At 65.2% G+C, this 55,844-nt stretch carries 53 protein-coding genes and 5 pseudogenes; 28 read left to right on the top strand and 30 right to left on the bottom strand.

The window, feature by feature from the left end; translation table 11 throughout:
* Positions 1-66: 66 nt before the first annotated feature.
* Positions 67-807, bottom strand: coding sequence for an acetoacetate decarboxylase (locus NQV17_RS33335; protein WP_044846508.1), 741 nt, complete (start codon positions 805-807; stop codon positions 67-69).
* Between the two features lie 448 nt (positions 808-1,255).
* On the opposite strand from NQV17_RS33335, the gene NQV17_RS33330 reads away from it, so the two are divergent.
* A complete protein-coding gene (locus NQV17_RS33330; RefSeq protein WP_257775516.1) occupies positions 1,256-1,837 on the top strand; it encodes an undecaprenyl-diphosphatase in 582 nt (193 codons plus the stop codon).
* A 39-nt stretch (positions 1,838-1,876) separates the two neighbouring features.
* Here the strand turns inward: NQV17_RS33330 and NQV17_RS33325 are convergent, their stop codons facing one another.
* The 3 genes from NQV17_RS33325 to NQV17_RS33315 form a co-directional block, all read right to left on the bottom strand.
* Complete coding sequence (locus NQV17_RS33325) at positions 1,877-2,101, bottom strand: hypothetical protein (protein ID WP_124488982.1); 225 nt, start codon at positions 2,099-2,101, stop codon at positions 1,877-1,879.
* Between the two features lie 119 nt (positions 2,102-2,220).
* Positions 2,221-3,042: a siderophore-interacting protein gene (locus NQV17_RS33320; protein WP_257775515.1), complete on the bottom strand. Its 822-nt coding sequence runs from the start codon at positions 3,040-3,042 to the stop codon at positions 2,221-2,223.
* Positions 3,043-3,080: 38 nt separating this feature from the next.
* The gene (locus tag NQV17_RS33315; protein ID WP_044846504.1) at positions 3,081-3,791 is read right to left on the bottom strand and encodes a PadR family transcriptional regulator; all 711 of its coding nucleotides are present in this window, start codon (positions 3,789-3,791) and stop codon (positions 3,081-3,083) included.
* 104 nt (positions 3,792-3,895) lie between these two features.
* Between NQV17_RS33315 and NQV17_RS33310 the strand changes: the two are divergent.
* Positions 3,896-4,072: pseudogene (locus NQV17_RS33310) on the top strand (GntP family permease); the annotation flags it as partial.
* A 20-nt stretch (positions 4,073-4,092) separates the two neighbouring features.
* Entirely contained in the window at positions 4,093-4,380 is a 288-nt protein-coding gene (locus NQV17_RS33305; RefSeq protein WP_308237587.1) for a cobalamin-dependent protein, read from the top strand.
* Positions 4,381-4,545: 165 nt separating this feature from the next.
* Here the strand turns inward: NQV17_RS33305 and NQV17_RS33300 are convergent, their stop codons facing one another.
* The gene (locus NQV17_RS33300) at positions 4,546-5,493 is read right to left on the bottom strand and encodes a ketopantoate reductase family protein (protein WP_257775519.1); all 948 of its coding nucleotides are present in this window, start codon (positions 5,491-5,493) and stop codon (positions 4,546-4,548) included.
* Between the two features lie 10 nt (positions 5,494-5,503).
* Positions 5,504-5,623 (bottom strand): annotated as a pseudogene (locus NQV17_RS33295) (salicylaldehyde dehydrogenase); the annotation flags it as partial.
* 387 nt (positions 5,624-6,010) lie between these two features.
* On the opposite strand from NQV17_RS33295, the gene NQV17_RS33290 reads away from it, so the two are divergent.
* The 3 genes from NQV17_RS33290 (at position 6,011) to NQV17_RS33280 (ending at position 8,975) form a co-directional block, all read left to right on the top strand.
* A complete protein-coding gene (locus tag NQV17_RS33290) occupies positions 6,011-6,919 on the top strand; it encodes a LysR family transcriptional regulator (RefSeq protein WP_124489030.1) in 909 nt (302 codons plus the stop codon).
* 351 nt (positions 6,920-7,270) lie between these two features.
* Positions 7,271-8,203 (top strand): MBL fold metallo-hydrolase, encoded by a 933-nt coding sequence (locus NQV17_RS33285; protein WP_257775514.1) that lies wholly within the window; start codon positions 7,271-7,273, stop codon positions 8,201-8,203.
* Positions 8,204-8,444: 241 nt separating this feature from the next.
* The gene (locus tag NQV17_RS33280; RefSeq protein WP_257775518.1) at positions 8,445-8,975 is read left to right on the top strand and encodes a YbhB/YbcL family Raf kinase inhibitor-like protein; all 531 of its coding nucleotides are present in this window, start codon (positions 8,445-8,447) and stop codon (positions 8,973-8,975) included.
* 16 nt (positions 8,976-8,991) lie between these two features.
* Here the strand turns inward: NQV17_RS33280 and NQV17_RS33275 are convergent, their stop codons facing one another.
* Positions 8,992-9,741 (bottom strand): SDR family NAD(P)-dependent oxidoreductase, encoded by a 750-nt coding sequence (locus NQV17_RS33275; protein WP_257775513.1) that lies wholly within the window; start codon positions 9,739-9,741, stop codon positions 8,992-8,994.
* 110 nt (positions 9,742-9,851) lie between these two features.
* Here NQV17_RS33275 and NQV17_RS33270 point away from each other — a divergent pair, with 110 nt between their 5' ends.
* Together NQV17_RS33270 and NQV17_RS33265 are read left to right on the top strand one after the other, a co-directional pair.
* Complete coding sequence (locus tag NQV17_RS33270) at positions 9,852-10,736, top strand: LysR family transcriptional regulator (RefSeq protein ID WP_257775512.1); 885 nt, start codon at positions 9,852-9,854, stop codon at positions 10,734-10,736.
* 435 nt (positions 10,737-11,171) lie between these two features.
* On the top strand, positions 11,172-12,167 hold the full coding sequence (locus tag NQV17_RS33265; RefSeq protein ID WP_257775511.1) for an alpha/beta fold hydrolase: 996 nt from the start codon (positions 11,172-11,174) through the stop codon (positions 12,165-12,167).
* Positions 12,168-12,386: 219 nt separating this feature from the next.
* Here the strand turns inward: NQV17_RS33265 and NQV17_RS33260 are convergent, their stop codons facing one another.
* A complete protein-coding gene (locus NQV17_RS33260) occupies positions 12,387-14,318 on the bottom strand; it encodes an ATP-binding protein (protein ID WP_257775510.1) in 1,932 nt (643 codons plus the stop codon).
* Between NQV17_RS33260 and NQV17_RS33255 the strand changes: the two genes are divergently transcribed.
* Positions 14,317-14,538, top strand: coding sequence for a hypothetical protein (locus tag NQV17_RS33255; protein ID WP_257775509.1), 222 nt, complete (start codon positions 14,317-14,319; stop codon positions 14,536-14,538). The two genes, NQV17_RS33260 and NQV17_RS33255, sit on opposite strands and share 2 nt — an antisense overlap.
* A 281-nt stretch (positions 14,539-14,819) precedes the next feature.
* On the opposite strand, the gene NQV17_RS33250 is transcribed toward NQV17_RS33255, so the two are convergent.
* Positions 14,820-15,770, bottom strand: a complete 951-nt coding sequence (locus tag NQV17_RS33250) for a helix-turn-helix domain-containing protein (RefSeq protein WP_257775508.1) — start codon at positions 15,768-15,770, stop codon at positions 14,820-14,822.
* A 265-nt stretch (positions 15,771-16,035) separates the two neighbouring features.
* On the opposite strand from NQV17_RS33250, the gene NQV17_RS33245 reads away from it, so the two are divergent.
* On the top strand, positions 16,036-17,523 hold the full coding sequence (locus tag NQV17_RS33245; RefSeq protein ID WP_257775507.1) for an NAD-dependent phenylacetaldehyde dehydrogenase: 1,488 nt from the start codon (positions 16,036-16,038) through the stop codon (positions 17,521-17,523).
* A 71-nt stretch (positions 17,524-17,594) separates the two neighbouring features.
* Here NQV17_RS33245 and NQV17_RS33240 read toward each other — a convergent pair whose 3' ends face one another.
* The 5 genes from NQV17_RS33240 to NQV17_RS33220 all read right to left on the bottom strand — a co-directional run bounded on the left by NQV17_RS33240 (position 17,595) and on the right by NQV17_RS33220 (position 22,578).
* Positions 17,595-18,686 (bottom strand): porin, encoded by a 1,092-nt coding sequence (locus tag NQV17_RS33240; protein ID WP_257775506.1) that lies wholly within the window; start codon positions 18,684-18,686, stop codon positions 17,595-17,597.
* A gap of 206 nt (positions 18,687-18,892) precedes the next feature.
* Positions 18,893-19,615 (bottom strand): SDR family NAD(P)-dependent oxidoreductase, encoded by a 723-nt coding sequence (locus tag NQV17_RS33235; RefSeq protein ID WP_257775505.1) that lies wholly within the window; start codon positions 19,613-19,615, stop codon positions 18,893-18,895.
* On the bottom strand, positions 19,593-20,714 hold the full coding sequence (locus NQV17_RS33230) for a 2,3-butanediol dehydrogenase (protein WP_257775504.1): 1,122 nt from the start codon (positions 20,712-20,714) through the stop codon (positions 19,593-19,595). Before NQV17_RS33230 ends, NQV17_RS33235 begins: the two co-directional genes overlap by 23 nt.
* Before the next feature lies 1 nt (position 20,715).
* Positions 20,716-22,026, bottom strand: a complete 1,311-nt coding sequence (locus NQV17_RS33225) for an MFS transporter (protein WP_257775503.1) — start codon at positions 22,024-22,026, stop codon at positions 20,716-20,718.
* 18 nt (positions 22,027-22,044) lie between these two features.
* Entirely contained in the window at positions 22,045-22,578 is a 534-nt protein-coding gene (locus NQV17_RS33220; RefSeq protein ID WP_257775502.1) for a 2,4'-dihydroxyacetophenone dioxygenase family protein, read from the bottom strand.
* Positions 22,579-22,769: 191 nt separating this feature from the next.
* Here NQV17_RS33220 and NQV17_RS33215 point away from each other — a divergent pair, with 191 nt between their 5' ends.
* Positions 22,770-23,732, top strand: coding sequence for a helix-turn-helix domain-containing protein (locus NQV17_RS33215; protein WP_257775501.1), 963 nt, complete (start codon positions 22,770-22,772; stop codon positions 23,730-23,732).
* Positions 23,733-23,824: 92 nt separating this feature from the next.
* Here the strand turns inward: NQV17_RS33215 and NQV17_RS33210 are convergent, their stop codons facing one another.
* The 4 genes from NQV17_RS33210 to NQV17_RS33195 all read right to left on the bottom strand — a co-directional run bounded on the left by NQV17_RS33210 (position 23,825) and on the right by NQV17_RS33195 (position 28,916).
* Positions 23,825-25,414, bottom strand: coding sequence for a GMC family oxidoreductase (locus NQV17_RS33210; protein ID WP_374692787.1), 1,590 nt, complete (start codon positions 25,412-25,414; stop codon positions 23,825-23,827).
* A 187-nt stretch (positions 25,415-25,601) separates the two neighbouring features.
* Positions 25,602-26,570 carry a helix-turn-helix domain-containing protein gene (locus tag NQV17_RS33205; RefSeq protein WP_257775499.1) on the bottom strand — a complete coding sequence of 323 codons (969 nt, stop codon included), beginning with the start codon at positions 26,568-26,570 and terminating at the stop codon, positions 25,602-25,604.
* 418 nt (positions 26,571-26,988) lie between these two features.
* Positions 26,989-27,936 carry an aldo/keto reductase gene (locus tag NQV17_RS33200; RefSeq protein ID WP_257775498.1) on the bottom strand — a complete coding sequence of 316 codons (948 nt, stop codon included), beginning with the start codon at positions 27,934-27,936 and terminating at the stop codon, positions 26,989-26,991.
* 359 nt (positions 27,937-28,295) lie between these two features.
* Complete coding sequence (locus NQV17_RS33195; RefSeq protein WP_044846469.1) at positions 28,296-28,916, bottom strand: LysE/ArgO family amino acid transporter; 621 nt, start codon at positions 28,914-28,916, stop codon at positions 28,296-28,298.
* A 106-nt stretch (positions 28,917-29,022) separates the two neighbouring features.
* On the opposite strand from NQV17_RS33195, the gene NQV17_RS33190 reads away from it, so the two are divergent.
* Complete coding sequence (locus NQV17_RS33190) at positions 29,023-29,916, top strand: LysR family transcriptional regulator ArgP (protein ID WP_124617455.1); 894 nt, start codon at positions 29,023-29,025, stop codon at positions 29,914-29,916.
* 90 nt (positions 29,917-30,006) lie between these two features.
* On the opposite strand, the gene fnr is transcribed toward NQV17_RS33190, so the two are convergent.
* The 3 genes from fnr to NQV17_RS33175 all read right to left on the bottom strand — a co-directional run bounded on the left by fnr (position 30,007) and on the right by NQV17_RS33175 (position 32,183).
* Positions 30,007-30,753, bottom strand: a complete 747-nt coding sequence (fnr, locus tag NQV17_RS33185) for a fumarate/nitrate reduction transcriptional regulator Fnr (RefSeq protein ID WP_044846467.1) — start codon at positions 30,751-30,753, stop codon at positions 30,007-30,009.
* 183 nt (positions 30,754-30,936) lie between these two features.
* A complete protein-coding gene (locus NQV17_RS33180) occupies positions 30,937-31,404 on the bottom strand; it encodes a universal stress protein (RefSeq protein WP_257775497.1) in 468 nt (155 codons plus the stop codon).
* A gap of 368 nt (positions 31,405-31,772) precedes the next feature.
* Complete coding sequence (locus NQV17_RS33175; RefSeq protein ID WP_257775496.1) at positions 31,773-32,183, bottom strand: DUF3005 domain-containing protein; 411 nt, start codon at positions 32,181-32,183, stop codon at positions 31,773-31,775.
* A 280-nt stretch (positions 32,184-32,463) separates the two neighbouring features.
* On the opposite strand from NQV17_RS33175, the gene NQV17_RS33170 reads away from it, so the two are divergent.
* Positions 32,464-32,697: a hypothetical protein gene (locus NQV17_RS33170; protein WP_044846464.1), complete on the top strand. Its 234-nt coding sequence runs from the start codon at positions 32,464-32,466 to the stop codon at positions 32,695-32,697.
* Positions 32,698-32,834: 137 nt separating this feature from the next.
* Positions 32,835-33,755: a serine O-acetyltransferase EpsC gene (epsC, locus tag NQV17_RS33165; protein WP_124524118.1), complete on the top strand. Its 921-nt coding sequence runs from the start codon at positions 32,835-32,837 to the stop codon at positions 33,753-33,755.
* 131 nt (positions 33,756-33,886) lie between these two features.
* Here the strand turns inward: epsC and NQV17_RS33160 are convergent, their stop codons facing one another.
* The 3 genes from NQV17_RS33160 to NQV17_RS33150 all read right to left on the bottom strand — a co-directional run bounded on the left by NQV17_RS33160 (position 33,887) and on the right by NQV17_RS33150 (position 36,347).
* Positions 33,887-34,690, bottom strand: a complete 804-nt coding sequence (locus NQV17_RS33160) for an SDR family oxidoreductase (protein WP_044846462.1) — start codon at positions 34,688-34,690, stop codon at positions 33,887-33,889.
* Positions 34,690-35,319, bottom strand: coding sequence for a GTP cyclohydrolase I FolE (gene folE / locus NQV17_RS33155; protein WP_257775495.1), 630 nt, complete (start codon positions 35,317-35,319; stop codon positions 34,690-34,692). The genes NQV17_RS33160 and folE overlap by 1 nt, the downstream gene beginning before the upstream one ends.
* Positions 35,320-35,420: 101 nt before the next feature.
* A complete protein-coding gene (locus NQV17_RS33150) occupies positions 35,421-36,347 on the bottom strand; it encodes a LysR family transcriptional regulator (RefSeq protein WP_044846460.1) in 927 nt (308 codons plus the stop codon).
* A 117-nt stretch (positions 36,348-36,464) separates the two neighbouring features.
* On the opposite strand from NQV17_RS33150, the gene pobA reads away from it, so the two are divergent.
* The 7 genes from pobA (at position 36,465) to NQV17_RS33115 (ending at position 43,396) form a co-directional block, all read left to right on the top strand.
* Positions 36,465-37,697 (top strand): 4-hydroxybenzoate 3-monooxygenase, encoded by a 1,233-nt coding sequence (gene pobA, locus NQV17_RS33145; protein ID WP_044846459.1) that lies wholly within the window; start codon positions 36,465-36,467, stop codon positions 37,695-37,697.
* Positions 37,698-37,841: 144 nt separating this feature from the next.
* Positions 37,842-38,558, top strand: coding sequence for a 3-oxoacid CoA-transferase subunit A (locus NQV17_RS33140; protein ID WP_124489018.1), 717 nt, complete (start codon positions 37,842-37,844; stop codon positions 38,556-38,558).
* 15 nt (positions 38,559-38,573) lie between these two features.
* On the top strand, positions 38,574-39,230 hold the full coding sequence (locus NQV17_RS33135; protein ID WP_012365076.1) for a CoA transferase subunit B: 657 nt from the start codon (positions 38,574-38,576) through the stop codon (positions 39,228-39,230).
* An 88-nt stretch (positions 39,231-39,318) separates the two neighbouring features.
* Positions 39,319-40,692, top strand: a complete 1,374-nt coding sequence (locus NQV17_RS33130) for a 3-carboxy-cis,cis-muconate cycloisomerase (RefSeq protein ID WP_257775494.1) — start codon at positions 39,319-39,321, stop codon at positions 40,690-40,692.
* Positions 40,692-41,477: a 3-oxoadipate enol-lactonase gene (gene pcaD, locus NQV17_RS33125; RefSeq protein ID WP_257775493.1), complete on the top strand. Its 786-nt coding sequence runs from the start codon at positions 40,692-40,694 to the stop codon at positions 41,475-41,477. Before NQV17_RS33130 ends, pcaD begins: the two co-directional genes overlap by 1 nt.
* Before the next feature lie 10 nt (positions 41,478-41,487).
* Positions 41,488-41,874, top strand: coding sequence for a 4-carboxymuconolactone decarboxylase (gene pcaC / locus NQV17_RS33120; RefSeq protein WP_257775492.1), 387 nt, complete (start codon positions 41,488-41,490; stop codon positions 41,872-41,874).
* A gap of 163 nt (positions 41,875-42,037) precedes the next feature.
* Positions 42,038-43,396: an MFS transporter gene (locus tag NQV17_RS33115; protein ID WP_257775491.1), complete on the top strand. Its 1,359-nt coding sequence runs from the start codon at positions 42,038-42,040 to the stop codon at positions 43,394-43,396.
* A gap of 134 nt (positions 43,397-43,530) precedes the next feature.
* On the opposite strand, the gene NQV17_RS33110 is transcribed toward NQV17_RS33115, so the two are convergent.
* Positions 43,531-43,779, bottom strand: coding sequence for a hypothetical protein (locus NQV17_RS33110; RefSeq protein ID WP_044847536.1), 249 nt, complete (start codon positions 43,777-43,779; stop codon positions 43,531-43,533).
* A gap of 108 nt (positions 43,780-43,887) precedes the next feature.
* A complete protein-coding gene (locus NQV17_RS33105; protein WP_257775490.1) occupies positions 43,888-44,505 on the bottom strand; it encodes a LysE family translocator in 618 nt (205 codons plus the stop codon).
* A gap of 521 nt (positions 44,506-45,026) precedes the next feature.
* Here NQV17_RS33105 and NQV17_RS33100 point away from each other — a divergent pair.
* The 4 genes and pseudogenes from NQV17_RS33100 to NQV17_RS38200 form a co-directional block, all read left to right on the top strand.
* A complete protein-coding gene (locus NQV17_RS33100) occupies positions 45,027-45,980 on the top strand; it encodes a LysR family transcriptional regulator (protein WP_257775489.1) in 954 nt (317 codons plus the stop codon).
* A gap of 236 nt (positions 45,981-46,216) precedes the next feature.
* Positions 46,217-47,440, top strand: coding sequence for an MFS transporter (locus NQV17_RS33095; RefSeq protein ID WP_257775488.1), 1,224 nt, complete (start codon positions 46,217-46,219; stop codon positions 47,438-47,440).
* Between the two features lie 69 nt (positions 47,441-47,509).
* Entirely contained in the window at positions 47,510-48,325 is an 816-nt protein-coding gene (locus NQV17_RS33090; protein WP_257775487.1) for an EAL domain-containing protein, read from the top strand.
* Between the two features lie 163 nt (positions 48,326-48,488).
* A pseudogene (locus NQV17_RS38200) lies at positions 48,489-48,575 on the top strand (ESPR domain-containing protein); the annotation flags it as partial.
* A 209-nt stretch (positions 48,576-48,784) separates the two neighbouring features.
* Here the strand turns inward: NQV17_RS38200 and NQV17_RS38195 are convergent.
* Complete coding sequence (locus NQV17_RS38195) at positions 48,785-49,183, bottom strand: DNA-directed RNA polymerase II (RefSeq protein ID WP_374692784.1); 399 nt, start codon at positions 49,181-49,183, stop codon at positions 48,785-48,787.
* Between the two features lie 34 nt (positions 49,184-49,217).
* Between NQV17_RS38195 and NQV17_RS38190 the strand changes: the two are divergent.
* Positions 49,218-49,376: pseudogene (locus NQV17_RS38190) on the top strand (hypothetical protein); the annotation flags it as partial.
* Between the two features lie 1,191 nt (positions 49,377-50,567).
* Here NQV17_RS38190 and NQV17_RS38185 read toward each other — a convergent pair.
* A complete protein-coding gene (locus NQV17_RS38185; protein ID WP_374692783.1) occupies positions 50,568-50,774 on the bottom strand; it encodes a hypothetical protein in 207 nt (68 codons plus the stop codon).
* Positions 50,775-51,025: 251 nt separating this feature from the next.
* Positions 51,026-51,301: a hypothetical protein gene (locus NQV17_RS38180; protein WP_374692782.1), complete on the bottom strand. Its 276-nt coding sequence runs from the start codon at positions 51,299-51,301 to the stop codon at positions 51,026-51,028.
* Between NQV17_RS38180 and NQV17_RS38175 the strand changes: the two are divergent.
* Positions 51,189-51,446: pseudogene (locus NQV17_RS38175) on the top strand (hemagglutinin); the annotation flags it as partial. The gene NQV17_RS38180 and the pseudogene NQV17_RS38175 sit on opposite strands and share 113 nt — an antisense overlap.
* Before the next feature lie 5 nt (positions 51,447-51,451).
* On the opposite strand, the gene NQV17_RS38170 reads toward NQV17_RS38175, so the two are convergent.
* Positions 51,452-51,766, bottom strand: coding sequence for a hypothetical protein (locus NQV17_RS38170; RefSeq protein ID WP_374692781.1), 315 nt, complete (start codon positions 51,764-51,766; stop codon positions 51,452-51,454).
* Positions 51,767-51,899: 133 nt separating this feature from the next.
* Between NQV17_RS38170 and NQV17_RS38165 the strand changes: the two genes are divergently transcribed.
* Positions 51,900-55,844 (top strand): cell surface protein (locus NQV17_RS38165; protein WP_374692786.1); only part of this gene is annotated, 3,945 nt, incomplete at its 3' end.

The raw sequence follows: 55,844 nt of genomic DNA, 5'->3' as shown, positions 1-55,844 counted from the left end.
ATTCAGGTTGCTCATTTCGAATTCCCGTGGTGAAAGGATTGACAGGGAGAAAGGACTGCGGACGTGTTACTGAGCCAGGTAATCGTAGACGACTTCGCCGAGGCCGAGTGTCAAATCCGCGACGAGGTGGCGCGCTTCGACGATCTCGAGCACCGGCAGGTCGGCCACCGGCGCGAGTGCGTGCGGTGCCAGTTCGAGCGACGCGGGGCCCGTCCACGCGCCCTTCATCCTGATGTCCTGCATGTAGTAGCGCACCAGTTCGCACACGCGCGCGGTGCCGTCGACGTGCGGGATGATCTTCAGCAGGAAGTTCGGGCCGGCGAGGCGCTTCGTCTGCTCGTCGATGTCGAGTTCCTTGTGCTTGTAGCCCATCGTGCCGGTCGCGACGCGCACCTTGCCGTAGTCGAGCGTGCCCAGCAGGTGGTCGGTGTTCACGTGCAGCGTGGGCGACGCGAGTTTTTTCGGGAAACCCCACAGCTCGCGGCCGCCGGCGATCGGCGGGTGATCGTCGAGATACATCGCGAGCGTGTAGCCGCCGGCCTGGCCGTTGTACTCGACGGGGATCACCTGGCCGCTTTCCGTGTAGTCGCCGAAGCCGGTCGAATCGGCCATGCGAATGAATTCGTAATGGACGAGCGGCTCTTTGACCTGCAACGGCTCGGGCACGATTTCACGCAGACGGTCCGGATCGGTGCGGTACGTGATGATCAGAAACTCACGATCGACGAATCGGTACGGGCCCATCGGAAAGGCCGGGCTGGTCAACGGCATCGCAAACGCTTTCGATCGGACATCGCTGGGTTTCATGCGGACTCCTTGTTGTTGATCGCTTCGTGGATGAGTGCTCGTAAGCTCGTAATCCTATGCCTGTGCGTTGCCGTTGTGCGATGCCGCATATGGAATTAATTGTTGCCGATTTCGAATGATTTGCGACGCAAATATTGAGACGAACGGTGCAAACGGCATGGCGCGCGTGAGCGGTCCGATACTCGCACGGGTCGGTGACGCCACGATGTGAAAAAGGTGAGCCTTTACGGGAGCGCAGGTGAGCTTTTACGGGAGACGGTCGCGCGTGAATGTGACAATTGTATGAACTTGTGTTGCAGTGCAGGCTCTAAGTGCGTCGCACGCGGGCCCCGATCCTGGTCACCGGTCGCCCGGCGCATTAAGCACTGCTTAAGCGAGTGAGCACTAGCATCGCTTGCATCCGACCGGCACCGCCGGTCCCGTCACGACATCCCACGCAACCGGATTCATGCAGAACCTCAATCTCACCCTGTTTTCCGCCTTCAATGCCGGCGCCGCGCCGCACCCCGGCGTTGCCCGCCTCGCGATCTTCGCCGCCGACTGGCTCGTCTATGCGCTGCCCGCGATGCTGCTGCTGACCTGGATCTTCGGCGAACGCCCGACGCGCCGCCAGGCGATCGAGGCCGGCGTCGGCACGTGTGTGGCGCTGGCGCTTGCGCAGGTGATCGGGCATTTCTGGTTTTCGCCGCGGCCGTTCATGGCCGGAATCGGCACGCAACTGATTCCGCATGCGCCGGACAGCTCGTTTCCAAGCGATCACATGACGTTTGCCTGGAGTCTCGCGGTCGGCATGATGCTCGCCGGTACCACGCGGCTGACCGGCGTCGTGATGGCCGCGATGGCCGTGGCGATTGCATGGGGGCGTGTGTATGCGGGCGTGCACTGGCCGTTCGACATGGCCGGCGGCGTGCTGGTCGGCACGGCCGGCGCGCTGGCCGCGCACCTGTACGGACAACGCGTGGTCGAGCTGCTCGAACGGATCGGCGATGTCGTGCACGCGGTGCTGATGGGGCGCGAGCGCACGCCCTGAGCGGCAGGACTACGCGGGAGAAGTGCGGGCCGGACGCCGTCAACCGGGCGTCTTGGCCGCTTCCGCCGAAGCGGACGGGCCGCCGCCCGCTTCATGCAGTTCGGGCGTCTCGCCCGGATGCTGCGCGGCGTCACGTTCGAGCGCGCTTTCCTTCAGGATCGCGCACATCGCGACGAACAGCGCGAGCACGACGACCGCCAGGCCGCAATAGCCGGCGATCTTCAGGTTGCGAAGGAAAGGCGAAGCGTGGCTTTCTCTTGTCATGACCGGGCGCTCCTGGGCGGGCTGCGGCGGCTGTCGCCCGACAGCGGCGTCGCAGACATAGATATATACCAGCCGCCCCGCCGATGCCAAGCCCGCCCATGCGCGGGCACCCGTTCGCGTCAGTCTTCCAGCGTTTCGTGCACGGCCGTCGCGCCGCGCTTCCAGTAGGCCGCCGCGCGGATGCGCGACTTGTCGACGCCGCGCTCGCCGGTCAGGTGCTGACGCACCGCGCGCATCGATTGCGCTTCGCCTGCCGCCCACACGTAACCGTCGCCGGAGGACGGCAGCGGCAGCTCGCGCACCGCATTCAGCAGCAGGTCGCCGTCCGCGGCGTCGGCTTCGGCGCGAAAGCGCCAGATTTCATGCACGTCGGCACGCGTATCGAACGCGATCTGCGCGGTGCGATCCGCGACTTCCAGCACGACCGCCGTGCGCGCGCCGGCCGGCAATTGCTCGAGACGCCGTGCGATCGCCGGCAGCGCCGTATCGTCGCCGATCAGCAGATGCCAGTCGAAATCGATCGGGACCACGAACGATCCGCGCGGGCCGCCGATGCCGAGCCATTGGCCGACGCGTGCCTGTGCCGCCCACTGCGATGCGGGGCCCGGATGGTTCAGCACGAATTCCAGATCGAGTTCGCAGGCGGCGCGGTCGAAACGGCGCGGCGTGAAATCGCGCGCGACCGGCTTCGGTTCGCCTTCGGGAAACTCGGGGCCGTTCGCGCCGAGCGTCGGCATCGCGGGGCGTTCGGCGCCGGGCGGCGGGAAGAACACCTTCACGTGATCGTCGAACGACGACGATTCGAAATCCGCGAGGTCGGGGCCGCCGAGGGTGACGCGCAGCAGGTGCGGCGTCACGGCGTGCACGCGCACGACCTGCAGCAGGCGGAACTTGAGTGTATGGCGCACGCGCGTGACGGCACGTTCGGAGGGGTTCTGCATCAATCCGTACTCCTTGGGTTTTGACGGGACGGCGCGGGTTACGCGCCGGTGCCGCCTTCGATTTCGGCCGTCGCGCGGCGCATGATTGCCGCGATGCGCCGCTGTTCGTCGGCATCGGCCGCGCTCTTGTGGAGCAGCGCCCGCTTCAGTGCAAGGCGGGCCTCGACGAACTCCGGCAGCCAGCCGGGCTGCGTGTCGTCCTGTGCCTCGCTGCCCGCCGCCTCGCCGGCGAATGCGCGACGCATGAATTCCATCTTGCGAGCGAGGTGCGTGAGGCGCGCGAACAAGGTGTCGACGCGTTCGCGCTGTGCATCGAGATGCGCGCGGCCGGCGTCGGTCAGCGCATAGCGCTTGCGGTTGCCTTCCGCCTGCGATGCGACGAAGCCGACTTCGTCGAGATACGTGAGCGCCGGATACACCATGCCGGGGCTCGGGCTGTAGAAGCCGTTCGAGCGCGTATCGAGCGCCTTGATCAGTTCGTAACCGTGGCTCGGTTGCTCGGCGACCAGCGCGAGCAGCAGCAGCTGGAGATCGTCGGAACTGAATTGGCGGCCGCGCGGCATGCCGTCGTCGCCGAAATCGCCAAAGCCGCCGCGTCCGCCACGGCCACCGAACGGGCCGCCGCCGAACGGATCGTGGCCGCGCCGATGGCGGCCGATCAGTTGCCAGACACTGGTGTACCAGTCAGGGCCCGCATGCGCACCATGACCGTCGCATCGGGCATGGCCGCGGGAGGAGTTGTGTCGCATGATCGTGTCCTATATGTCGTAAAACATATCTAAAGATATATATCGAAAGATAGGGTGTCAAGGAGGATTATTGGGGGCGGATGTTGAGGAGGAGATCGATGCAGGTGTCGGTCAGCTCGCTCGCCGGCATCACCGGTTCGGCGTCGGGCGGCATGCGCATCGCGCTCGCCCCGATGTCGGGCTTGTTCATCGAGGGCGCGCGGGCCGCCAACATTCCGATGGACGTGCCGCACCGGGTCGCCGCGATGCCTAGCGGCGGCATGAACACGCAGCCGCGCTCGAGGACGCCGGATTCGACGTCCTGCGCCTGCCGCTGTTTCAGCAACCGGCATCCGTGGTGGCAGCCGCGCACGCGCATGGCGCCGATATCGTGGGTATTTCGTCGTTGTCGGGCGCCCACCTCGAGCTCGTCGAAGGGCTGCTCGACGAACTGGCATTGCATCGCGCCCGGATTCCGGTGATGTTGGGCGGCATCTTTCCGGCCGCGGATATTCGCCATCTGAAGGCGAAGGGCGTCGCGGCGACGTTCGGGCCCGGCACCCCGCTCGATGCGATCGCCCAAGCGCTGTGTGCATGTATCGACGCATGAGTCGTTCCTCGAGAAGTTCAGGGTGCGGTCGGAACGAGGTCGAGAGGAACGGGTGATCGTCGCCGATGCGCCGATTTGCGTGACGCTCCGCACCGCGGCCAGCTGCGTGGATGGGTCGACGGACGGACGCTTCGAAGAAGCGCCCGGCGGCAACCGCCACGCGCTTCAGTGTCGAGCCGTCGCGCCGTCCGACTGACGTGTACGCGCGTCGACCAGCCTGACGAGGCAGGCCAGGCTGTTCGTATACGGCACCTCCACCCCGGCCTTGCGAGCGGCCTCGACTACCGCGCCATTGATCGCTTCGATCTCGGTACGCCGGCCGGCCAGCACGTCCTGCAGCATCGATGGCCGATGCGTACGATGATGGGCGAGCGCATCGCGCACATTCGACGCCACGTCTGCTTCACTTGCCGAAATGCCGAGTGCACGCGCGACGGCCATCACCTCCGAGACGATCTTCAGCGCCAGTTCTTCCCCGTCGGGAGTATTCGTCAACTCGCCGACCGTGCATTGCGTCACGGCACACAGACTGTTGAGGGCGGCGTTGAATGCAACCTTCTCCCAAATCGCGGCCCAGACGTCGGGATCGACATGGCACGAGAGGCCGGCGTCATTCAATGCATGCACGGTCTGTTCGAGCGCGCTCGTATGCGTGCCGTTCGCGTTCATCAGCCGGATCGTGCCCTGGCCATGCGAGCTGACGGCGCCAGGCTCCGACTTGTCGGCGGGCCACGTGGTCACGCCGACCATGACCCGGTCGGGCGAGACGGAACGGGCGAGCCGTTCGGCGTTCCCCAGGCCGTTCTGCAACGACAGGATGACGGTGTCGGGGCCGAGTACGGCGCTTGCGGCAGCGAGTGCGGCGGTCGTATGCATCGTCTTCGTGAAGACGATGACGAGGTCGACGGGCTTGCCGGCCTCCTCCGGCCTCAGCGCGACGAGATTGCGCACGATTTGCTCGCCGAAATCGGTCGAAAGCCGCAGGCCGTGGCTGCGAATCGATGCGAGATGAGCGTCGTCGATGTCGAGCAGGCTGACCGAATGCCCCGCAAGCGCGAGGCGGCCGCCAAAGAACGAACCCATCGCACCGGCACCCAGAATGGCGATCTGCATGGCGTGCTCCTTAGAACGGATCGTGGTGGAGAGTGGTCTGCAGGGTAATCCCCCGCAAGTCGGTGAATTCCGCGACACCCGCGCGGCCGCCGAAGCACCGGAAGCCGCTGCCCCGCTTGAGCGGGCCGAATCCCGACCAGATCGGGAATGCGCGGGCCGCGGCGTCCACCGCTGCGTCGGCATCCTCGACGCCGTCGTCGGCGGGCGTGCGCGACGCTACCTCACCGTCGATGAGCATCGACACTGTCTTCATCGTTTGTCTCCTGGATTTTTTCGACGCCGATGTCCTCGGCGAGACGGGCTTCACTCAACGCGTGCAGCGCGAAGGCGACCGACATGCGCTCTCACCCGGACCGGGCGCAAGCGCGCGCGGCGGAAACTGCCGGGGCGCCTTGCGGCGGGAGGCTGAGCTCCATTGAAGTCTCCTGTCGTTCAGTACGGTTCTGGTGAACGCATTATCGAAACATCAGGAAGAATCCGAAATTGCCGATTTCACAAAAAGGCATTACCTTCAGGCATGACTTTCAATCTCCAGCAGCTTCACGCATTCGTCACGATCGCCTCTGCCGGTAGTCTCGGGCGCGCGGCCGAGACCTTGCACGTCACCCAACCGGCCTTGAGCCGCGCGATCCGCCGGCTCGAAGACGAGGTGGGTGCCCCTTTATTCGAGCGCCATACGCGCGGCATGCACCTGACGGCGGTGGGGGAGGCACTGCTGCCGCACGCGATTCTGTTGCAACGCGAGGCGGAGCAGGCGCGTGAAGAGATCGACGCGATGCGCGGGCTCGCACGCGGGACGATTCGCTGCGGTGCGGTAGGCAGCATCGCGAGCCTCGTGCTGCCGCTCGCCGTGAGCGGCGTGTTGCAGAAGTGGCCCAATTTGCGCGTTCACGTCATCGAAGGCGTCTGGGATCGTCTTGCCGAGGCGCTGGTGCAGCGCGAAATCGATCTCGCACTCAGCATGGTGATGCCCGACACCGAAGAGATCGTCGCGATCGAGGACTGTCGCTGGGAGGACAACAGCTACGTGGTGGCGGCGCTCGATCACCCGCTGCGGGCAAAGCCGGGGATCACGCTGGCCGATACGCTGGATCAGCAGTGGGCGATCCCGCCGCGCGGCACCGCGCCGTTCGAGCACATGCAGCAGGTGTTCGTCGCAAACGGGCTCGGCTTGCCGAACGTCGTGGTCGAAACCCGATCGATCACCGTGCTGAAGAGTCTCGTCGCCCGATCCGGTTTTCTGAGCTGGATGGCCGAACCGATGTACGTGACGGAGAGCAAGGCGGGGGTGTTCGATACGCTCGAATTGCCGGGGGTGGTCGGGCGGCGCACGTTGACCGCATTTCGGCGTCGGCACGGTTTGTTGCCGAGTCCCGCCGTCAAGCTGCTCGAACAGTTGCGGCAATTGACGGCTGAACCGCGCTAGCGCCAGCGGTTGGACACATGCACGTCGGCGTTGCGCTTCGAGAAAAAAAAGTCGGCGCCGACCGTGAACCGATTTTCGCTGAAATCCATCTCCTGCCGAAGGATCCGCCCGAAGGCTCAAACACGACGGGTGACGGATTGGCTCGTGTTGCCTGCCGGACGTCGATTGTTGCCGGTTGGACAACGCGGTGTGTGCGTTCCCGACGCTACTGGCGTTTGCCTCCCCCTGACTACAATCCGTCTCACGTTCGGTTGAAATGCGAGCGAAACCAGGCGAGCGAAATTCGTGGCCGCGCTCGTGAGTCGCGCCGCGCCGAGCGCCTCACCCACTTGACCAACAGGACAATCGAAGATGAGCGAAACGACCCGCAATGTGCAGCCGGTTACCTCCGGGCTCGGCAAAGAAGGATCGGGAGAACTCGTGCCTTCCCGTTACGCCGTGCGCGTGGGTAACGTCGACGTCGTGCTGATCAGCGACGGCGTTCTGCCGCTGCCGACTTCCACCATGTCCACCAACGTGAGCGAAGCAGACCGAAACGATTGGTTCGACGGCCGTTTCCTGCAACGTGACATGTTCGACTGGGCACTGAACATCGCACTCGTGCGTAGCGGAGAACGCCTGATCCTGATCGACTCGGGCGTCGGCGACGGATTTGAATACTTCACGCGCGCAGGGAAGTCGGTGATGCGGCTGGAATCGGCCGGCATCGACCTGGCTGCGATCACCGATATCGTGATTACGCATATGCACATGGATCACGTCGGCGGGCTGAACGTCGATGGCGTCAAGGCCAAGCTGCGTCCGGACGTGCGCATTCATGTATCGGCCGAGGAAGTGGCGTTCTGGAAAAATCCGGATTTCAGCAAGACGGTGATGCCGGAAACGGTTCCTCCCGCGCTCCGCAAGGCAGCTTCAAAGTTCGTGGAACTCTATCGCGAAAACATCGTGCAGTTCGATCGGGCCGTGGAAGTTGCAGCGGGCGTGTCGGCGCGCGTGACGGGGGGGCACACGCCGGGGCACTGCGTGGTGGATGTCGCATCGAACGGCGAGAAGCTGACGTTCGTGGGCGACGCGATTTTCGAAGTCAACTTCGACAATCCCGACTGGCAAAATGGCTTCGAGCACGATCCTGAAGCCGCTGTGGACGTACGTATCTCGCTGTTGAACGAAGCAGCCGAGACCGGCGCTCTGCTGGCCGCGGCACATGTCGCGTTCCCGTCCGTCGGTCATATCGCAAAGAGGGGGAGCGGTTTCAGTTTTGTGCCTGTTCTGTGGGACTACTGATTGATTTTTTAATGTCGACGGCCGATGCGGAAGGAGTCCGTACTTCGTCGGGCGAACGCACACAAGCGAGCAAGGTGATCTGGGCGGGGTGGCATGCGCGCCGGCACCCTGGCAGCGCAAGTGTCGTCTCGTCTCGACCCGCTCGGCCGGATCGTTCTCGCCTCCTGCAGAAACGCCCTCCTTTTCAATGGAGCACACCTTGAGATTCAACTTCTTTACGCGCTCGACCCTCTGCTCTGCAATGCTCTTGTCGATCGTGCCGACGATCGCTGTCGCGGGCGCGTTCTCCGTTAAAGTCGATGGCCTGAACCGTGGCCGGTTCGTGAACGAACAGGTATACGGCGGCTTTGGCTGCCACGGCGACAACGTCTCGCCACGCATTTCGTGGTCCCATCTTCCTCACGGAACGAAGAGCGTCGTCGTGACCATTCACGACCCCGACGCCCCGACAGGCGGGCTGGGCTGGACGCATTGGGGCGTCGTCAATATTCCGGCGTCGGAGGCGTCGATCGAAAAAGGCGCGTCCGGCAATCCGAAGCGGATGCCTGCGGGGGCCATCGAAACGCTGACCGACTTCGGGGCGGCGAAATACGGCGGGCCTTGCCCGCCTCAGGGGGAGTCGCACCGATACATCGTCACGGCATCGGCGCTCGCCGTGCCAAGCCTCGACGTGAACGCCACATCGAGCCCGGCCCTCGTTGCCTATCAGATGCACGGAAAAGTGCTTGCGCAGGCACGCTACGTTGCGAAGTATCACCGGGCGGCGGAGTGAGTGCCCTGGCGGGAGGTCAGCGCAGCGACATCCCGCCGTCGACATTCAGGTTCACGCCGTTGACGAAGCTCCCTTCGCTGCTGACGAGAAACAGTGCGGCGCGAGCCAGTTCTTCCGGGCGGCCGAAACGACCGAGCGGGATGCTGTCGGAGACGGCCGCCTCGAATGCCGGTCGGTCAACGGATTCGATACCGAGCTTGGAAAGAATGGGCGTGTCGGTGGGACCGGGACTGATTACGTTGACCCGGATGCCGCGGGTATTGAATTCGAGCACCCAGCTGCGGGCAAATGCTTCGATGGCGGCCTTCGTTCCCGCATAAACGGCATGGCCGTCGAACACTTTGGAACTGGCGATCGAACTCGTCAACAGGATCGCTCCGCCGTCGCGCATGTGGGGCGCAATCTTTTGCACACCGAAGAACACGGCTTTGGTATTGGTGGCGAAATGATCGTCATACAACTCGACGCCCACCTGGCTCGACGGTGCGATCGTATTGACGCCGGCATTCGCGACGTATATGTCGGCGCCGCCGAACCGTTCGGCCACCAGGGTTGCGACGCGATCGTGCGTTCGAAGATCGGCGAGATCTCCTGTCAGTCCCGTCGCGCGATTTCCGAGTTCGGCCACGGCCGCGGTCACGGCCTCGGAGCGACGGCCCACGATGACGACGTTTGCGCCTTCCTCGACGAACAGCCTTGCCGTGGCATACCCGATTCCACTGTTGCCACCCGTAATGACGGCAACCTTGTTTGCGAGTCGATTCATTGAAATCTCCGTTGTTTCGCGCCGATCTGGCGTATGGCGCCAATATAGTCCGGGGAATTCGAGCGCTGTAGTCATGCAACGGAACTATCAATTTTGCCGAAGAGTCACGAATGGCATTCGAGAAATTCAGCGGTCTTCCAGCGTTCGTGAGGTCGGTCGAGGCAGGATCGTTCACGGCCGCAGCACGGTCGCTTGAAACGACGCCGTCCGCCGTGTCAAGGAGCGTCGCAAGGCTGGAGAAGCGGCTCGGCGTAACGCTGTTTCAGCGGTCGACGCGGGCGTTCGTCCTGACGAGCGAAGGGCAAACATACTATGAGCGCGTTGCGCCGCTCATGCGAGGTCTCGAGGATGCGAGCGACGTTCTGACGACGCCTGAAAAAGCGGTAGGAAAGTTGCGCGTGAGCCTTCCAGTCGATCTGGGGCGGACTCTACTCGAGCCGATCACGCGGGAATTGATGGGCAGCAATCCCGAATTGTCACTCGAAGTCAACATCAGCGATCGTCACGTCGATGTGATCCGTGAGGGCTTCGATATCGCCATCAGAGCCGGGCGCGCCGTCGATAGCAGGCTCTATGCGCACACGCTGATGAGCCTGCCGCTGGTGCTCGTGGCTTCCCCGAACTATCTGCACAAGCATGGTATGCCCAACGGAAAGGACGATCTCGTTGCGCATCTTCATGTGCGTTACAAACTCGACGGACGCGTCGTACCGATCGTTTTTGCCGACGGAACGAGCATCCCCATCGATGGCATATTCGATGCCGACAATGGTGATGCGATGAGAGTGGCTGCATTGAACGGACTCGGTATCGCCCAGATTCTGAGAACGGCAGTACAGCATGATCTCGATTCCGGCCGATTGACGGAAGTGCTGCCTGACGTGAAGTTGAGTGCGGTGCCGGTCATTGCGTTGCACGCATTCGGAAAAGGTTTGCCCGCCCGCGCGAGAATCTTCATCGATTTCGTCTCGCAACAGCTCGCTCGATCCAGATAGCGCGAGAAAGAACATGGGCCGACATGAATGAGACGCTCAAATTTGGCCTGCGAGACAAAATCGTCGAGTGATTCCTGTCGAAATGCGTGAGGTGCGGATATTCGGCCAGGCGTCTGCTCCGGCGTCAAAATCTCGATGGCCGACCGCGTTCATCTTCACGCCGCAATCCCTCACATCTCCTGAGTTGGTCCGGGCGAGGGCATGTTCCGACGCGCGGATTGGTGCTGTTTGAACAACACCGTGAGCACTTCTACGTAGCTACCGCCAGGTTAATGGCCGTCCTACGATTCCCGCCATATCGAGCAAACATGATCGCGAGTTCCAATCTCCTCGTGAGCGCGTGCTTGTATCTGAAATTCGCCAACGGCGCGGCGGGTTCGTCTGGCCGATCGATCGGCCGGCATGACGATTTCTTCCACAACAGGAGCATATTGCATGAAGCCTGATTCTCACCTGTCTCCCGACGATGCCAGCCGTCGAGGTCTGATGCTGGGCGGTGTTCTGGCAACCGTCGCTGCCGTTGTACCGGCTGCAGCGGACGCAACGACTGGGCGCTTGTCGAAGTCCACTGCGGTTTCCGGCGCGGGGAGAAATCAATCGGCGGACAGGATCATCACCAGGGACGGCGTCGAAATTTTCTACAAGGACTGGGGACCGAAGGACGCTCCGGTAGTCACACTCAGCCACGGCTGGCCCCTTAGCTCGGATAGTTGGGACAACCAGGCATTTTTCCTTGCGTCGAACGGCTTCCGGGTGATTGCGCATGACCGGCGTGGGCATGGAAGATCAAGCCAGCCGTGGGACGGCAACGACATGGACCACTACGCCGACGACCTGGCTGCCGTCATTGACAGGCTGAACCTCAGGAACGTGACGGCGATCGGCTTTTCGACCGGAGGGGGCGAAGTCACGCGGTATATCGGCCGCCATGGTGGCTCGCGTGTGACGAAAGTCGGCCTGATTTCGGCCGTTCCGCCGTTGATGCTCAAGACTCCAGCCAACCCGCAGGGCGTACCGATAGAGGTTTTTGATGCCATCCGTTCGGGGATGGTTGCTGACCGGTCTCAGTTGTTCAGGGAGATTGCCAGCGGCCCGTTCTATGGCTTCAACCGTCCCGGCGCCAAGGCGTCTCAGGGAATGATCGACTCGTGGTGGAGCCAGGGAATGATGGGGGGGTTCAAGAATACTTACGATTCAGTGCGGGCATTCTCGGAAACGGACTTTTCTTCGGACCTGAGCAAGTTCGACATGCCGACGTTGATCGTGCACGGGGACGACGATCAAGTCGTGCCGGTCGACGTCGGCGGGCGCGCCACGAAGAAACTGGTTCCCCACGCCATTCTGAAGATTTACAAGGGGGCGCCGCACGGTTTGACCGAAACGCACAAGGCGCAGCTCAACCAGGACCTTCTTGCGTTCCTGCGTAGTTGACCGGGACAAGGACCTGTCGACCAGGGGCCGCCCGCCGCATTGATTGCGCAATGAAGCCGGTGACGGGCGTTCCTGATGATCGGTCCGAAACCGGGAACTTCGAATGAGGCGTCGGTGGTCGATCGCTTCAATATCCAAACCGCGAGCCCGCATGGACTGACACCGCTTCAGAGTACGTGGCACCTTGCGGGCGAGTGGCGGCGCTTCAAGGAACCGGCATCAGGCACCGTCATGTATCGACGAGACACCCGGCAACGTCAGGATGAACGTGCAGCCTTCGCCCGGGCGGGTATGCAAATCGATGTTGCCGCCATAGCGCTTGGCGATCGTCTTCACGAAAGCCAGCCCGAGACCGGCGCCCGACGGGTAACGAGGCGGTTCGACTTGCAGGCGTTGAAATGGCTCGAACAGACGTTGTTGGGCTTCGGCCGATATGCCGGGCCCGTGGTCTGCAACGGAAATGGCGTAGCCATGTTCGACGCCGGTCAGGCGCACGGTTACCGTCGCATTGCCAGGACTGAACTTGATGGCATTGCTCACGAGATTGACGACCGCGCGCATCAGCAGGAAGGGTTCCACGCGTGCGATGCAGATCTCGTCCCCGACGTTCACGTCGAGCCGGATGCCGCGCGCTTGAGCGAGTGCCCACAGTTCGTCGATCGCATCGAGTACCACGCTGCCGATATCCGTTTCCACCAGTGACCAGGTCGGTGCTTCGGCGCGCGCCAGCAGAACGAAGTCGTCGGCCAGTGCCAGCGTACGGCGCGCGTACGCGGCAATTCGATCGAGCAGGTCCTTGGCGGGCGGGGCCGGTTCAGCGGCTCGCTGAAGATCGATCAATGCGAGAATCGATGCCTGAGGCGAGCGCATGTCGTGGGAAATGAAGTGCAGCCATGCCTCCCGGCGCCGCTCCGCCAGACGAATCTTCGTCACGTCGAGCACGAACCCGATCGTTCGCTGGGTCACGCCGTCTTCATGCTGCGGATAGGCGGTGGACTGAACCCATCGAATCTCGCCGTTGGGCTGAATGACGCGATACTCGACGCGATAATCCCTGCCGAACGAATTGAATTGCTCCGCGGTCCGAGTGACCTTCATCGCCTTGTCGACGTCGTCCGGATGAATCAACGCGCGAAACTGGTCGATCGAGGTAATCGCCCTCCCGGGAGCGTGGCCCATGATTCGATGCCAGTTCTCGTCGCAGTGCAGTGTGTCCGATGCGATGTCGTAGTCCCAGATTCCCAGTCCGCCGACGCGGGCCGCGATGGCCAGCCTTTCTTCGCTTCGCCGAAGCAGATCGAGCGCCACGCGCTCGCGCGTCACGTCTCTCGAAACACACAGAATGGCGGTCGTTTTTCCATCGGCGTCCAAGATCGGCGTCAGCATGTTGTCCCAGTATTGAACGTCGCGCCCCGGACGCTCGCTGCGCCCGGGAAACCTGCCGAACACACCGTTCCTGGCGGATTCGAGCGCGACATTTCCGTCGGGCCACACGTCTTCGGGCAGGAGCGGCAGCCACGGCATACCGAATCCCGAGTCTTCGTCGACGCCCAGCGCCTGGCATCCGGCGCGGTTCATGTGCAGCAAGTTGCCTGTCGGCGAAATCAGTTTGATGCAGTCGATGCTGATATTCAGCATGTCCGTCTGTATCGACGTGTGACTCTTCAGTTCGATTTCCTTGGCCTTCAGGTCATGGATATTCGTGCAAGTGCAGAGCCATCCGCAGTCGACACGGTGAAGGTCGACGGTGAACCACTGGTCGATGCCGTGGGAACCCGCCAGCCGGCACTCCAGCGTTTCGTGTACCGAGCCGGATTGCGCCGCGTGAAGTGTCGACTGGGCGGCGCATCGGTGCTCCGGATGGATCAACTCCGTCCATTGGAGTCGATACGTGGCCTCGGCGGAGCGATCCGCGTAGGCAAGCCATGCATCGTTGATGCTGACGACCCGCCCGTTCTCGTCGAAATGGCATGCCGGTGTCCGAAGGACATCGATCAGGCGGGCAATCCTGAGACAGTCGGGGCGTGCAGCGGGTGTTTCGTCGGGCGAAACAACAGGAGATTCCGTCTTCGAACGTGTGGGGGGCGCAAGGTCCGGGCTCTCTACGTTGCATGCGCAAGAAATTTCATTTTCAAGACGAAATCCATTCATGTTTGTTACATTCCATGCATCGCTGACACGCTTCCAGAATGTCAGACATCAAATGAAGCATCAATGGGTAGACAGCACTATGGATTGGCACCGTAGTAGTGCATATTATTTTCGAGTGGCGGTATCAGGTGAAGATGCGGAGATCGTCGAGTGGAAGTTGGGCCTGATTGGCGCTCGTGTTGCACATAGTGTCGGATTCAAGCGTCGCATTGAATGCTGATCATGTTGAATGACATGTGCGGAGGCCGGACGGGGCGATACGCATGGTGTCGCCGATTTTTTGCAGTAACGGACCGTCGGCCCGACACGCTGGAATCGCAAGTGGACGATCGCATGTGCGTTGGCCGACGTCGTCGAACGGTGCCGAGATGACACGAATGCACGTGGTGTCGACACCGGGCGGCGATGCCAGGCTGCGGATGATGCATATTTCCCCGGGGCACGCGAGCGTCGCCCCCGAGATCGTTCATCGAAGCCGCTGCAGTTCGCGGTGATCCCGCTTCACGCCTCCGAAATACCGCGACACGCGACGCGATACGCGCCCGGGCTGCATCCGAACCGTGCCTTGAACGCGCGCCCGAAATGCGTGATGTCCGAGAAGCCGCACGCGATCGCCAGCTCCAGCAGGTTGCGGTTGGGATCCGCCGGATCCTCCAGCGCGCGCTTGCTCGCCTGCAGCCGGTATTCCTGGATCAGGCTCTGCGGCGTCCGCCCGGTCGCGGCCAGCGCGCTGTACAACGTGCGCCGCGACACGTTCAGCGCACTCGCGAGCTTGTCCGGCGACAGGTCGGGATCGCTGTAGTGGTGCGACAGATGGATTTCCGCATTCATCCGCAGCGTCGCGCTGCGCGCATCGGTGCCGCTCAGCGAATCGCTCGCCTCGCGGCGGATCACCGAATCGAGCAGCATCAGCGTCGACTGCTCGAAGCCGAACAGGCTTTCCGGATCGTTCGGCACCTGCCCGTCCATCAGGTAATGGATCGATTGAAGCGCCAATTGCGCATTGCCGAGGGTTCGACGGACCTGCACGCCCGCGCGCTCCACGAACCAGCGCCACATCGTACCGCTTCTCGGCGGCGTCAACGCCGCGACGAAGCGCGACGCGTTCGCCGATTCGATCATGTACGGCTGCGTCGCATCGTAGATCACCCACTCGCCGGGATTGACCGTCGACGCCGCGTTGCGCTGCGTGACGCGGCTTTGTCCGGCGATCTGGAACAGGATCTTGTAGCAGTCGCTGTCGGCGCGCGACGCGAGCGAGCGGTCGCGATCGACGCGGATCGCGGTGGTGTCGACCTCGGCCATCCGCAGGCCGCCGACCGTGGCAACCCGCACCGACATCCGGAACTGCGGGCCGGTGTCGTGAAAGACCAGCGGCAGGAAGCTGTCCGCGATCAGGTCGCGCAGATTCGCGTTGCTGTTGCTGGCGTCGACGACGAGTTCGTGTGCCATTGCCGGAAGAGGGAGAGGGCCGGGGAATGCGTCGAGCTTAATGCATTCGGCGTGGACGCGGGGGCGAAACGCAATCATCGTCGGCAGCGGCGACTTTCAGCGTCAACGGTGGTTTCCACAGGGAAACCGCTGCGTCGCACCGTTCTGCACGCTGAAGCCAAAAGTGTGCACGCAACGCCGATCAGCGTGCGCGACGCGTCCCTAGAATCGAAGAGCGGCCGGCAAGTCGGGCCTTTCACTCAATTCGAATTCCGGAGGGACACAGATGGCACGGGTACGGATGCTGGACGAAGTCAGCGCGTTTCTCGCGCGCGAACACGGTCACTACATCGACGGCCACGCTGTAGCCGGCCGCGGCGAGCGGATCGACGTGCGCGATCCGTCGACGCGTGCGGTGATCGGCTCCGTCGCGCAGGCGACCGACGACGACGTCGAGGCCGCGGTCGCGTCGTCGCACCGCGCGTTCCGCGGCGAGTGGGCCAGCCTGACGCCGGCCGATCGCGAGCGCATCCTACTGCGTTTCGCCGACCTGATCGACGCGCACGGCGAAGAGATCGCGCAGATCGAAACCGCGCAGTCGGGCAAGCTGATCGGGCTGTCGCGCGTGATCGAAGTCGGCTGGTCGGCCCGCTGGCTGCGCTATTACGCGGGCTGGGCCACGAAGATCGCGGGCGAAACGCTCGCCCCGTCGTTCCCGAGCATGAACGGCGAGCGCTACACGTCGTTCACGCTGCGCGAACCGCTGGGCGTCGTGTTCGGGATCATTCCGTGGAATTTTCCGGTGATGATCCCGGTATGGAAATTCGGCGCGGCGCTCGCGACCGGCAACACGGTACTCATCAAGTCGTCCGAGTTCACGCCGCTCACGATGTTGCGCATCGCCGAACTGGCGACCGAAGCCGGCCTGCCGCCCGGCACGCTCAACGTGATCAACGGCACGGGCCAGGTCGGCGCGAAGGTGATCCGCGATCCGCGCGTGGCGAAGGTGTCGTTCACGGGGTCGGTGCCGACCGGCCGCATCATCGGCGAGGAGGCCGTCAACGCGAACTTCACGCGCTTCACGCTCGAACTGGGCGGCAAGAATGCGGCGGCGTTCCTGCCGGATACGCCGGTCGAGAAGATCCTCGACGGCATCGTCGAAGCCGGGTTCCTGCATAGCGGGCAGGTGTGCGCGTCGGCGGAACGCTACTTCGTGCATCGCGCGAAGTTCGACGAGGTGGTCGAGAAGATGAAGGCGCGCCTGGACAGCTTCCAGCCGGCCGACCCGATGGACGACGCCGGGATGATCGGCCCCGTCTGCAACGAGCCGCAGTTCCGCAAGTGTCTCGACGCGTTCGAGCTCGCGCGCACGGAGGGCGACACGATCGTCACCGGCGGCGGCGCGTATGCGCGCGACGGCTTCTACGTGAAGCCGACGATCGTGCTGCCGCGCTCGCTGGAATCGGCTTCGTATCGCAAGGAGATCTTCGGGCCGGTCGGCGCGTTCGTGCCGTTCGACGACGAGGAAGAACTGATCGCGATGATGAACGACACGCCGTTCGGGCTGACCGCGAGCCTGTGGACGAACGATCTGTCGAAGGCGTTGCGCTACGTGCCGCGGATCGAAGCCGGCACCGTGTGGGTGAACATGCACACGCTGGTCGACCCGGCCGTGCCGTTCGGCGGCGCGAAGGGCTCCGGTATCGGACGCGAGTATGGCTCGTCGTTCATCGACGCTTATACCGAGCCGAAATCGGTGACCATTCGCTTCTGACGGCGTAGCGCTAAGATGAAACCCGCCCGGCGTGAACCGGGCGGGCGTTTTCCGTTCAACGCCGACGTCAATCAGAACCGCGTACTGAACCCGATCCGCGCGACCGACTGCAGCGCGCCGCTCGACGCGCCGTTCGCATCCATCACGCCGTTGATCTGCGCGTTGCTGCCGTGGCTTGCACGCTGATGCACGCCCGCGACATACACCATCGTGCGTTTCGACAGCCAGTACTGGACGGCGGCCAGGAACTGGTGCGCATGCGCGTTGTCGAGCGTGTCGTTGCCCTTCATGTACGTGTAGCTCGCCCCGATCACCCAGACCGGCGACGGATGCCACGCGGCGCCGGCTTCCGCCGACCACGCGCCCGCGCCGTTCCACGCGTTGTGCACGGTCGTGAAGAGCGCCTTCGCCGTGACCGTGCCGAGCGTGTAGTGGGCGCCCGCGCCCCAGTTGCGCACGGTGGTGGCCGGCAGGCCGCCCGCCGCGCCGTACTTCTGGTTCGTATAGGCCGCGCCGGCGCCGAACGGGCCGTTGTCGTAGCTCGCGCCGACGCTGACCGTATTGTTCGCGCCGACCGATCCCGCGACGTTGCCGAAGCCGTACAGCGCGCCGAAGGTCAGGCCCGAGATCGACGCGCTCGTGTACTTCACGGAATTCGCGACGCGGTTGCTGCCCGCGACGCGATCCCAGTCGAACGCGCCGGTCGGGTTGTTCGGCAGCGCGAGCTTGTCGAACGGGCCGTTGCGAAAGCCGTACAGTCCGACGAGATCCTGCGCGATCTCGTTGCCGCTCGCGGCCAGCGCGTCGACCATGAACTCGTACTGGTTGCCGAGCGTCAGCGTGCCGTAGCGGTCGTTCTGCAGCCCGACATAGGCCGTGCGCGCGAACAGGCCGCCGCCGATCGTCGATCCGTTCGCGAGCGAGAACTGATTGACGAGCCGGAAGATCGCGCGCGTGCCGGCGCCGAGGTCCTCCTTGCCCTCGAAACCGAGCAGGTTCGGGAAGAAGATGTTGTCGTCGAATTTCGCATTGCCGTGGCCGCCTTCGTTGCTCACGTAGCTGAGGCCGGCGTCCAGCAGCCCGAACATCGTCACGCTGCTTTGCGCGAACGAGGCGGCCGGAATCGTGCAGGCCGCGAGGGCCAGCAAGGTCTTTTTCGTCATCTCCAAAGTGCTCCTCACATGTCCGGTCACGCCGGAATATTTTTGATGGGACTACTGATTGATATGAAGATAGTGAAACGTGCAACGGTCGATCGGGTCGAGCCTGGAAGCGGGAGCCGAAAACGTAAGCCGAAAACGGCACGCCGGCATTCCGACACGCGGACACCGGCGCACACCTCCTGCGCCGATGCCCGCGCGCGCCGGCGCTAGACTGTCGAATACCCGCCGTCCACCGGCACGATCGCGCCGGTGACGAACGATGCGCCGGGCGAGCACAGGAACAGGATCGCGTCCGCGACCTCGTCGGCCGTGCCCCAGCGCGCGAGCGGCGTGCGATCGAGAATCCGCCGCGACGCCTGCGTGTCGGCCATCAGCCCGCTGCTGAGCGGGGTGTCGATCCAGCCGGGCGCCACCGCGTTCACGCGGATGCCGCGCTCGGCCCACGCCTGCGCGAGCGAGCGCGTCAGTTGCGCGATGCCGCCCTTGCTTGCGCTGTATGCCGGGCGGTCCTTGCTGCCGAAGTACGTGTACATCGACGCGACGTTGACGATGCTGCCGCCGTTCGCCGAGAGTGCCGGCAGCGCGGCGTCGGACGCCCGCATCACCGAAGTCAGGTTCACGTTCAGCACGAGTTCGAACTGGTCCATCCGGTATTCGTCCGCGTGCCGGCTGATGCCGACGCCGTTGACGAGCACGTCGACGCGCGACAGCGAGCGGATCAGCCGTGTCAATGCTGCGTCGTCGGTCACGTCGAGCTCCACGCAGCGGATGTCGGGATGCGCCGGCGCATGCGGGCCGGCGGCATCGAGCCCGAGCGCGACGACCGACGCGCCCGCTTCCGCGAAACGCCACGCGGTGCGCGCGCCGATGCCCGACGTGCTGCCGGTGACAACGACGGTCTTGCCGTCAAACGACCAGGGGCGGTTCATGTTCGATGCTCCCGACGGTGTGAACAGGGCGCGCATGCCGGCGCGATGGCGCAACCAGGATCTTGATCTGCGCGCGATCGGCGAGCAGCGCGTCGAAGCCGTCGGCGACGGCATCCTCGAGCGAGACGGTGCGCGTGACGATCGACGTGAGATCGAGCGCGCCCGACCCGATCAGCCGCAGCAGATCTTCGTACACGTGCCGGTAGCCGACGCTCGCCGTGAAGGTCAGCTCGTCGTTGACCGCGCGGAACGCATCGAAGCCCGCATGCGGCATCAGGCCGACCATCACGAGGCGGCCGCCCTTGCGCAGCCCCTGCATCGCCGCCTCGAACGTGGCCGGCAGGCCGGCCGCCTCGAAGCTCACGTCGACGCCGAGCCCGCCCGCCGCTTCGCGGATCGCGTCGCGCAGCACCGGGGCGTCGAGCGAGCGCGCATCGAACGCATGCGTCGCGCCGAAGCGCGCGGCCGCCGCGAGCCGCTCGGGCGACACGTCGACCGCGACGATGGTCGTCGCGCCCTGCCGTTTCGCGAGCATGATCAGCAGCAGGCCGATCGGCCCGAGCCCGAACACCGCGCAGGTGTCGCCGAGCCGCAGCTCGCCGCGCCGCAGCGCGTGCAGCGCGACGGCCGCCGGTTCCATCACCGCGGCCTGTTCGAGACTGACGTCGTCGGGCAGGCGGTGCAGCATGTAGGCCGGCACGACCGCGAAATCGGCCATCCCGCCGTCGCCCATCAGGCCGGCGAAGCCCATCGATACGCACAGGTTGTACGACCCCGCGCGGCAATACGCGCACTGGTGGCAGTGATACTCGGGCTCGACCGCCACGCGGTCGCCGGGGACCAGCGTCGTGACGCCCGCGCCGACTTCGACGACGGTGCCGCAGAACTCATGACCGAGCGTCAGCGGCGCGGTGCGGCCGGACAGCGGATGCGGCGCGTCGACGGGAATCGCGTGCGGGCCGTCCGCGTATTCGTGCAGGTCGCTGCCGCAGATGCCGCAATACGCGACCGCGATGCGAACCTCGCCGGGCCTGGCGCGCGGCGTGTCGAGATCGACCAGGCGGATGTCGCGCGGGCCGTGCCATTGAAGTGCGCGCATGTCAGCGTCCTCCGAGGTTTTGCGTATCGAGACGGGGAGCGGCATCGGCGGGCGCGCGCTTGCGCAGCACCGCGGGTGCTGTTTCGACGAGGCCGAACGACAGCACGCACGCGAGGATCGCGCCGGCGGCCGACGTCCACATCGCGCACTGCAGGCCGTACTTGTCGGCCGCGAAGCCCGCGACGGTCGGCGCGACGAAGCCGCCGATCAGCTCGCCCGCGCCCATGATCAGGCCGAGCGCGCTGGCGATCGCGCGGGGCGGCACCGTTTCGGCCGGGATCGTCGCCATGAACAGCGTGAAGCAGCCGAGGCCGGTGTACGTGACGAACACGAGCGCGCCGAGCGCCCAGAGCGAATCGACGTGGATCATCACGATCGGGCAGACGGCGGCGACCAGCGCGAATGCGATCATCGTCGGCTTGCGGCCGATCCGGTCGGAGATCGCCGGCACCGCGAAGCCCCAGAACACCCATGCGGCGCCGAGGCACGTCATCACGACGCCCATGTCGGCCGGGGACAGGTGACGGCTCTCGACGAGGAAGACCGGCGCGAACGAGATGATCACGATGAACCACGTGAGGAAGAAGCAGCTGATCAGCACGCAGAGCAGGATGTTGCGTTCCTTCAGCAGCGCCCAGCGGTCGATCGCGGTGCCGCCGGCCGTCTGTGTACCGTGCGTGGCCGCGCCTTCGGCGTGGGCGTGCCGTACGCCGCCGGGCGGCACTTCGCGCACCCAGCGCCAGATGCAGAACGCGATCAGGAAGCCGGGAAGGCACGACACGTAGAACGCCTCGCGCCAGCCGTAGGCGGTCGCGATGCCGATCACGACGGGCGGGCCGATCATCGCGCCGAGCAGGCCGGCGGCCGAGCCCTGCAGCAGACCCATGTTCAGCCCGCGGCGGCTCGGCGTCGAGCTCTCGACCATCAGCGATTGCGACAGCGGCAACACGGGGCCTTCGGCGATGCCCATCAGCGCGCGGAACGCGATCAGGCTCGCGAAGCCGCCGACGAGCCCCGACAGCGCCGAACACACGGAGAAGCCGAGCACGGCCGCGATCAACAGCGGCTTGCGCGTGCCGCGCGCATCGGACCACGCGCCGGTCGCGGCGCCCGACAGCGCCCATGTGAGCGCGAGCGCGGACGACACCATGCCGAGCTGCGTGTTCGACAGGTGCAGTTCGGCCGACATGAACGGGAACAGGAACGACAGCGCGAGGCGGTCGAAGAACACGAAGCCGAACGTCATGAACAGGATCAGCAGCAGCCTGTTCTCGTACGTCCATGCGAGTTTGGGGGAAGGGCGGGATGTCATGGGCGGCCTCGTCGCGCGTCAGCGGAACAGCTTCTCGATCGCGTGCGCGCCGAGGCCGACCTTCTCGTAATGCGCCTTGCACATCGCGATGTACGAATGCACGTCGAAGTAGCCGTCGGGGTTGCCTTCGTCGTCGAGCCAGATCAGCGGGCCCTTGACGATGAAGAACGCGCGCATCGGTTCCGGATGATCGAACGCGACGAGCGTGTGGCCTTCGCCGGGCGTTTCATACACGAAATCGCCGCGCGTCGCGGTCCATTCGTGCTCCAGGTAGCCCCACTTGCCGGACAGCGTGTAAGCGAACACCTCGTGCGGGTGGTAGTGCCGGTTCACGAGCCCGGCTTCCTTCGCCATCAGGATGTCGCACCATTTGTTCTGCGACGGCGAGATCCACAGCGGCCGCGACGAAACCGTTTCGGTGAACGGAACGTAATAGCGCGCGTCCTCGGTCGCCGCGTTCGGGATGTACGCTTCCGGCAGCGCATCGGGCTTCAACGGATTGGCAATCGGCGCGATGTTTTGCCAGAATTCGGATACGGCTTGGTCGACCACGGTTCGTCTCCTTGTGGTTAGGTGTCGTGGGGTCGACTTTAGCCAGCCAGTGCGCGCCGCTCTTGACTGGGCTGGACGAATTGCTTGATCGGGCCGGACATCGCGGGCCGGACATCGCGCCGCACCTGTAATCACAAGAACCATCCCCCAATCCGTGCCGCTCCGCACGACAGGCGCCCGCAGGAGGCGACGTGACGAATTCGACCGTTCTTTCATGCACGCGCGGCTCGACGGCCGACGTGCCGGTGCGCGACCGGATGGACTACTGGGATGCGTTCAACGCCGCGACGCTGGTCGGCCTGCGCTGCTCGTCGCTGTCGCCGGCGGGGCTCGAGGTCGAGAAGACCGATCTCGCGCTGCCGGGGCTCGGCGTGGCCGACATCAGCGGCCGCGATCACGTGATCGAGCGCAGCCCCGCGCTGGTGCGCCAGTTGCCGAAGGAGTCGCTGTTTGCGTGCCAGATCCTGAGCGGTCGCGCGTATTTCATCCAGCGCGAGCGCTGCCTGCTCGCGGAAGCCGGCGACGTCGTCGTGTACGACACGCGCGTGCCCTATCTGTTCGGATTCCTGACGCCGATGCGGCAATTGCTGATCGATATCCCGATTGCCACGTTCGACGATCGATTCGACGCGGAGCTGGCGGCGCTGCCGCTGCGGATCGCGCCGAAACCGGGCGCAGGCGCGATGCTCGGCGCGACACTGCGCGCGAGCGTCGAGCGCTTCATGAAGGCGCCGGTCGAAGACGACGCCGCGCGCTTCGTCGAACACACGCGCATGCTGGTCGCGGAACTCATCGACGCGGAAGTGAACGGCGCAGGCGCATCGCGCGCGTCGCTGTCGTACCTGCTGACCGCGAAGCAGTACATCGCGACGCATCTCGGCGATCCGGAGCTCGGGCCGCAGGCGGTCGCCGATGCGGTCGGGCTGTCGTTGCGGCACCTGGGCCGGCTCTTCGCGGCCGAAGGCGAGTCGATCACGCAGCACATCTGGTCCGAGCGGCTGACGCATGCGCATCGCGAGCTGACCGACGCGCGCCTGCGCAAGACGAGCATCGGCGAGATCGCGTTTCGGTGGGGCTTCTCCAGCCAGGCGCACTTCAGCCGTGCGATTCGCGAGCGCTACGGTGCGTCGCCGATGGCGCTGCGCAGCGCTTGACGCTGAAGCAGCGAAACCGATGCCGGTGCGGCGCGTGGCTCACGCGCCGCTTTCGTTTTCATTGCATGCAGGTCGCGGCGTGAGCCGCTGCGTCACTCCGCAAGCATGAACTCGGCACAGCGTTCCGCGATCATGATCGTCGGCGCGTTCGTATTGCCCGATACGATGCGCGGCATCACCGACGCGTCGCAGATCCGCAATCCGTCGATCCCTTGCACCGCGAGACGCGGCGTCACGACCGCGGTTTCGTCGCTCCCCATCCGGCAGGTGCCGGTCGGGTGATAGACGGTTTTCGCGCGGCGCCGCACATAGTCGGCCAGCGCGTCGTCGGTCAGCGCTTCGGCTTCGCGGACGATGCGGGCGAGCGACGGCGCGCGGATGATCTTCCGCGCGAGCGCGACGCCGCGCACGAGGCCGTCGACGTCCGCCGGATCCGACAGTGCGCCGCTGTCGAACCGGATCGGCACGGCTGGATCGTTGCCGCGCAGTTGCACCGAGCCGCGCGAACGCGGCCGCAACAGGCACGGATTGATCGACAGGCCGTGGCCCGGCAGCGGTTCGCGATCGACGTCGCCGACGAGCGTCGGCAGCACGTGGAACTGGATGTCCGGGCGGCCGCTGCCGGTCGTATCGACGAACGCGCCGGATTCGACGACGTTCGACGTCAGAAGGCCCGTGCGGGTCAGCATCCATTGCAGCCCGTGTCGCAGCGCCTTCAGCCCGCGATCCTCGCCGAACAGGCTGACCGGCGCGTGGCTATGGCCGTAGATCGAGACTTCGAGATGGTCCTGGTAATTCGCGCCGACTTCCGGGCTGTCGTGCAGCACGTCGATGTCGTGCGCGCGCAGGTGCGCGCCGGGCCCGATGCCCGACAGCATCAGCAGCTTCGGCGTACTGAGCGCGCCGGCGGCGAGTACCACGTCGCCGCGCGCGGTGGCCGAGCCGGTCGCGCCGTTCTCCATCCGCCATTCGACGCCGGTCGCGCGCCGGCCGTCGAAGCGCACGCGGGTCACGCGGCAGCCGGTCAGCACGCGCAGGTTCGGGTGGCCGAGCGCGTCGGCGAGATAGGTGGCCGCGGTGCTGCCGCGCTGCCCGTCGAAAATCGTCGTGTGGTAGAAGCCGGCGCCGTGCTGCGCGGCGCCGTTGAAATCGTCGTTGTACGCGATGCCGGTTTCCTGCGCGGCCTTCACGAACGCGAGGCTCAGCGGATGCCGGAAGCGCGTGTCGCCGACCTTCAGCGGCCCGTCGGTGCCGTGGAACGGCTCGGACAGCCGCAGGTGCGACTCGGCGCGCTTGAACACCGGCAGCACGTCGCTCCAGCGCCAGCCCGTGCAGCCGAGCGCGGCCCATTCGTCGTAGTCGGCGCGCGTGCCGCGCACGTACAGCATCGCGTTGACCGAACTGCCGCCGCCGAGCGTGCGGCCCTGCGGCACGTAGGTCCTGCGTCCCGCCGCGCCGGCCTGCGGCTCGCTTTCGAACGTGACCGTGCGCTGCGTGCCGAGCACGCGGATGAACGTCGCCGGAATCCGGATGAACAGGCTGTCGTCCTTCGGTCCGTCCTCGAGCAGCAGCACGCGCCTGCCGGCCTTCACCAGTCGATGTGCCACCGTGCAGCCGGCCGAACCGCCGCCGACGACGATATGGTCGTACGTCTCCATCCCGCTTTGTCTCCTCGCTGTCAGGCGGCGGCACGAGCACCGCCGCGCAGGAAGCCAGCTTAGCGACGGGCGCGTGTCCCCGTTTGACCGGGGCGGACGCCGAGCTTGCTTCGCGCGGACACGGCGGGGCGCCGCGGCGGCTCATGCAGCTATTTCGTTGCGCTTACCGTTGGCCGTGGATTGCGCAGCGGGAGAACCCGGCGACGAGCGGCTAGCGCGGGTTGCCCGGCATGCGCGTGTCGCTCGGCGTCTCGCCGAAGCGCGCGCGATAGCTGCGGCTGAAGTGCGCGCTGTTGTTGAAGCCCCAGCGGAACGCGATTTCGCTGACCGTCAGGTGCTTCAGCGAGCGGTCGCGCAGGTCGGCGCGGCAGCGTTCGAGACGCCGCGCGAGGATGTAGCGCGTGAGCGGCATCCCTTCGATTTCGAAGATGCGCGCGAGCTGGCGCGGCGACAGGTTGATCGCGCGGCTGACCGACCGGGTGTCGAGATCGTCGTCGGCGAGATGGCTGTCGATGAATGCCTTCGCGCGCGACAGCGTGTGGACGGTCGACTTGGTCGGCGACGCGTCGCCGTCGCGCAGCCGCAGCATCGACTGCATCAGGTCGAGCATCGCGGCGGCGCGCCGTTCGCGCGCGGTGGGCATCGATTCGTGCGGTTCGGCGAGCAGTGCGTAGAGCTGCCGCGCGGCCCACGACGTGACGCCGTCGCCGCGGTCGATCTTGACGACGCTGCGATAGCGCCACGGGCCGACGTGCGCTTCGAACACGTCGCGCGGCACGTCGAGCACGGTCATCGCCATGTTCGCGGGAAAGCCGTGACCGTACGGCATCGACGTGTCGTACAGCACGATGTCGCCGGGCGCATGCTGGATGCACTCGACGTCCTGGAACGTATAGCCCTGCCCTTCGTGCATCAGGCACACGAACACGGCCTCGCGCGGGTCCGCGTGGATGTTGTGCGGCGTGCGCACCACCGCATGCCGGTTCGCGACGATGTCGCACACGCCCAGCAGCCCGAGGTCGCGCTTGCGCAGCGACGCGTCGATGCCTTCGGACGATTTGCCGCTGCATTCGATGCGCACGAGCGAGCGGGCGACATGGTCGACCCAGAAGTCGACGCGTTCGTCGCCGCGTACGGCGCGCGTCGAGATCGACACGATTCCCGTGCTGATGTCCGGCATGACGTTCTCCCAATGACCGCCCGAGCGGCGCAGTCTCGGATACGCCGGCGGGCGCGGTCAATCGGTGAAAGACCCGGGGCGGGCCCGGGATGCGCTTGCGGCGGCGCGTTGCGGCCGGATGTCCGTGTGAGTCAACGAATATGGCCGGGAAAGGCAAAACGTGCGGGCGTGTTCGGGGTATGTTGTTCGGTTCGGATCGAACGGTGAGGCGCGCAGATACTTCGTTATACGGAATAAAAGTCGCGTGCTGCCGGATCATCTCGTTGAAGCTGCGCGGTGGTCGAGTGATTCGCTGCGCGCTTCCCGCGCGCGCGGGGTGAGCGATGCCGACATCCCTGTTCGCGTCACCCGCGCTTCGCACCGGCGGCTTGAAGCGCGAAACGCCGCGATTCAAACCGTCATCTGCTTGTACGCGACGTCAGACCGCGCTGGCCGCGTCGATCTTCCGAATGTCCTCATCGTCGAGCCGCACACGGATCGCCTCGCCGAGCAGCGCGAGCTGTTCGAGCGACGTCGCGCTCGCGATCGGCGCGGTGATCGTCGGCCGCGCGATCTGCCACGCGAGCGCGATCGCGGCCGGCTGCGTACCGTGCTTCGCCGACACATCGTCGAGCGCCGCGAGAATGCGCAGTCCGCGCGCATCGAGATAGCGGGAGACGCGATCGCCGCGCACGCTCTTCTTCAGGTCGGCCTCGCTGCGGTACTTGCCCGACAGGAAGCCGCTCGCGAGCGCGTAGTAGTTGACGACGCCGAGCTTCAGGTCGCGCACGACCGGCTCGAGATCGCGCTCGTAGTCGGCGCGGTTGATCAGGTTGTATTCCGGCTGGATCACCTGGTACGCGGGCAGGCCGTCGCGCTTGCTGATGTCGGCGGCTTCGCGCAGGCGCGCGCCACTGTAGTTCGACGCGCCGATGATGCGCACCTTGCCCGCGTCGATCAGCGCCTGGTATGCGGCGAGCGTTTCTTCGAGCGGGGCCGTGTCGGCCAGATCGCGGTGCGAAAAATACAGGTCGATGTAGTCGGTCTGCAGGCGGCGCAGCGAATCGTCGGCGGCCTTCAGGATGTTGTCTTTCGTGAGGCCCGCACGCGCGTCGAGCAGGCCGACCTTGGTCGCGATCACGACCTGGTCGCGCTTGCCGGAACGCTTCAGCCACTTGCCGATGATCGTCTCCGATTCGCCGCCGCGGTTGCCGGGCGCCCAGGCCGAATAGACGTCGGCCGTGTCGATGAAGTTGATGCCGGTGTCGGCGAGCGCGTCGAGCAGCGCAAACGATGCGTTTTCGTCGACGGTCCAGCCGAAGACGTTGCCGCCGAAGGCGAGCGGGGAAACCTGGATGTCCGAGGTGCCGAGGGTGCGTAGTGCCATGTTGCTCTCCGGAATCTGACGGGTGACGGGTTGGAACGACGGGATTGGCCGGGATAAGCGTGACGGGACGGCGGTCGGGTGAAGCACGTTCGCCGTTGTCGCGGGACGCTGGAACATTCTCGCCGATCGACCGGATTCGTGCAGCGGGCGCGCGGCCGTGAAGACGGAGGAATTGCAGCGGACGGCGGACGCATCGTCCGCTGCGTGGGTCATTCGTGCCGCCGCGTTCGATCGGGAACCGAATTTTGTTGCGGCCGGGCGCCGCAACCGGAGAGATGGGCAGAACGGACCGCTTCGCCGGAGCGGAACGAAAAAAGGGCGGCAAGTTGCCGCCCGCGATCGATCATTCACGGAGGCCGTTATCGCAACTGCACGGCCGCCAGGAACAGCACCATGCTGCCGATCGCGCCGTCCAGCACGCGCCACGCGACGGCCTTGCGGAACCACGGCGCGAGCAGCCGCGCACCGTATCCGAGGCCGAGGAACCACACGACGCTGACCGACATCGCGCCGATCGCGAACGCCAGCCGCGTGCCTTCCGGCTCCCGCGCACCGGCCGTGCCGATCAGCAGGAACGTATCGAGATACACGTGCGGGTTGAGCCACGTGAACGCGAGCGTCATCAGCACGATCGCGACCGCGCTCTGCGGCGGCGGCGCGACGGCGTCGCCGCGCACGTCGAGCGTTGCGTGTCCCGGCTTGAACGCGCGACGCAGCGCGTTGAAGCCGAACCATGCGAGATACGCGAGGCCGACGTACAGCACCGCGTGGACGAAGGTCGGATAGCGTTCGACGAGGACCGACGCGCCGCCGACGCCCGCGCCGATCAGGATCATGTCGGACAGCGCGCACAGCAGCACGATCTTGCCGACATGCGAGCGCATGATGCCTTGCCGGAGCACGAATGCGTTCTGCGCGCCGATGGTGACGATGAGCGACCCGCACAGGGCGGCGCCGTGGGAAAAAGCGATCCAGTTCATGATGGGGAGCGGTGACGCAGTAGACGGGTGAATCGGTTGGCGCTAGTCTGCGGCCAGCTGCAACATAAGAGAAGCTAATTCACCTAATGCAGATTAAGGAAATCTAATGCTCGACTACGCATTGCTCGATGCCCTCGCGGCGGTGATCCGGCACGGTTCGTTCGAGCGGGCGGCCAAGGAGCTGAACGTCACGCCGTCGGCGGTATCGCAGCGCGTGAAACTGCTGGAGGAGCGCGTCGGCAGCGTGCTCGTCAAGCGCGGGCAGCCGTGCGTCGCGACGACGTCGGGTGCGCTGCTGTGCCGGCATACGGAGCGCGTGCAGTTGCTCGAGGCCGAACTAGGCGGCCGGATGCCTGCCTTGCCGGGCCAGATCGCGAGCGCATGGCCGACGTTGCGCGTGGCCGTCAACGACGACAGCGTCGCGACCTGGTTCATCGATGCGGTCGGGCCGTTCTGCACCGAGCGCGAGACCTTGCTCGACCTCGTGATCGACGACCAGGACCATACGGCCGCGCGGATTCGCGACGGCAGCGTGCAGGGCGCGGTAACAGCGCAGGCCGAGCCGATCCAGGGATGCCGGTCGACGCGGCTCGGGCGCATCCGCTATCGCGCGGTGTGTTCGCCGGCGTTTTACGCGCGCTATTTTGGTGCGGGCATCACGCGCGATGCGCTGCGCCGCGCGCCGTGCGTGATGTTCAATTCGAAGGACGGCTTGCAGGCGCGCTTCATCCGGCGCGTGACGCGCGCGGATCTCGATCCGCCGCAACACTGGATCCCGCACGTCGCGGGCTACCTGCGCGCTTGCGAAACGGGGCTGGGATGGGGGATGTGCCCGGACCGGATGGTCGATCGCCAGCTGGCGGCGGGCGAACTGGTCGACATGTCGCGCGGGCGGACCGTCGATATCGAGCTGTACTGGCAGAGCTGGCGCCTGTCGATCGGCTGGCTCGACGACTTCAGCGCGGCACTGAAGGCGCGCGCCGCGCTGTTTCTCGACTGATCGAGACGGGCGCGGCGGATCGTGGCGGATCGTGGCGGATCGTGGCGGATCGTGGCGGGCGGCGGCGCGCAGGTGACGCGCCGCGCGGGGTCAGACGTGGTGCAGGCCGTCGAAGTCGACGATCTGCACGAGGCGGCCGTGCATTTCGATCAGGCCGCGCTTCTGGAACTTCGACAGTGTGCGGCTGACCGTTTCGAGCGTCATGCCGAGGTAGCTGCCGATGTCCTCGCGCGTCATCCGCAGGTTGAATTCCGACGGCGAGTAACCGCGCTTCAGGTAGCGCGCCGACACGTCGAGCAGGAATGCGGCGACGCGCTCTTCGGCGTTCAGCGAACCGAGCAGCATGGTCTGCGACGTTTCGCGCACGATCTGCTCGCTCATCAGCTTGTGCATGCGCAGCTGCATCGTGCCGGCTTCCGAGCACAGCGACTTGAGCGCGCTGTACGGAATCACGCAGACCGAGCTGTCTTCCAGCGCGACCGCGGTGCGCGGGTGCGTGTCGTCGCAGATGCCGTCGAGGCCGAGCGCCTCGCCCGCCAGGTGCAGGCCGGTGACCTGCTCGCGGCCGTCGTGGCGCGTGGCGACGGTTTTCAGCGAACCCGAGCGCACGGCGTACAGGTTGTCGAAGGTGTCGCCTTCGCGGAACAGCGCTTCGCCGCGCTTGACCGGGCGTGCCGCGCAGATGACCGATTCGAGGCGGCTGAGCGCGTCGGGTGCGAGGCCCTGCGGCATGCACAGGTGCCGCATGGCGCACGACGAGCAGTGCGGGGCCTGGCGGGGCGCCCAGGTGCCTGCGTGGGACGGAACGGCGGGGCGTGTGGCGACGGGCGTCAACATGATCGTTTACTCCGGCATTGAATCGACGGAATCATTGTCCCACCGCAAGTTGCCGCTGTCGGGCGACAAAACGTCGCGACCGCGCGCACATGCCGCGCACCTGCCGCGGGCATCGCAGCGGCCTGCGTGCAGGCATGCCGCTGCGCGTGCGTGGTGCGCCGCGCACGCCGATGCCGACACCGCTCAGCCTTCCTGATCGTCCGTATGCGCGGCGGCCGGGATCAGCAGCACCGGCAGCGTCGCATGCCGCACGCACTGTTCGGCGATGCTGCCGAGCACGAGGCGGCGGAACCCGCGTCGGCCGTGCGTGCCGAGCACGAGGAGGTCGGCGCCGAACGCTTTCGCACCGTCGAGGATCAGCGTCGACACGTCGTTGAGCGACGACGCCTCGCTCGTCAGCGTCTCGCCCTTCACGCCGGCCGCCTGCATCAGCTTCTTGAAATCCGCCGCGAGCGCATTGCCTTGCGCGATGAGCTGATCGCGCAGCACGGACGGGTCGTAGCCCGGCACGTTGTAGTAGATCGCGGCGTTTTCGACGACGTAGAACGGCTGCAGTTCGGCACCGTGCTCCTTCGCGAGCGCGAGGGCGGCATCGAACGCGTGGCGTGCGGTGTCGCTGCCGTCGATGGCAACCAGAATGCGCTTGTACATAGTGTCTCCAAGTGGCGGATTGAACGGAAGTCGGCCGAACGGCCGGGCCGGCCGTGCGTCGCTGCGAGGCAGGGTAAACCAACGGCAGGGACTTTGCAGCGACGTGCCGGCGGTCGCGATTGGGCATTGAATCGCATCCGTATCGCGATGACGTGACTTCGATCAACGCAGATGCATCGACGTCGCGAAATCCCGCGTGCCGAACCCGAACCGGGCGCTGATATCGATTCCAGCGCCGCTTCTGAAGATCGCACTGCCTGCGCACCGAACGACCGGCCGGCGCGCGAACGCGCACGCCGATCCGCCGCCATCGGCCGTCGGCGCCCTTCAACCCGCCAAACGAACGACCGATTCAAACGCCGCGTGCGTTACCGCGGCACCGCGGTGATTTCGATCACCCGTTCCGGCCGGCGTCCGTGGCCGGGCGAGTACGCGCTGCCGTACATCCGGTGAACCGGGCCGTACGGCGCGTCGCCCGCGTGCGACGGCGCGTCGAACCCCTTTTCGATCACCATGTAGCCGGCCCGCAGCGCGAACGCCGGATGATTGCCGCCCGGCCGGCTGTCGAAGCCGGCGAGGCCGTCGCCGGCCTCGGGCATCGCGTTGACGAGCGACGCGTTGCTGCCCGTGATCTGGTCGGGCGGGAAGGGGCCGCCGCTCGCGAGACGCGCCGCCTCGCGATTCTTGCCGTCGGTGTCGACGGTGCTGTCGTGCGTGTCGTCGTTGTCGAGTTCGATGCTGCGCGGATGCGCGGCGTGCGCTTGAGCTGACGTTTCCATCACGGCTCTCCTGGCGGCGTAGCGCTCCGGATCGAAGCAAATCCCGTTCCGGGCGAGACGGGAAAAATGGTGCGCGGGCGATCGCCGCGGTCGCGTGGCGCGCACTGATTTGTCATGATTTATTTCAGCTAGAACACCCGTTTTCTACAGAGTATGATTCTTTTCCTGCGAAGCGGCGACAGGGGATGCAGTACGCGCCGACTCTGCCCGCACCGGGCGCCGCAGCACCCTTAGAGACGGGTAGCGAACAACAAGCAAAGGGACTAGAGGTGGCGGATTCATGCAAGCGACTACTGCCTTCACGCACCGCGGTTATCTGTTGAATTGCGCGCCCGCGCGCGCCACTGACGGGTCGTTCAAGCCCTACGTCGTGATCTCCCGATCGAGTGACGGGGAACTCGTCGCGAACCGTTTTTTCCCGAGCGAGCTCCAGTTCAACGACGAAGGCGATGCGATCGCGCATGCGCGCGACTGGGCCGTGCGATGGATCGACGCGAGCAGCGTCACGATCTGACGCCGTCGCGCGGCGGCAGCGGCGGCCGTCCGGCCGATCCCCCGGCGTGCCGCTGCCCGGCGAAAACGCGGTAATCTTGCGGAACCCGTCACTTTATTAGCGGCCGTGCGATCGCGCGCGGCTGCCTGCATTGGCATATGTCGACATCACCCGCCCGTCAGTGGGGCCTCGAAGAAATCGTTGCCGGCTTGCGCGAATCGCGCGAGGAACTTCACCGCACGCGTCATCCGCGCGGCATCCGCGAGCTGCCGTCGCGCGACGCGATCTGCAAGATCGTCACCGGCCTGCGTGCGTCGATGTTCCCGACGCACTACGGCGCGCCGGATCTGACCGACGAAAGCGTCGACTACTACGTCGGCCACACGCTAGAAAGCACGCTGCGGATCCTGTCCGAACAGATCCGCCGTGCGCTGCCGTTCCTGCCCGAGCATGCGGACACGCCGTTCGCGGAACTCGACGAACGCGCGTTCGAGATCGCGCGCGAGTTCGGCCGGCAGTTGCCGGCGGTTCGGGCGCTGCTGGTCAGCGACATCCAGGCTGCCTACGCGGGCGATCCGGCCGCGCAGCACATCACCGAGATCCTGCTGTGCTATCCCGGCGTGTTCGCGATGATGCACCATCGGCTCGCGCATGCGCTGCACCAACTCGGTGTGCCGCTGCTCGCCCGTTTCATCAATGAAATCGCGCACTCGGCCACCGGCATCGACATTCACCCGGGCGCGCAGATCGGCCCGAGCTTCTTCATCGACCATGGCACCGGTGTCGTGATCGGCGAAACCGCGATCATCGGCGAGCGCGTGCGCGTGTACCAGGCCGTCACGCTCGGCGCGAAGAGCTTCCCGGCCGATGGTGACGGCACGCTGGTGAAGGGCAACGCGCGGCATCCGATCGTCGAGGACGACGTGGTGATCTATGCGGGCGCGACCATTCTCGGCCGCGTGACGATCGGGCGCGGTTCGGTGATCGGCGGCAACGTGTGGCTCACGCACAGCGTGCCGCCCGGCACGAGCGTCGCGCAGGGCAAGGTCCGCGAAGGCGGCAGCGGCGAGAAGCCGTAACGCGGCGCGCGAACGGCGAAACTGTCGTTCGCGCGGCGAAGACGCAGGCGCAGCGAAGGCGCAGGCGCGCGCCGACACCCGCACACCGATGTGCCAAGCGGGTGCACGGCTGCCGCCGCACCTCCGGTTCGTCAGTGCTTGCCGGCCGGCGAGCGATGCTTGTAGAGCACGTCCTGATCGACGCGGATCAGGTTCTGCCCCGCATCGACAACGAAATCCACGCCGTTGTACGCGCTGCCCGTCAGCAGCAGGATCGCGCTCGCGACGTCGTCGGGGCCGGCGATACGCGCGAGCGGCGTCGACGCGCGGCTCGCGTGTTCGAAGTCGGCCTGCGTCTGGTCGTCGCTCGGCAGCATCAGCCCCGGGAACACCGCATTCACGCGCAGCACCGGCGACGACGACAGCGCGAGCATCTGCGTGAGGTTGCCGAGCGCGGCCTTCGCGACCGTGTAGCTGAAATGGTCGCGGTGGAAGTTTTCCTTGATCTTCTGGTCGACCACGTTGACGACGACGCCCTGCGTGCCGGCCGCGCGGGCCCGTTCGTAGAACGCGCGCGTGAGCAGGATCGGCGCACGGCAGTTGACGGCCCACGCCTGGTCGAATGCCGCGAGGTCGAAGCTCGGGAAATGGTCCTGCCAGAACACCGACGCGTTGTTGACCAGCACGTCGAGGCGGCCGAAGCGCGCATAGACCTGGTCGATCAGTGCGGTGATCTGCGCGGCATCCGACAGGTCGGCCTGCAACGCGACCGAATCATGCCCGCGTTCGGCGATCGCGCGGGCCGCCGCCTGCGCGGCATCGGCGGAGCGGTCGTAGTGGACCGCGGTGCGATAGCCGTGCGCGGCGAAATACTCGGCGAACGCGCGCCCGGCCCGGCGCGCGGCGCCGGTCACGAGCACGACCGGCGCGTGGGCCGCTTGCTTCGTGGACTGCATTACGTATTCGTCAGGTTGACTGAAGAAGGATTCGCGACGATCGACAGGAATTCGCGCCGCGTCGACGGATCGGTGCGGAACGTGCCGAGCATGCGCGACGTGACCATCTCGACCCCCGGCTTGTGAATGCCGCGCGTCGAGATGCACTGGTGCGCGGCTTCGAGGATCACGCCGACGCCTTTCGGCTGCAGCACGTCGAACAGCGTGTCGGCGATCTGCACGGTCATCTTTTCCTGGATCTGCAGGCGCTTCGCGAACGCGTCGACGAGGCGCGCGAGCTTCGAGATGCCGACGACGCGATGGTTCGGCAGATACGCGACGTGCGCGCGACCGATGATCGGCACCATGTGGTGCTCGCAGTAGCTCTCGAAGCGGATGTCCTTCAGCACGATCATCTCGTCGTAGCCGTCGACTTCGCTGAACGTGCGCGCGAGGATGTCGCGCGGTTCCAGCGCATAGCCGGCGAAGAACTCTTCGTATGCGCGCACGACGCGCGCCGGCGTGTCGAGCAGGCCTTCGCGGGCGGGATCGTCGCCGGCCCAGCGCAGCAGCACGCGAACGGCATCCTCGGCTTCTTTCCGGCTCGGCCGGGATGCGGCCGGCTCGGGCCGCGCGTTCTTTTTACCCATCTAGTCGCTCCATCGAATGCGGCCGCCTGCGGCGGCGCGGATATCCGGGCATTGTTTCATGCTTTCGCGGGTCGTGCGTGCGGCCTGTCGCACACCCTGCTTCACTTCGGCCACTCGTCCTGCTCGTCGTTGAACAGCGACGCGACGACGCCGCGCAGCCACGCGGTGCGCGGATCGTTGTGGAACTTGCGATGCCAGTGCTGCTTCAGGTCGAAGCGCGGCAGCGGCACCGGCGGCTCGACCGGCACGATGAACGCGTGCTCCGCCGCATACGCATAGCCGATCGCATGCGGCACCGTCGCGATCAGGTCGGTGCGGCTCAGGATGAACGGCAGGCTCATGAAGTGCGGCGTCTCGAGCACCGCGCGGCGCTGCATGCGCTGCTTCGCCAGGTATTTCTCGAGCACCTCCTGGCTGCGCCCTTCGGCGCGCACCACCGCGTGCCCGCATGCGAGGAACTGCTCGGCCGTGAACGGGCGCGCCTGTTCGAGCGGATGGCCGCGCCGCATCAGGCAGACGAACCGGTGTGTAAACAGACGCTGCTGGAAGAAGTTGTTGCCGTCGAGATCGGGGAAATAGCCGACCGCGAGATCGATCGAGCCGGCTTCGAGGCCGCGGCCGACTTCGTCGTGCGCGAGCGAGACCGAGCGCAGGTTCGCGTGCGGCGCGCGCGTCGCGAACGCCTGCAGCAGCTTCGGCAGGAACACGATCTCGCCGACGTCCGACAGCGCGATCGAGAACGTATGCGTGCTCGCCGCCGGATCGAAGTCGTGCGGCGCGACGAGGCCGCGCTCGATCTGCGCGAGCGCATCGCGCGCGGCCGGCAGCAGCGCGAGCGCGCGCGGCGTCGGCTCCATCCCGCGCGACGTGCGCACGAACAGCGGATCGCCGAAATACTCGCGCAGGCGGCCGAGCGCGGTGCTCACGCGCGGCTGGCTCACGCCGAGCAGGTCGCCGGCGCGGCTGACGTTGCGCGTGTCGTCGAGCGCGACGAGGTACGGAATCAGGTTCAGATCGAGCGTATCCATCACGGGAGCCAGTATCTTCAAAGCGTATACAACATATCTCCTGAATCGCGTTGCTGCATAGTCGGGAAAGCGCTCAAATGTGTTCCACGATTCGAATTACTGTTCAGGAGACGAACAATGCGCACCCAGGTCGCCATCATCGGCGCCGGTCCGTCCGGCCTTTTGCTTTCCCATCTGCTGCGCCTGCAAGGCGTGGATTCCATCCTCGTCGAGGCGCGTTCGCGCGAATATTGCGAGAATCGCATCCGCGCCGGCGTGCTGGAGCAGGGCACGGTCGACACGCTCAACGAAGCCGGCCTCGGCGACCGGATGCGCCGCGAGGGGCTCGAACACCACGGCATCGAGCTGCTGTTCTCGGGCCAGCGCCATCGCATCGACCTGAGCGCGCTCACCGGCGGGCGCGCGATCACCGTCTACAGCCAGCACGAAGTGGTGCGCGACCTGATCGCGGCCGGCGTCGAGCACGGCCACGCGATGCATTTCGAAGTGAGCGACGTTGCGCTGCACGACGTCGAGAGCGAGCGCCCGTTCGTCACGTTCAAGCATGCCGACGGCCGCGAAGACCGCATCGACTGCGACTACATCGCCGGCTGCGACGGCTTTCACGGCATCGCGCGCCAGACGATTCCCGCCGAGCGGCTGAACACGTTCGAGCGCGTCTATCCGTTCGCGTGGCTCGGCATCCTCGCCGACGCGGCGCCGTCGCTCGACGAACTCGTCTACGCGCATCACGACAACGGTTTCGCACTGTTCTCGATGCGCTCGCCGACGGTCACGCGCCTCTACCTGCAGTGCAAGCCCGACGAAGACCTCGCCGAATGGTCCGACGCGCGGATCTGGGACGAACTGCACACGCGCTTCTCGAACGACACCGGCTGGACGCCGACCGAGGGCCGGATCACGCAGAAGAGCGTGACGCCGATGCGCAGCTTCGTGTCGGAGACGATGCAGCACGGCCGCCTGTTCCTCGCCGGCGACGCCGCGCACATCGTGCCGCCGACCGGCGCGAAGGGGATGAACCTCGCGGTGGCCGACGTCCGCGCGCTGTCCCGCGCGCTCGGCGCCCGTTACCGCAACGGCGACGCGACGCCGCTCGAGCGCTATTCGGCGACCTGTCTCGAACGCGTGTGGCGCGCCGAGCATTTCTCGTACTTCATGACGAACATGCTGCATGCGTCGCCGGAGGACTCGCCGTTCGTCAATCGCCTGAAGTTTGCCGAGCTGAAGTACGTGACGCGCTCGCGGGCCGCCGCACAGTCGCTCGCCGAAAACTACGTCGGCCTGCCGTTCGACGACCAGACGCCCCCCGAGGGATCCCGCCTTGACAACGCGCTGTGCGCGACTCTATGATCGGCCATCGTTCGCTAACCGAATCTAGGTTCGAATAGCGAACAAATGCCGAAGGTCGACGACGGCCTTCGACGCGGCACGCGACACGCGCGTGTCCCCTCGACAGGCCGCGCATCGAGCCGCGGGTTCGTATCAGGAAGAGACATGGTCAACAAGATTTTCGAATCGCTTCAATCGGCGGTCGCGGACGTCCACGACGGCGCGACCATCATGATCGGCGGCTTCGGCACGGCAGGTATGCCGTCCGAGCTGATCGACGCGCTGATCGAGCAGGGCGCGCGCGGCCTGACGATCGTCAACAACAACGCGGGCAACGGCGAGACCGGCCTCGCGGCGCTGCTCAAGGCGAAGCGGGTGCGCAAGATCATCTGCTCGTTCCCGCGCCAGAGCGACTCGCAGGTGTTCGACGCGCTGTACCGCGCGGGCGAGATCGAGCTGGAACTCGTGCCGCAGGGCAACCTCGCGGAGCGGATCCGCGCGGCGGGCGCCGGCATCGGCGGCTTCTTCACGCCGACCGGCTTCGGCACGAAGCTCGCGGAAGGCAAGGAAACGCGCGTGATCGACGGCAAGTCGTACGTGTTCGAGACGCCGATCCACGCCGATTTCGCGCTGGTGAAGGCGTACAAGGGCGATCGCTGGGGCAACCTCGTCTATCGCAAGACCGCACGCAACTTCGGCCCGATCATGGCCAGCGCCGCGAAGGTCGCGATCGTGCAGGTGTCGGAAGTCGTGCCGCTCGGCGGGCTGAACCCGGAACACATCGTGACGCCGGGCATTTTCGTGCAGCGCGTCGTCGAAGTGCCGCAGGCCGCGCACGCGGCCGAGCTGGCTGCCGAACACGCTGCATCGCAAGCTGCCTGACCGAGGAGACCCGACATGAAACGACTGACCCGCGATGAAATGGCCAAGCGCGTCGCCCAGGACATCCCCGAAGGCGCGTACGTGAACCTCGGCATCGGCGTGCCGACGCTGGTGGCGAACCACCTCGATCCGAGCAAGGAGATCTTCCTGCACAGCGAGAACGGCCTGCTCGGCATGGGCCCGGCGCCCGCGCCCGGCGAGGAAGACGACGAACTGATCAACGCCGGCAAGCAGCACGTGACGCTGCTCACCGGCGGCGCGTATTTCCACCACTCGGATTCGTTCGCGATGATGCGCGGCGGCCACCTCGACTACTGCGTGCTCGGCGCATTCCAGGTGTCGGCGAACGGCGACCTCGCGAACTGGCATACGGGCGCGCCCGATGCGATTCCGGCCGTCGGCGGCGCGATGGACCTCGCGATCGGCGCGAAGCAGGTGTTCGTGATGATGGAGCACCTGACGAAGCAGGGCGAGAGCAAGATCGTCGCGCAGTGCTCGTATCCGGTCACCGGCGTGCAGTGCGTGAGCCGCATCTATACCGATCTCGCGGTGCTCGACGTGACGGCCGACGGCCTCGCGGTGAGCGAGATCTTCACCGACCTGTCGTTCGACGAACTGCAGAAGCTGACCGGCGTGCCGCTGATCGACGCGACGCGCAAGGCCGCGGCCTGACCGGCAAGCGTACCGGCGCGCGCGATCGCGCGCACGCCGGCACGCTTGGGTAGACAATAGGCGCACGCCGTTTCCCCAATCTGATGCCATGCTCGAAGACAGCGCCCGCCTGACCTCCCTCATTTGCGGCACCGAGCCGCTCAACCGGATCTGGTCGCCCCGCGCGACGATCCAGCGGATGCTCGACGTCGAGGCCGCGCTCGCGCGCGCGCTCGCCGCGCAGCAGGTGATTCCCGCCACCGCGGTCGTGCCGATCGAACGCGCGTGCGACGCCGGCCGGCTCGACGCCGACGCGCTCGCGCACGGCGCGGCGCTCGGCGGCAATCTCGCGATCCCGCTCGTCAAGCAGCTCACCGCGCAAGTGAAGGCCGACGACCCGGAGGCCGCGAAGTTCGTGCACTGGGGCGCGACGAGCCAGGACATCATCGATACTGCGACCGTGCTGCAGCTGCGCGACACGCTCGACGTGCTCGAGCCGCTGCTCGACGAAGCGTGCGCGTCGCTCGCGACGCTCGCGCGCACGCATCGTGCGACGCCGATGATCGGCCGCACGTGGCTGCAGCAGGCGCTGCCGATCACGCTCGGCCTCAAATTCGCGCAATGGCTCGACGCGCTGCTGCGCCATCGCGCGCGCTTCGCCGAATTGCGTGCGCGCGCACTGGTGCTGCAGTTCGGCGGCGCCGCCGGCACGCTGGCGAGCCTGCGCGAGCACGCGGCCGGCGTGAGCGCCGCGCTCGCGGCCGACCTGCAGCTCGCGCTGCCGGCCGTGCCGTGGCACACGCAGCGCGACCGCATCGCGGAAGCCGCGTCGTGCTTCGGGATGCTGACCGGCACGCTCGGCAAGATCGCGCGCGACGTGTCGCTGCAAATGCAGACTGAAGTCGGCGAGCTCGGCGAACCGGCGGCCGCCGGCAAGGGCGGCTCGTCGACGATGCCGCACAAGCGCAACCCGGTCGGTTGCGCGGCCGTGCTGACCGCCGCGGTGCGCGCGCCGAATCTCGTCGCGACCGTGTTCGCGGGGATGGTCCAGGAGCACGAGCGCGCGCTCGGCGGCTGGCAGGCCGAATGGGATGCGCTGCCCGACCTCGCCCGTCTGACCGGCGGCGCGCTCGCGCAGATCGCGCAGATCGTCGCGGGCCTCGACGTGAACACCGAGCGCCTTGCCGCGAACCTCGAGCTGACGCACGGGCTGATCCTCGGCGAAGCCGTGATGCTCGCACTGGGCGACCGGATCGGCCGGCTCGATGCGCATCATGCCGTCGAGCATGCGTCGAAGGAAGCCGTGCGCACCGGCGCGACGCTGTTCGACGTGCTCGCCGCCGATGCGACCGTATCGGCCCACCTGTCGCGCGACGCGCTCGCGCGGCTGCTCGATCCCGCACATTACGTCGGCGAGGCGCAGGCCTACGTCGACGCCGTGCTCGCGCTGCACGCGGGCACGACACAACCAGGAGAACACTGATGCCTTTCGCCACTGTCAACGGCGTGAAACTGCATTACCGGATCGACCGTGCCGCGCGCGACGACGCGCCGTGGCTCGTCTTCTCGAACTCGCTCGGCGCCGACCTGCAGATGTGGGCGCCGCAGATCCGCCCGCTCACGCAGCACTTCAACATCCTGCGCTACGACACGCGCGGCCACGGCCATTCCGAAGCGCCGGCCGGCTCGTACACGGTCGACCAGCTCGCGGGCGACGTGATCGGCCTGCTCGACCACGTCGGCATCGAGCACGCTCACTTCTGCGGGATCTCGATGGGCGGCCTGACGGGCGCCGCGCTCGCCGCGCGCTTCCCGTCGCGCATCGTGCGCGCCGTGCTGTCGAACACCGCCGCGAAGATCGGCTCGCCGGAAGTGTGGGTGCCGCGTGCGCAGAAGGCGCGTGCCGAAGGGATGGCCGCGCTGGCCGACGCCGTGCTGCCGCGCTGGTTCACCGACGCGTTCGTCGAACGCGAGCCGCGCCTGTTCGACGCGATCCGCGACACCTTCGTGCATACCGACAAGGACGGTTACGCCGCGAACTGCGACGCGCTGAACGCCGCCGACCTGCGCGAGGAAGTGAAGGGCATCGCGCTGCCGGTGCTCGTCGTGACCGGTGCGAAGGACATGTCGACGCCGCCCGACCAAGGCCGTGCGCTGGCTGCTGCAATTCCGGGCGCGCGTCACGTCGAATTCGACGCCGCGCACATTTCGAACATCGAGTGCACCGACGGCTTCAACCGCGCGCTGCTCGACTTCCTGACCGCGTGAGGCACCGACGATGGACGACCAGCAACGTTATGAAGCAGGGATGAAGGTGCGTCGCGCGGTGCTCGGCGACGCGCACGTCGACCGTTCGATCGAGAACCGCACCGAGGTGACCGACGAATTCCAGAACCTGATCACGCGCTATGCGTGGGGCGAGATCTGGACGCGCGAAGGCCTGCCGCGCCATACGCGCAGCCTGCTGACCATCGCGATGATGGTCGCGCTGAACCGCGGCGAGGAACTCGCGCTGCATCTGCGCGCCGCGCGCAACAACGGCGTGACGCGCGACGAGATCAAGGAAGTGCTGCTGCAGACCGCGATCTATTGCGGCGTGCCGGCCGCGAATTCCGCGTTCCATCTCGCGGACAAGATCTTCAAGGAACAGGATGCGGCCGCCTAGGTGCGGCTGAATCACACGGCCGGCGCGCGCCGGACGTGACCCGATCGCGACACCTGCCGCTGCCGGCAGGTGTCGACGATGCACGACGCGCCGGCGACGAATCGGCGCGCGAACCAGGAAAGGCGCGGCCATCAGGCCGCGTTGCTTACATAGGAGACACGCGATGAATCGCGCACCCGTGGTCGATGTCCAGACCTTCATCAACGAGCAGCCGTTCGGCGGCTTCCAGTGGCTCGTGTTCCTGATGTGTTTCGTGATCGTGCTGCTCGACGGCTTCGATACGGCCGCGATCGGCTTCATCGCACCTTCGCTGCTGGGCGAATGGAATCTCACCAAACCCGATCTCGCACCTGTGCTGAGCGCCGCGCTGTTCGGCCTCGCGTGCGGCGCGCTCGTGTCGGGCCCGCTGTCCGACCGCCTCGGGCGCCGCTCGCTGCTGCTCGGCTCGGTGTTCCTGTTCGGCGTCGCGTGCTTCGTGTCCGCGTTCTCGAACACCATCGGACACCTGACGATCCTGCGTTTCATTACCGGCGTCGGGTTGGGCGCAGCGATGCCGAACGCGGTCACGATGATGGGCGAGTTCTGCCCGGACAAGCGCCGCGCGACCGTGATCAACCTGATGTTCTGCGGCTTCCCGCTCGGCGCCGCGTTCGGCGGTTTTCTCGCCGCGTGGATGATCCCGCATTTCGGCTGGCGTAGCGTGCTGATGCTCGGCGGCGTGACGCCGCTGCTGCTCGGCGTGCTGTTGTTGCTGAAAATGCCGGAATCGGTGCGCTTCATGGTCGCGCAAGGTCAGGGCGTCGACCGGATTCGCGCGACGCTCGCACGGATCTCGCGCGACGCGCTGAACGCCGGCTCGTTCGCGATGACCGAAGCCGCGCCGCAGACGGGCGGCAAGGGGATCGGCGTCGTCGTGTCGCGCTCGTACATCGTCGGCTCGGTGATGCTGTGGATCGCGTATTTCATGGGCCTCGTGATCTTCTACGCGTCGATCAACTGGATGCCGATCCTGCTGAAGGATGCCGGTCTGACGCCGAAGAGCGCGACGCTGATCTCCGCGCTGTTCCCGCTCGGCGGCGTCGGCGCGGTGCTGTGCGGCGTGCTGATGGACCGTTTCAACGCGAACCGCGTGATTGCCGCGTGTTACGCGCTGACCGCGATCAGCGTGTATGCGATCGGGCAGGCGGCAGGCAATGTGGGGATGCTCGTGCTGGTCGTGTTCATCGCCGGCGTGCTGATGAACACCGCGCAATCGTCGATGCCGGCGCTCGCCGCCGCGTTCTATCCGACCGAAGGGCGCGGTACGGGCGTGGCATGGATGCTGGGCGTCGGCCGCTTCGGCGGGATCGCCGGGTCGTTCCTCGTCGCCGAACTGACGCGCCGGCACTTTTCGTTCGCGGGCGTGTTCGCGACGATCGCGGTCGCGGGCTTGCTCGCGTGCCTCGCGTTGCTGATCAAGCAGGCGGCGCGGCCGCACGGCGTCGCGCAGCCGTCCGGCAAGATCGAGTCGCTCGGGCATTGAGCGGATTCGGGGCCGGGGCGATGCGCCGGCCCTGCGTGTGTTCGGGATGCTGCGGTGAGGCGCAAGACGGCTCACACGCACAACGACAGACCGAGCTGCTTCGGCGGCCCGTCGCTATTCCGGCCGCCGCGCCGCTACTCCTCCGCGTCGTGTTCCTTGACGAAGTTGCGCAGATACGCGCGCAGCGCGGCCTCCTGGCTGCGATGATCGGCAAGGTTCGCGGCGCCCAGCGCTTCCTCGTCGCCGAACAGCGTGGGCGGCGCGCAGTACGTACCCACCTCGATGTTTTCGCGCAGCACGCGGATCTCGTGCGTGAGCGGGTGGTACTCGGCGATCCAGTGCATGCCCTCGATGTGCTCGCCGGTCTTCAGCATTGGCTTCATCGGCCACCTCCATGCAGATGCGGCGCAACCGCCAAAGCGATTGCGCGCGCCCGTACCAAAAGGGTACGCCTGCACGGCGTGAAGCTCAACGGCTGTGCTCGTGAGCGCTTACTGCGGCAGCAGATGCGCGACGAGCGGATACAGCGACAGGATCAGCAGCACGGCCATCGTCACGTTGAAGATGCGCAGTGCGCGGCGGTTCGACAGGAAGCGGCGCAGGCCCTGGCCGAACGCGGCCCACAGGCTGATGCACGGAAAGCCGATCAGGATGAACACGACGGCCATCCACGCGGCGTTGATCCCGTAGTCGGCGGACAGGCGGATCGTCGTCGCGGCGGTCAGCACCATCATCCACGCCTTCGGATTGACCCACTGGAACGCGGCGGCTTCGAGGAACGTCATCGGCCGCGGCTTGGCGCCTTGCGCCTTCACTTCGCCGGACGTGCCGATGCGCCAGGCGAGGTACAGCAGGTACGCGACGCTCGCGACTTCGAGGATCGTGTACAGGACCGGCACGCGGCGGAATGCTTCGCCGAGACCGAAGCCGACGCACAGCATCAGGATCGCGACGCCGATGCTGATGCCGAACAGGTGCGGCATCGTGCGGCGGAAACCGAAATTGACGCCGGACGCGAGCAGCATCGTGTTGTTCGGGCCGGGCGTGATCGACGTGACGAGCGCGAACAGCATGCCGGCGGGCAATGCGCTGAGGGTGAGGAAGTCCATCGCGGATTCTCCATTCGTGTTCGGGACTGGGATGGAGCCAGTGTAGCGACGGTTTTCTGTACAGTACCGGTACAGTTTGCCTGGTGGTTGCCGGTACGGGGTGGGAGGGTGGTGCGCGGGCATGTTGTCTCTCAAAAAAGATGTCCGCAGTCTCAATAAGTTGTCCTTGAATAATTGACTGCCATCCCGTGCGTAAAAGCTGCGACCAGCCTCGACTCGCAGGAAGATTCATCGGACGAAATGAAATTCATGAGGAAATCGATGCGGTCGGGATTTCCTGTCTGGCGATGTGCTGCAATCAATTCGGCGTATGCTGTTCGGGAAAGCGATCTGCGTGTGGGACCAGAGGCGATTTTTCTTTGGATTTTCGTATTCGTTTTTCAAGAAGGCAGCTTCATATGGCGGTGGAGATGCGCCGTATGAAGTCGGGCCCATGCGGTCGTGTCGCGTGGAATGACATTGGTTGACACTTCTGTCATTTCGCAAAGCGGGCATCTGTCGTAGTCTGCGCGATCCGCTCGTTGAACCCGTTCTCTCTCCACATCGAGATGAAGCCTAGCCAGCTGAAAGTCTTCGTTACCATCGCTGAAACCGGCAGCCTTGCAAGTGCCGCGACCCGATTGCACCGCACACAACCTGCCGTTTCCAAGACGCTGCGTGAACTGGAAGAGTCGCTGGGCCTGCAGCTCTTCAATCGCACGATCAGCGGGATGACGCCGACCGAGGCGGGTGATGCGCTGCTGTTGAGGGCCCGCATCGTGCTCGAAGAGCTTCGGCGAGGCGAACAGGACATGGCAACGTTGCGTGGGATCGCGAGCGGCAGGATCCGCATCGGCATGAGCCCTATGGCCGCGCTATTGATTACCCGCGCGATCGTTCGCTTCCGTCGGCAAATGCCCATGGTCGACATCGAACTCCATGATCACGCTACGGGAACCCTGCACGATCTTCTCAATGCCGGGAAGCTCGACCTGGTGTTCTCCGCGTTACCGTCGTTCGCCACGTTGCCATCCGGCGTGGAGAGCAATCGCCTGAGGGTGGAGCCGCTGTCGCTCGCGGCGCCGCGAAACGGTGCTTACAGCACGGCTACTTCGCTGCAGGATCTGCGCGAGGCGACATGGGTCTATGTGGATTCGACAGGTGCACATCGCGAGTATGTCTCCGGGCTTTATCGCGCGGCTGGACTCGAGCCACCGTCGCACTCACTGTTGTGTACGTCGCCTATCATCATACTTATGCTGGCCGCCGAGTTCGACGTCGTCCTCCTGCTGACTCAAGAACTCCTCACCATCTATCGAGAGCAGTTGGTCGCGTTGCCTCTGATCACCCCGCCACCATATCTTGAGTTGTACAGCCTGCAGCGTGCCGGTACGGTTCAGACGAAAACAATGGCGACGTTCCTCGAATGCGTGAACGATACGCTTGGAGAACCGATTCCAATTTATCCGCATACGCGCCTCCTGTTGGGACATTGAGGTCCGCGCAGCTTCCGTGTGCATCGGTCGTGCCACGCACGCGATCCGGAAGGTTAACCAAACGGTTAAGGGGGGTGAGGACATTTCAATAGACGTCGCCTCCGCACGCGCGGATGATCGTGAACATTTGGCGGATATCCCTTCGCTGGTGCGGTCTTATGTCCTGCAACACTCACGATCACGTTCCACTTCACCGACAGCCTGGCAGTCCCTCGAGAATGGCTCAGGACAGGAAGGTGATCGTTGCCGCGTCGATTGGCAATGCGCTGGAACTGTTCGACTTCACCGTGTTCAGTTTTTTTGCCGCGATCATCGGGCAGCAGTTCTTTCCGGTCGGAAGCGAGACCGGCCAGTTGTTGCTCGCGTTGGCGACCTTCGGCGTGGGTTTTGTTGCAAGACCTGCCGGCAGCGTGATTATCGGAGGCTACGCGGATCGGCATGGCCGCAGGGCCGCGATGACGTTGACCATTGGTCTGATGGTTTTCGGTACCGCACTGATCGGGTGTACGCCGGTCTATTCGCAAATCGGAATCGTGGCCCCGATCCTGATCGTGGCGGGGCGGCTTTTGCAGGGACTGTCCGCTGGCGGTGAAGTCGGGACTTCAACCGTCTATTTGATGGAATCCGGCGCGTTGGAGCGTCGCGGCTACATGGTCAACTGGCAAATGGCGAGCCAAGGGGCGTCTGTTCTTCTTGGAGCGTTGTTTGGCTTTCTGCTGACAAGGGCATTGTCCCGCGAAGATCTCATCGCATGGGGGTGGCGCGTTCCGTTCATCTTCGGGCTTCTGATAGGGCCCGTCGGATTCTATATTCGTAAAAGCCTCCACGAGACGCTCGTTCGTGGCGAGTCCCGGCGCTGGCCCATCGCGGAATTACTGCATCGATATGCGGGACGTGTGGGGCACGGCGTGCTGCTGATCATCAGCGGGACGACGGCGGTGTACATATTGGGCTTCTATATGCCCTTGTACGCGGTGAAGGAACTGCACTTGCCGCAGGCCGCGTCATATCTTTCCGGATGTGCGGCCGGTGTCGCGATCATGGGCGGGGCCTTTGTTTCCAGCCGCGTGCTCGATTATGTCCGGAGTCGCAAGACGATACTGTATGCGACGTCTGGCGCGACGCTGCTGCTGGTTTATCCGTTGCTTGCCCTGGTTTATTACAGGCCATCCATCGCGCTGTTGATATTGGTGGTGTTTGTCATCATGTTCATCTGTGCAATCGGTGCGGCTGCCTTTTTATTGCTGATTCTCGAGCAATTCCCGGCGCACATCAGGGTAACCGGGCTGTCCGTAATCTACGCGATTGGCGTCACCATTTTCGGCGGCTTTGCACAATTCAATGTGACGTGGCTGCTTCGGGCGACCGGGAATCCGATGTCGCTTGCCTGGTATCTGCTTGTGACGAGCGGCATTAGTTTTTTTGCGCTATTTTCGTTTCGTGAAATTGACAAAGAATAACAATAGAGATGGCGGTGCTCGATGGATTTGTAAGGGTGAGGCGGTTTATTATTAATTTCGGGGTGGATTATGCGAGAGCCCGCAAGTGCTTCCAACGCGAGGCTGGGCGACCCCAATAATGGGGAGTTGGCCGAGCGAGTTCGTCAAGGCCTGAAGGCAGGTGAGTTTCAGGTCGTTTTTCAGCCAATCCTGCATGCATCGAGCAACATAATTTCATGTGCCGAGTGCCTGTTGCGCTGGAATCATCCGCAATTCGGATTATTGAACGCTGGAGTATTCAGTGACGTTTTCCGTGATCATGAGACGGCACATGATGTATTCCACTTTGTGCTGGCAGCTGCCTGCCGGGAAATCGTCGCCGCGAAGATCATGATGCGTCAACCGCTGCCGCGCCTGGCGATCAACATTCCTGCGTCGCTTTTGCTGCGAGAAGGGCTCGGCGAGGAGATCGAAAATGCAACTGCTTGCTATGGGATCAATCCAGATTTTATCGACCTGGAGATTGTCGAAACAGAAGATGCCTCGAAATTTTTGTCGTTGAATGCCTTCACGAAACCACTGAGGGATCGCGGGATAAGACTGTTCTGCGATGACTTCGGCATTGCCTATCCACCGCTCGTCGCGCTGGGCATGATGCATATAGACGGCTTGAAGCTCGACAAGATGTTTATGAGGCATATTCCGCAATCCGATCGGGCATTCATCGTCCTGGAAAATCTTCTTGTCTTATGTTGGAGGCTGCGGTTGGACGTGGTGGTTGAAGGTGTCGAAAATGAAGCGCAATACAAATGGTTGAGCGCATATGAGGACGTGGGGCAGCAAGGCATGTTCATCGGAAAACCCCAGATCAATCTTGAAAAAGCACTGTCGCTCAATATGAGGTAGTGCTTATTTGGAGGCGACGGCGTTGGGGCGCTGTTCGTTTGTGTGAATTCTTGATTTTCATTGATTGAGTAAGCCATCTGGCTGATGGTTGAGTGCGCCGTTGTCCGGTAACGATTGGCGTAGGAAGTTAGGACAATTAAATATTAAATCATATTAATTTTCTATGAATAAGTCATACCGTTCAATTTGGAATGAGGCACTCGGGGCCTGGGTGGCCGCATCCGAGCATGACTCAGCACGCGGCAAGCCGAACAAGTCGGCCGTTGTGAGGGCCGTTTCAACCGTTGCGCTCGTCGCGGGGGCGACCGTCGGCCACGTCGCGCACGCGCAGTACTTCGCAGGCGGAGGCGCGGCAACGGGCCCCCAGGCGATTGCCATCGGCGGTAACGGCGGTAGTACGACGACGGCCAGCGGCTCGACCTCGATTGCAATCGGTGCGAATGCGACGGCGTCCGGCAGCTATTCGCAGGCATTCGGCCAGGCCACGACGGCATCCGGCGTGAGCGCGATCGGTATCGGCTCCGGCGCGAAGGCGCTCAACACGGGCGCGACCGCGGTCGGCAACGACGCGACCGCATCGGGCTCGAGCTCGATCGCGATCGGCGGCGGCAACAGCTCGGGCACGGGCGGCGCGGTGGCGGCAGGCACCAACTCGATCGCACTGGGCAGATTCTCGAACGTCAATGCGGCGACCACGTCGGGGATCGCAATCGGCTCGAATGCAACGGTCACGGCGGCGGGTACCAACGGCACCGCGCTCGGTTCGGCCGCCACCGCTGCCGGCTCCGGCGCATCCGCGATCGGCAATGGCGCAACGGCAACGGGCACCAATGCGATCGCGCTCGGCGGCACGGCCAACTACGCCTCCAGCGTCGCGATCGGTGCCGGCAGTGTGACCGGTGCGGCAGCGCCGACGGGAACGGGCTATCTGACGGGCAGCGCCGCGCCGACATCGGAAGTGTCGGTCGGCAGCGCGACGGCCCTGCGTCGCATCACGAACGTCGCCGACGGCTCGGCACCGCAGGACGCGGTCACGGTGGCCCAGCTCAGCACCGGAATGAGCACGACGACGAGCGCGATCAACAGCCTGTCGACGTCGGCGTCGACGGGTCTCTCGTCGGCCAACAGCTCGATTGCGTCGCTTTCCACGTCGACTTCGACGAGGATCAACTCGCTCTCGACCGGCCTCAGCTCGACCAACAGTTCGGTTGCTTCGCTGTCGACTTCCACGTCGACCGGTCTGTCGTCGGCCAACAGCTCGATCAGCTCGCTCTCCACCTCGACCTCGACGGGGATCAACTCGCTGTCCACGGGCCTGAGTTCGACCGATAGCTCGGTTACGTCGCTGTCGTCGTCCACGTCGACCGGCCTCTCGTCGGCAAACAGCTCGATCGGCTCGCTGTCCACGTCGACCTCGACCGGTATCAGCTCGCTGTCGACCGGCCTGAGCTCGACCAACAGCTCAGTCGCGTCCCTGTCGACCTCCACGTCGACTGGCCTCTCGTCGGCAAACAGCTCGATCGGCTCGCTGTCCACGTCGACCTCGACCGGTATCAACTCGCTGTCCACGGGCCTCAGCTCGACCAATAGCTCGGTTACGTCGCTGTCGACCTCCACGTCGACGGGGCTCTCGTCCGCCAACAGCTCGATCGGCTCGCTGTCCACCTCGACCTCGACCGGTATCAGCTCGCTGTCGACCGGCCTCAGCTCGACCAATAGTTCGGTCGCGTCGCTGTCGTCGTCCACGTCGACGGGCCTGTCGTCGGCTAACAGCTCGATCTCGTCGCTCTCCACCTCGACCTCGACCGCGATCGTCGCCGCGAAGACGCACTACTACAGTGTCAACGACGGCGGCACTCAAGGCGCCAACTACAACGATGACGGCGCCACGGGCCTCAATGCCCTCGCGGCGGGCGTGGGCGCATCGGCCTCCGGCGCCAGCGGCGTCGCCGTCGGCGCGGGCGCGATCGCATCCGGCGCAACGGGCGCGATTGCCGTCGGCGCAGGCGCCATTGCGTCCGGCAACCGAGTGATCGCGATTGGACAGCAAGCGGGCATCAATTCCACCGGCTTCGACAACCTGGCCGTGGGTGTTCAGTCGGGGCAGAACAACAGCTCGAGCGTCAACAACGCGATTGGTCTTCAGGTCGGCAACAACGTGTCGAGTACGGGAAACATTGCGGTCGGCTCCTTGGGCACCGGCAGCAACGTTTCCGACACCAGCACCCAGCCGATTGTTTTCTCAGGGGTCACCGGCAACAACGTGGCGGTCGGTGGTGTCGCCGGCAACAACGTGAAGGGCGCGCTGAACGTCGGCGTCGGCTGGAAGGCCGGACAAGTCGTCGACGGCTTCAACAACGTCGGCGTAGGCGCGCTCGCGGGCTACAAAACCACCGGCGACAACAATATTGGCGTCGGTTCGTTCGCAAGCTCGACGGTGACCGGTCATCGCAACATCGGCATCGGCAATAACGCTGCAAACACTGTGACCGGCTCGTCCAATACCGCTGTTGGCGACAACGCGGGCGACACGGTAAGCGGCAGCGCCAACTTCGCTGGTGGTCAGGGGGCGGGCAGTTCGGTGACGGGCAACTCGAACATCGCGCTCGGCACGTCCGCCGGAAGTGGCATTGCCGCTAGCAACACGATCGCGATGGGCACGCAGGCGCTGGCGAGTGGCGGCAGTGCGATCGCAATCGGTCAGGGCGCCACGGCGAGCGGTAACCAATCGATCAGCATCGGCACCGGCAACGTCGTGAGCGGAAGCAGTTCCGGCGCAATCGGCGACCCGACGACGATTACCGGAAGCGGTTCGTACTCGCTTGGCAACAACAACACGATCAACTCGAACAACGCGTTCGTAGTGGGCAATAGCGTTACCGTTCCCACTGGCCTCGATGGTTCGGTAGTGCTCGGCAACAACTCGACCGTGACGGCCGCCACGCCGACGCCGACCGGTACCGTCAACGGCACCACTTATACCTATGCCGGGGGCAACCCTGCGGCGGGCAGTGTGGTGAGCGTGGGGGCAGCAGGTGCGGAGCGGCAGATCCAGAATGTCGCGGCGGGCCAGGTCAGCAGCACCAGCACGGATGCGATCAATGGCTCGCAGCTGTTTGCGACCAATCAAGCAATTTTGTCGGTTGGCTCCGGGCTTGCGAGTCTTTCCACGTCGACTTCGACCGGCATCAACTCGCTGTCGACCGGCCTGAGTTCGACCGATAGCTCGGTTGCTTCGCTGTCGACTTCCACGTCGACCGGCCTGTCGTCGGCTAATAGCTCGATCGGCTCGCTGTCCACGGGCCTGAGCTCGGCCAACAGCTCGATCAGCTCGCTGTCCACGTCGACCTCGACCGGCATCAGCTCGCTGTCCACCGGCCTCAGTTCGGCCAACAGCTCGATCACGTCGCTGTCTACGTCGACCTCGACCGCGATCAACAACGCAAAGACGCACTACTACAGCGTCAACGACCAAGGCTCGCAGCAAGGCAACTACAACAACGACGGCGCAACCGGCCTCAACTCACTCGCGGCAGGCACCAATGCGAGCGCGGGCGGCGTCCAAAGCGTCGCCATCGGCGATCACGCCACGACCGCGACGGATTCGTCGATCAGCATCGGCACCGCGGCCGGCCAGGGTAGCAGCAGCGCGTACAGCGTCGCCATCGGCGCATCCTCCGGCCAGAATACGGCCGGCGTCGCCAACACGGCCATCGGCAACACGGCAGGCATCGGGGTAACCGGCGACTACAACGCGGGCCTCGGCGCTGGCGCGGGCACCTTTATCAACGGTTCGTACAACACCTCGGTGGGTTACTACGCCGGAACCTCGACGACCGGCACCGGCAACGCAGCGTTCGGCTTTTACGCGGGCGCGGGCACCACCGGGGACAACAATGTCGCGATGGGCTCCCTGGCCGGCGCCGGAATCTCGGTCAACGATACGGTCAGCATCGGCAGCAATGCGGTGGCAGGCGCGCAAAGCGGCGACGTGGCGCTGGGCAGCAATTCGGTCACGAAAGCGGTGGTAGGCACGTCGAGCACGACCATCAACGGCACGACCTACACCTTCCAGGGCACGTCGCCGACCAGCACCGTCAGCGTAGGCGACGCGAACGCCGAGCGGACGATCACCAACGTCGCGGCAGGTCGCATCAGCGCAAGCAGCACGGACGCTATCAACGGCTCGCAGCTCTACGCGACCAATCAGGCAATCGAGGCAACCGGCTCGGGACTCGCAAGCCTGTCCACGTCCACTTCGACCGGTATCAGCTCACTGTCCACGGGCCTCAGCTCGACCAACAGCTCGGTGGCTTCGCTGTCGACTTCGACGTCGACTGGCCTGTCGTCGGCAACCAGCTCGATCAGTTCGCTGTCCACCTCGACTTCGACCGGCATCAGCTCGTTGTCGACGGGCCTGAGCTCGACCGATAGCTCGGTCGCTTCGCTGTCGACTTCGACGTCGACGGGCCTCTCGTCGGCGACCAGCTCGATTAGCTCGTTGTCCACGTCGACTTCGACCGGCATCAGCTCGTTGTCGACGGGCCTGAGTTCGACCGATAGCTCGGTCGCCTCGCTGTCGACGTCGACGTCGACTGGCCTCTCGTCGGCGACCAGCTCGATCAACTCGCTGTCCACCTCGACCTCGACGGGTATCAGCTCGTTGTCGACGGGCCTGAGCTCGACCGACAGCTCGGTCGCTTCGCTGTCGACCTCCACGTCGACCGGCTTGTCGTCGGCTAACAGCTCGATTAGCTCGTTGTCCACGTCGACTTCGACGGGCATCAACTCGTTGTCGACGGGCCTGAGTTCGACCGATAGCTCGGTCGCCTCGCTGTCGACTTCGACGTCGACCGGCCTCTCGTCGGCGACCAGCTCGATTAACTCGTTGTCCACCTCGACCTCGACCGGCATCAGCTCGCTGTCGACGGGCCTGAGCTCGACCGATAGCTCGGTTGCTTCGCTGTCGACGTCCACGTCGACCGGCTTGTCCTCGGCGACCAGCTCGATTTCGTCGCTGTCCACCTCGACTTCGACGGGTATCAGTTCCCTGTCGACGGGCCTGAGCTCGACCGATAGCTCGGTCGCCTCGCTGTCGACGTCCACGTCGACCGGCTTGTCGTCGGCGACCAGCTCGATCAGCTCGCTGTCCACCTCGACCTCGACCGGCATCAGCTCGTTGTCGACCGGCCTGAGCTCGACCGATAGCTCGGTCGCTTCGCTGTCCACCTCGACGTCGACTGGCCTGTCCTCGGCAACCAGCTCGATCAGCTCGCTGTCCACGGGCCTGAGCTCGACCGATAGCTCGGTCGCTTCGCTGTCGACCTCCACGTCGACCGGCCTCTCGTCGGCGACCAGCTCGATCAGTTCGCTGTCCACGTCGACTTCGACCGGTATTAGCTCGCTGTCGACCGGCCTGAGCTCGACCGACAGCTCGGTGGCTTCGCTGTCGACCTCCACGTCGACCGGCTTGTCCTCGGCGACCAGCTCGATCAGCTCGCTGTCCACGTCGACTTCGACGGGGATCAGCTCGTTGTCGACGGGCCTGAGCTCGACCGGCAGCTCGGTCGCCTCGCTGTCGACTTCCACGTCGACCGGTCTCTCGTCGGCAACCAGCTCGATTTCGTCGCTCTCGACCTCGACTTCGACGGGTATCAGCTCGTTGTCGACGGGCCTGAGCTCGACCGATAGCTCGGTCGCCTCGCTGTCGACGTCCACGTCGACCGGCTTGTCGTCGGCGACCAGCTCGATCAGCTCGCTGTCCACGTCGACTTCGACGGGTATCAGCTCGTTGTCGACGGGCCTGAGCTCGACCGATAGCTCGGTCGCGTCGCTGTCGACCTCCACGTCGACTGGCCTGTCGTCGGCAAACAGCTCGATTTCGTCACTGTCCACCTCGACTTCGACCGGCATCAGCTCGCTGTCGACCGGCCTCAGCTCGACCGATAGCTCGGTCGCGTCGCTGTCGACTTCGACGTCGACTGGCCTGTCCTCGGCAACCAGTTCGATTTCGTCGCTCTCGACGTCGACCTCGACGGGCATCAGCTCGCTGTCGACGGGCCTCAGCTCGACCGACAGCTCGGTGGCTTCGCTCTCGACTTCGACGTCGACCGGCTTGTCGTCGGCAACCAGCTCGATTTCGTCGCTCTCCACCTCGACTTCGACCGGCATCAGCTCGCTGTCGACCGGCCTGAGCTCGACCGACAGCTCGGTGGCTTCGCTGTCGACTTCGACGTCGACCGGCCTCTCGTCGGCAACCAGCTCGATTTCGTCGCTCTCGACCTCGACCTCGACGGGCATCAGCTCGCTGTCCACGGGCTTGAGCTCGACCGATAGCTCGGTCGCCTCGCTGTCGACCTCGACGTCGACCGGCTTGTCGTCGGCGACCAGCTCGATCAGTTCGCTGTCCACCTCGACTTCGACGGGTATCAGCTCGTTGTCGACCGGCCTCAGCTCGACCGATAGCTCGGTCGCCTCGCTGTCGACTTCGACGTCGACTGGCCTGTCGTCGGCAACCAGCTCGATTTCGTCGCTGTCCACCTCGACTTCGACCGGCATCAGCTCGCTGTCGACCGGCCTCAGCTCGACCGATAGCTCGGTCGCCTCGCTGTCGACCTCGACGTCGACTGGCCTGTCGTCGGCAACCAGCTCGATCAGCTCGTTGTCTACCTCGACCTCGACCGGCATCAGCTCGTTGTCGACCGGCCTGAGCTCGACCGATAGCTCGGTCGCTTCGCTGTCGACCTCGACGTCGACCGGCTTGTCCTCGGCGACCAGCTCGATCAGCTCGCTGTCCACGTCGACTTCGACCGGTATCAGCTCGCTGTCGACCGGCTTGAGCTCGACCGATAGCTCGGTCGCTTCGCTGTCGACCTCGACGTCGACTGGCCTGTCGTCGGCAAACAGCTCGATTAGCTCGTTGTCTACCTCGACCTCGACCGGCATCAGCTCGCTGTCGACCGGCCTGAGCTCCACCAACAGCTCGGTGGCTTCGCTCTCGACTTCGACGTCGACCGGCCTGTCCTCGGCAACCAGCTCGATCAGCTCGCTGTCCACCTCGACTTCGACGGGTATCAGCTCGTTGTCGACCGGCCTCAGCTCGACCGATAGCTCGGTCGCTTCGCTCTCGACCTCGACGTCGACCGGCTTGTCCTCGGCAACCAGCTCGATCAGCTCGCTGTCCACCTCGACTTCGACCGGTATCAGCTCGCTGTCGACGGGCCTCAGCTCGACCGATAGCTCGGTCGCTTCGCTGTCGACCTCCACGTCGACAGGCCTGTCGTCGGCAACCAGCTCGATCAGTTCGCTGTCCACGTCGACCTCGACGGGTATCAGCTCGCTGTCGACGGGCCTCAGCTCGACCGACAGCTCGGTCGCTTCGCTGTCGACCTCCACGTCGACTGGCCTTTCGTCGGCAACCAGCTCGATCAGCTCGCTGTCGACCTCGACCTCGACGGGTATCAGCTCGTTGTCGACGGGCCTCAGCTCGACCGATAGCTCGGTTGCCTCGCTCTCGACT

The sequence above is a fragment of the Burkholderia sp. SCN-KJ genome (genome assembly GCF_024656005.1).
Classification (GTDB): Bacteria; Pseudomonadota; Gammaproteobacteria; order Burkholderiales; family Burkholderiaceae; genus Burkholderia.
This window is presented reverse-complemented; position numbering and strand designations above follow the sequence as displayed.

Bases quoted from the DNA above. Each gene is read 5' to 3' on its own strand.
- NQV17_RS33130 (WP_257775494.1), top strand. From the start codon at position 39,319: ATGCTCGAAGACAGCGCCCGCCTGACCTCCCTCATTTGCGGCACCGAG.
- NQV17_RS33160 (WP_044846462.1), bottom strand. From the start codon at position 34,690: ATGCAGTCCACGAAGCAAGCGGCCCACGCGCCGGTCGTGCTCGTGACC.
- NQV17_RS33315 (WP_044846504.1), bottom strand. From the start codon at position 3,791: ATGCGACACAACTCCTCCCGCGGCCATGCCCGATGCGACGGTCATGGT.
- folE (WP_257775495.1), bottom strand. From the start codon at position 35,319: ATGGGTAAAAAGAACGCGCGGCCCGAGCCGGCCGCATCCCGGCCGAGC.
- NQV17_RS33285 (WP_257775514.1), top strand. From the start codon at position 7,271: ATGAGCGAAACGACCCGCAATGTGCAGCCGGTTACCTCCGGGCTCGGC.
- NQV17_RS38185 (WP_374692783.1), bottom strand. From the start codon at position 50,774: ATGACCGGTCACCGTCGAGCTTGCGAACGAACCGACGCCAATATTGTT.
- NQV17_RS33205 (WP_257775499.1), bottom strand. From the start codon at position 26,570: ATGCCGGACATCAGCACGGGAATCGTGTCGATCTCGACGCGCGCCGTA.
- epsC (WP_124524118.1), top strand. From the start codon at position 32,835: ATGTCGACATCACCCGCCCGTCAGTGGGGCCTCGAAGAAATCGTTGCC.
- NQV17_RS33325 (WP_124488982.1), bottom strand. From the start codon at position 2,101: ATGACAAGAGAAAGCCACGCTTCGCCTTTCCTTCGCAACCTGAAGATC.
- NQV17_RS33260 (WP_257775510.1), bottom strand. From the start codon at position 14,318: ATGAATGGATTTCGTCTTGAAAATGAAATTTCTTGCGCATGCAACGTA.
- NQV17_RS33105 (WP_257775490.1), bottom strand. From the start codon at position 44,505: ATGGACTTCCTCACCCTCAGCGCATTGCCCGCCGGCATGCTGTTCGCG.
- NQV17_RS33115 (WP_257775491.1), top strand. From the start codon at position 42,038: ATGAATCGCGCACCCGTGGTCGATGTCCAGACCTTCATCAACGAGCAG.
- NQV17_RS33255 (WP_257775509.1), top strand. From the start codon at position 14,317: ATGTTTGTTACATTCCATGCATCGCTGACACGCTTCCAGAATGTCAGA.
- NQV17_RS33280 (WP_257775518.1), top strand. From the start codon at position 8,445: ATGCTCTTGTCGATCGTGCCGACGATCGCTGTCGCGGGCGCGTTCTCC.
- NQV17_RS33150 (WP_044846460.1), bottom strand. From the start codon at position 36,347: ATGGATACGCTCGATCTGAACCTGATTCCGTACCTCGTCGCGCTCGAC.
- NQV17_RS33335 (WP_044846508.1), bottom strand. From the start codon at position 807: ATGAAACCCAGCGATGTCCGATCGAAAGCGTTTGCGATGCCGTTGACC.
- NQV17_RS33110 (WP_044847536.1), bottom strand. From the start codon at position 43,779: ATGAAGCCAATGCTGAAGACCGGCGAGCACATCGAGGGCATGCACTGG.
- NQV17_RS33290 (WP_124489030.1), top strand. From the start codon at position 6,011: ATGACTTTCAATCTCCAGCAGCTTCACGCATTCGTCACGATCGCCTCT.
- NQV17_RS33180 (WP_257775497.1), bottom strand. From the start codon at position 31,404: ATGTACAAGCGCATTCTGGTTGCCATCGACGGCAGCGACACCGCACGC.
- pobA (WP_044846459.1), top strand. From the start codon at position 36,465: ATGCGCACCCAGGTCGCCATCATCGGCGCCGGTCCGTCCGGCCTTTTG.
- NQV17_RS33225 (WP_257775503.1), bottom strand. From the start codon at position 22,026: ATGACATCCCGCCCTTCCCCCAAACTCGCATGGACGTACGAGAACAGG.
- NQV17_RS33135 (WP_012365076.1), top strand. From the start codon at position 38,574: ATGAAACGACTGACCCGCGATGAAATGGCCAAGCGCGTCGCCCAGGAC.
- NQV17_RS33195 (WP_044846469.1), bottom strand. From the start codon at position 28,916: ATGAACTGGATCGCTTTTTCCCACGGCGCCGCCCTGTGCGGGTCGCTC.
- NQV17_RS33250 (WP_257775508.1), bottom strand. From the start codon at position 15,770: ATGGCACACGAACTCGTCGTCGACGCCAGCAACAGCAACGCGAATCTG.
- NQV17_RS33270 (WP_257775512.1), top strand. From the start codon at position 9,852: ATGGCATTCGAGAAATTCAGCGGTCTTCCAGCGTTCGTGAGGTCGGTC.
- pcaC (WP_257775492.1), top strand. From the start codon at position 41,488: ATGGACGACCAGCAACGTTATGAAGCAGGGATGAAGGTGCGTCGCGCG.
- NQV17_RS33320 (WP_257775515.1), bottom strand. From the start codon at position 3,042: ATGCAGAACCCCTCCGAACGTGCCGTCACGCGCGTGCGCCATACACTC.
- NQV17_RS33330 (WP_257775516.1), top strand. From the start codon at position 1,256: ATGCAGAACCTCAATCTCACCCTGTTTTCCGCCTTCAATGCCGGCGCC.
- NQV17_RS33190 (WP_124617455.1), top strand. From the start codon at position 29,023: ATGCTCGACTACGCATTGCTCGATGCCCTCGCGGCGGTGATCCGGCAC.
- NQV17_RS33140 (WP_124489018.1), top strand. From the start codon at position 37,842: ATGGTCAACAAGATTTTCGAATCGCTTCAATCGGCGGTCGCGGACGTC.
- pcaD (WP_257775493.1), top strand. From the start codon at position 40,692: ATGCCTTTCGCCACTGTCAACGGCGTGAAACTGCATTACCGGATCGAC.
- NQV17_RS33245 (WP_257775507.1), top strand. From the start codon at position 16,036: ATGGCACGGGTACGGATGCTGGACGAAGTCAGCGCGTTTCTCGCGCGC.
- NQV17_RS33170 (WP_044846464.1), top strand. From the start codon at position 32,464: ATGCAAGCGACTACTGCCTTCACGCACCGCGGTTATCTGTTGAATTGC.
- NQV17_RS33090 (WP_257775487.1), top strand. From the start codon at position 47,510: ATGCGAGAGCCCGCAAGTGCTTCCAACGCGAGGCTGGGCGACCCCAAT.
- NQV17_RS33275 (WP_257775513.1), bottom strand. From the start codon at position 9,741: ATGAATCGACTCGCAAACAAGGTTGCCGTCATTACGGGTGGCAACAGT.
- NQV17_RS33235 (WP_257775505.1), bottom strand. From the start codon at position 19,615: ATGAACCGCCCCTGGTCGTTTGACGGCAAGACCGTCGTTGTCACCGGC.
- NQV17_RS33265 (WP_257775511.1), top strand. From the start codon at position 11,172: ATGAAGCCTGATTCTCACCTGTCTCCCGACGATGCCAGCCGTCGAGGT.
- fnr (WP_044846467.1), bottom strand. From the start codon at position 30,753: ATGTTGACGCCCGTCGCCACACGCCCCGCCGTTCCGTCCCACGCAGGC.
- NQV17_RS33175 (WP_257775496.1), bottom strand. From the start codon at position 32,183: ATGGAAACGTCAGCTCAAGCGCACGCCGCGCATCCGCGCAGCATCGAA.
- NQV17_RS33240 (WP_257775506.1), bottom strand. From the start codon at position 18,686: ATGACGAAAAAGACCTTGCTGGCCCTCGCGGCCTGCACGATTCCGGCC.
- NQV17_RS33300 (WP_257775519.1), bottom strand. From the start codon at position 5,493: ATGCAGATCGCCATTCTGGGTGCCGGTGCGATGGGTTCGTTCTTTGGC.
- NQV17_RS33200 (WP_257775498.1), bottom strand. From the start codon at position 27,936: ATGGCACTACGCACCCTCGGCACCTCGGACATCCAGGTTTCCCCGCTC.
- NQV17_RS33230 (WP_257775504.1), bottom strand. From the start codon at position 20,714: ATGCGCGCACTTCAATGGCACGGCCCGCGCGACATCCGCCTGGTCGAT.